The sequence below is a fragment of the Acidovorax radicis N35 genome (assembly GCF_000204195.1).
Classification (GTDB): Bacteria; Pseudomonadota; Gammaproteobacteria; order Burkholderiales; family Burkholderiaceae_C; genus Acidovorax; species Acidovorax radicis.
The window spans coordinates 518,030-574,340 of sequence record NZ_AFBG01000019.1; the positions used below are offsets into that span (position 1 = coordinate 518,030).

A 56,311-nucleotide genomic window follows, 5' to 3' on the forward strand; every position below is an offset into this window, starting at 1 on the left:
AGACCACACCACCGATGGTGGCGATGAACGTGAGCAACAGGCTGAAATACAGCCCCTTGAGCACGAAGTTGGAAATCAGGTCCCAGTTGTAGAAGGAAAAGTCGAGATTCATATCAATGCCCCCCTCCTGCCGCGCCAGAAACGACCATTCCGGGGATGCGTGCGCGCTTCTCGATGAAGGCCATGATGCGGTTGATGGCAAATGCCGAGATGATGTAGAGGCTCGTCACCGCCAGGTACACCTCGATACCGCGCGAGGTTTCTTCCTGTGCCTGCATGGCGAACATCGTGAGTTCTGCCACCGACACGGCAAACGCCACGGACGAGTTCTTGAAGATATTCATCGTCTCGCTGGTCAGCGGCGGAATGATGATGCGAAATGCCATGGGCAGCAGCACATAGCGGTAGGTCTGGAACGTGGTGAAACCCACCGCCAAACCGGCATACCGCTGGCCACGCGGCAACGCCTGAATGCCAGAGCGCACCTGCTCGGCAATCCGCGCCGACGTGAAGAAGCCCAAAGCCAGCACCACCAGCGCAAAGCCGGGAACGCCTCTCAAAACCGGAAAGAAGCTGGGCAGGACGTGGTACCACAGAAAAATCTGCACCAGCAACGGAATATTGCGGAACAGCTCCACCCAGGCATTGCCCAGGCGCACGATCATCGGTCGGTCCTGCAAGGTCCGCAGTGTCCCGATCAGGGAACCCAGCACAAGAGCCAGCACCAGGGCCAGCAGCGAAACAGACACCGTCCAGCCCCAGGCCGACAGCATCCAGTCCAGGTAAGTGATATCGCCGCCCTTGCCAAAGCAGCTTTGCACGACTTCCCTGTCCATGGTGTCCTGGCAGAACACCTGCCAATCCCAACTCATAGGAGCACCCCTTAAATTCTTGGTGTTGCGTTGGGCGCAACCCTTTGCGAGCCCAACAAAAAAGCCCCTTCAAACCGTTTGGCCGAAGGGGCACAAGCGTTCAGAAAATTACTTCTTTGCGTAGTCTTCCATAGGCTTGTCGTTAGGCGATGCCCACGCGGCCTTGGTAGCGTCAGACAATGGCAGGCCGATCTTGGTGTTGGTCGGTGGCACGGGTTGCATAAACCACTTGTCGTACAGCTTGGCCAGCGAACCGTCAGCGATCTGGCGCTTGATGGAATCGTCCACAGCCTTCTTGAAGCCCGCGTCGTCCTTGCGCAGCATGCAGGCGATGGGTTCCACGTTCAGCACTTCGCCCACGATCTTGTAATCGGCGGGGTTCTTGGACTTGGAGATGTTGGCCGCCAGGATGGAGCCATCCATCACGAAGGCGTCAGCACGGCCCGTTTCCAGCATCAGGAAGCTGTCAGCGTGGTCCTTGCCAAAGACTTCCTTGAAGTCGATGCCACCAGCGCGCTCGTGCTTGCGCAGGGTCTGCACCGAAGTGGTGCCCGTGGTGGTAGCAATGGTCTTGCCGTTCAAGTCCTTGATCGACGTGATGCCCGAACTGGCCTTCACGGCCGTGCGCACTTCTTCCACGTAAGTGGTCACGGCAAAGGCCACATCCTTCTGGCGGGCTGCGTTGTTGGTGGTGGAGCCACACTCCAGGTCCACAGTACCGTTGGTCACCAGGGGAATGCGGTTTTGCGAGGTGACGGGCTGGTACTTGACTTCCAGCTTAGGCAGGCCCAGTTGCTTCTGGATATCGGCCAGGACGATTTCGCCCATTTCGGTATGGAAGCCCACAAACTTGCCGTTACCCAGGGTGTAGGAAAGACCGGAAGATTCGCGAACGCCCAGCGTCACGGCACCCGAGGCCTTGATCTTGGCCAGGGTATCGGTGGCTTGAGCGAAAGCGCTACCTGCAGCCAGGGCGGTCACGGCAACCGCGAGCAAATGCTTCTTCATTGGTATCTCCTTGTGTGTGAAGCTAAAAAGGGGGGGATTCTAGAGATTCGCCCGTGCTGGCAACGCCAGCAGGCCATGTTCTCCAAAAACAGAAACCTCGACCGGGATATTAGTCAGAACGGGACTTGGTCGGTAGGGTATTTCCAGAAGTCGCGCAACAAGTAGCTGACCGGGAGGTTCAGTACCGTGTTGTTCGGCGGGATGGGTTTTTGGAACCATTTGTCATAGATCGGATAGATGTCCCGGCTGGTGATCAGGCGGCGCATCTCTTCGTCAATCAGCTTCTTGAACTCAGGGTCGTTCTTGGGCAGCATGATGGCCAGCGGCTCGGTGGTCATGAAGCGGCCCACCACCTTGAGCGCCTTGGGGTCCGGCCGCCCGGCCGCCAGGCCATACAGCAGCACATCGTCCATCACAAAGGCATCGGCCTCGCCCTTCTCGACCATATCGACCGCCTTGGCGTGGTCGGCCGCCTCCACGATGGAGATCCCCATCAGGCGCTCCCGGTTGGCCTGGTCCGCCGCTTTCAGTGGGGTGGTGCCTTTGGTGGACACCAGCTTTTTGCCATTGAGATCTTCCACGCGGTCGATGGGACTCGAAGACTTGACCAGCAGCCGCGCGCCAGTGATGAAATGGGGAATGGTGAAGGCCACCTTCTGCCGCCGCTCGGCGTTGTTGGTGGTGGAGCCGCACTCCATGTCGGCCTTGCCCTGCTCGATCACGGCGATGCGGTTGGCGGGTGTGACCGCCAGGAACTCGACCTCCATGTCTTTCTTGCCGGTCTTCTTGCGCACTACTTCGGCCAGGCGCAAACACAGATCCATCGCATAGCCTACCGGCTTGCCGGACTGCGTATCAATGTACGAGAAAGGTACCGACGATTCGCGGTGTGCAATCACCAGCTTGCCACCGGCACTGATGCGCTCCAGCACCGAGGCGTGTGCGGACGCCGCAAAAGCGCAGCTTGCAGCCGCAAGGCCCCAGGCTATTCCCCAATGCTGAACTTTCATACGGCGTCTCGGTGAGTGGATGGATCGGATTCGCAATGTTCGTGCCACCGTGGGGACTAAGAACCTGCTCTTAGACGGCACACGCTGCGGTAACCGACCCAGCGATGGCGCCGACTGTACGTGTCGTTACCGTGAAATTCCAATGCCGTTTGCGCGCGCAACTATGCAAAGTGTTTATATCCGTATTTACCCTTAGCATGACCCTGCCTGTGCTTGAAGGTACATCCACAGGGCCTGGGCCGTGCCCTTGGGGGCCTCCTTGCCCGCTGGCTTCTCGCGGTAGGCGCGCACATCCATGGTCATCTGCAGGCCTTCGGTGTCGGCCGGGGCCGCACTGACCAGGCGGCGGGACCGCAGTTCTTTCTTCACGGCACTGTGCGGCAGAAAGGCCACGCCATGGCCTTCCAGCGCCATGGCCTTCAGGCCTTCGGCCATGTCGGTCTCGTACACCCGTTCCAGGTGGATGGGCGTGCCGGATTCCTTCAGGATCAGTTCCGTCACGCGGCCCAGGTACGCGCCGGGGGCGTAGCCCAGATAGGGCAGTGGCTGCCCGGCCCGGCCAGGCAGGCGGTGCAAGGGCTGGCCGTCTGCGTCGGCCTTGCTGTAGGGAGAAATGACTTCCTGCCCCAGGCTGACCATTTCATACCGGTCGGCATCCAGCTGAAAAGGCTGTGAGGGGTGGTGGTAGGCAATCAGCAGGTCGCACCCGCCTTCCACCAGCCGCATCACGGCATCGTGCACATTGAGCGCGATCAACCGGCTTTTGAACGGGCCGAACTTGTCGTGCAGGCTCGACACCCAGGCGGGGAAAAACGTGAACGCCAGGGTGTGCGGCACCGCGAACTCGATCATGTCCTTGCCGGCGCTGGTGTGCGCCCGCAGCATGGCGCGCGTGTTCTGCAGCGCCTGCAGCACCTCCAGCGCCTGGTCGTACAGGGTCTTGCCGGCCGGGGTGAGTCGTGTGGGGTAGGAGCTGCGGTCCACCAGATCGGTGCCCGCCCAGGCTTCCAGGGCCTGGATGCGCCGCGAAAAGGCCGGCTGTGTCACGTGGCGCAACTGGGCGGACCGGCTGAAGCTGCGTGTTTCCGCAAGACTGACAAAATCTTCTAGCCACTTGGTTTCCATGCAGGCATTATCCGCGCGCGCCTGCGGTCGTGCTTCGTAAAGATATGAGGGTTTTCATAGTGCACCCTGAGCGCACCAATGGTGTGCATGCATAGCAACCAACGCATAATGGAACACAGCGCTTACCGCGCTTTTTTTGCGCTCGGGGCGTGACACGCCCCACGCCCACGGTGCACAACACCGCCGGGCGGGGCGGCTGGTGTTCGCATCACGACTTACAGCGCGATCAGGCAACCTACCTGTCTTTGCCTGCCGCTGCGGATTCATCCTTGTTGGCACAAGTCCCGCGCACGTTTTTTCTCTTCCACCCTGCCCCCATGTCCTCCTCTCCCCCCCCAGGGCCTTCGGCCGACGCATCGCCCGACACCACAAGCCCCGAGGCCGAGCCCCGTTCGCTGCGCCTTGAAGACTGGCTCACAGTCATCGTGATGGCCGCCCTGGCCCTGATCACCTTTGCCAACGTGCTGGTGCGCTATTTCACCAACTCGTCTTTTGCCTGGACCGAGGAAATCTCGGTCTTCCTGATGATTGTTCTGGCCCTGGTGGCGGGCTCTGCAGCCGTGGCGCGCGACCAGCACATCCGCATCGAATACTTTGCCGAAGGCGGCTCGGCCCTGCGCCGCAAGCGGCTGGCCCAACTCGGCGCCGTCACCGTGGCCGTGCTGTTCGGGCTGATCGCCGTGCTCAGCGTGCGCGTGGTGTGGGACGACTACCGCTTTGGCGAGACCTCGCCCGGCATCGGCGTGCCGCAATGGTGGTACTCGATCTGGCTGCCAGTGTTGTCTACGCTGATCGCCGCCCGCGCCGTCGGCGTGCTGCTTCGCCGCACACGCACTGAGCCCGAAGCAGCGGCCGCAGAAGCCACCCGGGACGGCCAGCCATGATCGCCACCCTGTTGTTCGTGGCCTTCCTGGGCCTGATGTTCGTGGGCGTGCCCATCGGCGCTGCCCTGGGGCTGGCCGGTGCCGCCGCCATCGCGTTGGCCAATGCCGACAGCCAGTGGTTCGGTCTGCTGGCCGTGCCGCAGAACTTCTACGCGGGCCTGGGCAAATACCCGCTGCTGGCCATCCCGATGTTCGTGCTGGTCGGCTCCATCTTCGACCGCTCGGGCGTCGCGCTGCGCCTCGTGAACTTTGCCGTGGCCATCGTCGGGCGCGGCCCGGGCATGCTGCCGCTGGTGGCCATTGTGGTGGCCATGTTTCTCGGGGGCATCTCGGGCTCTGGCCCGGCCAACGCCGCCGCCGTGGGGGGCGTGATGATCGCGGCCATGTCGCGCGCGGGCTACCCGCCTTCGTTCTCGGCCAGCGTGGTGGGGGCAGCCGCCGCCACCGACATCCTGATCCCGCCCTCCGTCGCCTTCATCATCTACTCGGTGCTGGTGCCGGGCGCCTCGGTACCCGCGCTGTTTGCGGCGGGCATGATCCCGGGCATCCTGGCAGGGATTGCGCTGGTCATCCCGGCGGTGTGGATGGCGCGCAAGCACAAGATGGGCGCGCTGGAAGCCACCATGCCTCGCCCGCCGTTCTGGAAGAGCCTGCGCGAGGCCACCTGGGGCCTGGCCGCACCCGTGCTGATCCTGGGCGGCATGCGCGCCGGCTGGTTCACGCCAACCGAGGCGGCCGTGGTGGCGGTGTTCTACGGCCTGTTCGTGGGCATGGTGATCCACCGCACGATCAAGGTGCGCGACCTGTTCCCCATCCTGCGCGAGTCGGGTGAACTGTCGGCCGTGATTTTGCTGGTGGTGTCGCTTGCGGGCATCTTTGCGTATTCGCTGTCCACGCTGGGCGTGATCGACCCGGTGGCCAACGCCATCGTGAACTCGGGCCTGGGTGAGTACGGCGTGCTGGCGCTGCTCATCGTGCTGCTCATCACCGTGGGCATGTTCCTCGACGGCATCTCGATCTTCCTGATCTTTGTGCCACTGCTGCTGCCCATCATGCAGTTCTACAAGTGGGACCCGGTCTGGTTCGGCGTGATCCTGACCCTCAAGGTGGCGCTGGGCCAGTTCACCCCGCCGCTGGCCGTGAACCTCATGGTCTCGTGCCGCATTGCCGGCGTGCGCATGGAATCGACCGTGCGCTGGGTGGGCTGGATGCTGTTTGCCATGTTCCTGGTGATGGTGCTCGTGATCGCCTTCCCGCAACTGGCCCTGTGGCTGCCTGCCAAACTCGGATATTGATTGATTGACTGACTGACGGACTAATTTCTACAAGGAGACTGACACCATGAAACTGCGCACCTTCCTCACTTCCGCCGTGGCTGCTGCCGCAGCGCTGGCCTTCACCGCACCCGCCGCCATGGCGCAAACCGCGTACAAGAGCGAATACCGCATGTCGCTGGTGCTGGGCCCTGCGTTCCCCTGGGGCAAGGGCGGCGAGCTGTGGGCCAACAAGGTCCGCGAGCGCACCAGCGGCCGCATCAACATCAAGCTGTACCCCGGCGTCTCGCTGATCCAGGGCGACCAGACGCGCGAATTTTCAGCGCTGCGCCAGGGCGTGATCGACATGGCCGTGGGCTCCACCATCAACTGGTCGCCCCAGGTCAAGCAGCTCAACCTGTTCTCCCTGCCCTTCCTGTTCCCCGACTACGCCGCTGTGGACGCGGTGACGCAGGGCGACGTGGGCAAGAGCATCTTTGCCACGCTCGACAAGGCGGGTGTGGTGCCATTGGCCTGGGGTGAAAACGGCTACCGCGAAATCTCCAACTCCAAGAAGGCGATCAAGACCCCCGAAGACCTGAAGGGCCTGAAGATCCGCGTGGTGGGCTCGCCCCTGTTCCTGGACACCTTCACCGCGCTGGGCGCCAACCCCACGCAGATGAGCTGGGCCGATGCACAGCCCGCATTTGCCAGCGGCGCCGTGGACGGACAGGAAAACCCGTTGTCGATCTTCACCGCCGCCAAGCTGCACAGCGTGGCGCAAAAACACATCACGCTGTGGGGCTACGTGAATGACCCGCTGATCTTTGTCGTCAACAAGGACATCTGGGCATCCTGGACCCCCGCTGACCGCGAGATCGTCAAGCAGGCTGCCATCGACGCCGGCAAGGAAGAAATCGCCCTCGCGCGCAAAGGCGTGATCGAGGCCGACAAGCCGCTGCTCAAGGACATCGGCGCTTTGGGCGTGACGGTGACCCAGCTGAGCCCTGCCGAGCGCGCCGCTTTTGTGAAGGCCACACGCCCCGTGTACGACAAGTGGAAGGGCCAGATCGGCGCTGACCTCGTGACCTCGGCCGAGAAGGCGATTGCGGCGCGCAAGCAGTAAACCCAACGCTGGTTCGACAAAGCCCCAAAAAGCCCCGCTGCGGCGGGGCTTTTTCATGTGCGTTGGACGATAGCCTGGCTCAAGCCAATTGCTTCACTATTGATAGCATTTAGCGCTTATCAGAAAAGCGCCAGAGGCACTTTACCCTCAAATTTCACGACTGTCCAAGGCTGGATCCACAACGCGCGGCGCCGGGTGCTTGACGGCATTCTTGCGCAGCTTGTTCTCCACCGCCTGCGCCAGGTCCACGCCCGCGTGGTCGGCGATCTGCAGCAGGTACAGCAGCACATCGGCCACCTCGTCGGCAATGGGTTCTGTGAACGCCGGGTCATTGCGCGCCGCCAGCGACTGCTCTGGTGTCATCCACTGGAAGATTTCGGCCAGCTCTGCCGCCTCCACCATGAGCGCCATCGACAGGTTCTTGGGCGTGTGGAACGGCTCCCAATGCCGCTCTGCCGCAAAAGCACGCAGCCGCGCCTGCAAGGCATCTACATCCAGCGACATCGCGATTACTCCTGATTTAATAGCTACCTGCGCTTATCCATCAAGCGCTAACGGCCATTTAGACTCAGATTCTAGAGAGGTGAGACCGGCGCCTCGCCCGCAAAGTGCCGGCGCGCGTTCTCCACAAACCTGTCCACCGACGCCTGCACGGCTTCGGGCGACCAGCCGGCCACGTGCGGGGTGAGCACCACGGTGTCCAGCGCCACCAGTTCGGCCGGAGGCGCGGGCTCGCTCTCATACACATCCAGGCCCGCACCGGCGATGCGTCCGTCCTTCAGCGCCAACGCCAGCGCCTGGGTGTCGATCACGCTGCCGCGCGCGATATTGACCACATAGCCACGCGGGCCGAGGGCGTTGAGCACCTGGGCGTTGACCAGGTGCCGCGTGTCCCCTCCACCCGGCGTGGCCACCACCAGAAAATCCGCCCAGGCCGCCAGCGCCGTCACATCGGCAAAGTAGGTGTACGGCACATCAGTGCGCGGGCTGCGGTTGTGGTAACCCACCTCCACCTCAAAGCCCAGCGCGCGCTGCGCGATCTTCTTGCCAATGGTGCCCAGGCCGATGACGCCAAGGCGTTTGTGCGACACGTTGGGCGGCAGCGGGAGCGCCGTGCGCCACACACCCTCGCGCGTGAGTTGGTCGAGCTTGGGGATGCCACGCACCGCAGCAATCAGCAGCCCCCAGGCGTGGTCGGCCACGCAGTCGTCGTTGGTGCCCGCACCGTTGGCCACCACGATGCCGCGCGCCTTGGCATGCTGCACGGCAATGTTCTCGTAACCCGCGCCCAGCGCGCAGATCAGTGACAACCGGGGCAGCGCGTCGATCTGCGCCACGCTCAAGCCCGTGGAGCCAATGGTCAGCACCGCCGTGATGCGTTCGCCGTGTGTGGCAATGGCCGCTGCGGCCTGAGGGGCATCGGGTGTGTAGATCAGATCGAACGACTGGGACAGCTGGGCGCAGTGTTCTTCGGAGAGGAACATGAGGGCGAGCAGGACAGGTTTCATGGGAGGGATGAGAAGGTCAAATTGAAAGAGCGAATGCAGTGAGGAACGAAATCTCAGTCCCCCCAAAGTGTCCCTGAGTGACGCCGTAAAACTGGCGCGGCGCTATGGCGAGGACGGCCAGCAAGGGCCGCCCCGCAGCAAAGGCCGTCGTCCCCCTCAGGGGGAAGGCGTCGAAGGCGACTCAGGGGGAGCCACATCCAGGGGAGCTTCTTGTTGCAATGCCCACATGCTGGCATAGCGCCCGCGCTGGGCCAGCAACTGGGCGTGCGTACCGCGCTCGATGATGCGGCCAGCATCCATGACCAAGATTTCATGCGCGTCCACCACGGTGGACAGGCGGTGCGCGATCACCAGCGTGGTCTTGTTCTGCGCCACGCTCTGCAGCTCGGCCTGGATGGCGCGTTCGTTGGCCGAGTCGAGCGCCGAGGTCGCCTCGTCAAAGATCAGGATGGGCGGGTTCTTGAGCAAGGTGCGCGCGATGGCCACGCGCTGCTTTTCGCCCCCCGACAGCTTGAGCCCGCGCTCGCCCACCATGGTGCCGTAGCCCTTGGGTGTGCTGGCAATGAAGTCGTGGATGCGGGCTGACTTCGCGGCGGCCTCCACCTCGGCCTGGCTGGCACCAGGGCGGCCATAGGCGATGTTGTAGGCCACGGTGTCATTGAACAGCACCGTGTCTTGCGGCACGATGCCGATGGCCTGGCGCACGCTCGACTGTGTCACGCCACGGATCTCCTGCCCCGCAATGGTGATGCGGCCCTGCTGGATGTCGTAGAAGCGGAACAGCAGCCGCGCCAGCGTGGACTTGCCCGAGCCCGAGGGCCCGACCACGGCCACCGTCTTGCCCGCCGGGATCTCGAAGCTGATGCCTTGCAGGATGGGGCGGCCGCTGCGGAGGTCGCCGCCCTTGCGCACATCGTAGGCAAAGTGCACGTCCTCGAAGCGCACGGTGGGCTGGTCGAGCCCGGCCAGGGGCAAGGCCCCAGGCGCATCGGCCACCTCGCGCTCCTTGTCCATGAGCGTGAACATCTTGTCCAGGTCGGTCAGACTCTGCTTGATCTCGCGGTAGATCACGCCCAGGAAGTTGAGCGGGATATACAGCTGGATCATGAAGGCGTTGACCATGACGAGGTCGCCCAGCGTCATGCGGCCATCGACCACGCCCTGCGTGGCACGCCAGAGCATGGCCACCAGCCCGGCAGCAATGATGAGCTGCTGCCCCGTGTTGAGCAGGGACAGCGTGGTCTGGCTCTTAAGCCGCGCGCGGCGCAGGCGCTCCAGGCTTTCGTCGTAGCGGCGGGCCTCAAAGCCTTCGTTGTTGAAATACTTGACCGTTTCGTAGTTGAGCAGCGAATCCACGGCCTTGGAGTGCGCGGCCGAGTCGAATTCGTTGGCCTCGCGGCGGAACTGCGTGCGCCACTCGGTCACCAGCACCGTGAAGGTGATGTACAGCGCCAGCGCCGCCAGCGTGATCCACGCAAACCAGGCGTCGAACTTGATGGCCAGCACCGACAGCACCAGCACCACCTCGACCAGCGTGGCCACCACATTGAACAGCGTGAACGAGATCAGCGACTCGATGCCCCGCACGCCGCGCTCGATGTCGCGGGTCATGCCGCCGGTCTGCCGCTCCAGGTGAAACCGCAGGCTCAGGGCATGCAGGTGCTCAAAGGTCTGCAGCGCAATCGAGCGCGCCGCGCCCTGCGTGGCCTTGGCGAACACCAGTTCGCGCAGCTCGGTAAAAAACGAGGTGGACAGCCGCAGGCCGCCATAGGCCACCAGCAACCCCACCGGCACCACCAGCAGCGCAGCGGGATCGCCGGGCTTGAAGCTCATGGCATCCACCAGCGTCTTGAGCAGGATGGGCACACCCACATTGGCGAACTTGGCGCCGATCATGAACACGATGGCAGCAATCACGCGCCACTTGTATTGCCACAGGTAGGGCAAAAGCCGGTGCAGGGTGGCCCAGTCGGACGGGACCGGCGCAGGGCTGGCGGCCGTGCCACTGGCGGTGGCACTGGGAGCGGTGGGGGCAGTTTCGCCGTGGTGGCGCATGGGGGACAATTCCGGTTGTTGTTTTTACCGACCCGGCTGATGCCCAGGTGGTTTTTGCAGGGCGCAAGCCCCTTGCGAAACCACCGGTTTCCCCAAGGATTGGCTCAGCCCCAACCGAGATTGTGCCCATGTCCGCCGTTTTCAGCCCGCCACCCGCCGCATTACCCACCGACAAGGAGCTGGTGCTCAAGGTCATCCCCATGCCCGCCGACACCAATGGCAATGGCGACATCTTTGGCGGCTGGGTGATGGCGCAGGTGGACTTGGCGGGCTCGGTACTGCCCGCGCGCTACATCCAGGGCCGCATGGCCACGGTGGCGGTCAACGAATTCATCTTCAAGCAGCCCGTGCGCGTGGGCGACATCCTGTCGTTCTTCTCATCCATCACACGGGTGGGCAATACCTCGGTCACCGTGGAGGTGGAGGTATATGCCGAACGGTTTACCGACCAGGGCCGGTATGTGAAGGTGACCGAGGCCCGATTGACGTATGTGGCCATCGACGACCATGGGCGCCCCCGCCCAGTCCCCAAACACACGCCAAACCCATCCTCTTGAAAGCCGGGCGGCGCTCGTTCGCCCATTGAACGGCTCTCAGGGGCCAAGGCCCACGAGCCGCATCAGCGTGTCGCGCGCCACCTGCTGGCGCGCGGCCGGCGACAGCTGGACCAGAAACCCCTGCACGCTGGCGTACTTCATGTCGTCGCTCGACGCAGAGCGGTGGCTGGCATCGGTGCCCACCAGAAAGCGCCCGGGTTTCTGCTCGATGAGCTCAAGCCACTCGGGCCAGACCCGTACCCCGTCGCGCAGGATGGTGTAGTCCGGCGAGCGGGGATGGTGCGGCCAGGTGCGCGCACTCAGCTCATAGTAAAGATTGGGGTGCTGCTCCAGCATGCGCCGCGCCAGGAACAGCGGCGTGTACCCGCCGTGCGCCCAGATCACCGAGACATCGGGGAAACGCTGCAGCAGTTGCGAAAGCTCTGCCATGCGCGTGTTTTCCACATGCACCATCACCGGCACCTTGTGCTTGCGGGCCAGTTCCAGGATGCCGGTCATCATCGGGCCGGTCACGCCGAAGTCCGTCTCGGCGAAACCGGCGGATGGGAAATGCGCCACCGAGATCTCGCCAATGCCTTTGTAAAGTCCGGTCGCGAGCATGGCGTCCAGCTGTTTCAGCAGCTCGTCGCTGTGCTGCTCCCAGTGTGGGCGGTACGCCGTGCGTTCGGGCGATATCGACGCAAACGGGATCAACACGCCGGGGTGCTGGCGCGCGGCCTCGGCCACCGATTCATTGCTGCTGCGCCCGCCCCAGAACACCACCGCATGGCTGGCCCCCCAGCGTGCCATCAACTCCAGTTGCATCGGCAGGCTGTTGAGGTGCACATGGGCATCCACAAACGGGGTGAGGGGGCTTGCTGCGGGGGGTGCGGGCACGGGGGTCTGTGCCGCGTCGCGCTGCACAGGCTGCCGGGTGCGCCGCACCGGCTCAGAGGACTCAGCCTGCGGCCAGGCGCCCTGCGAAGCCAGGAGGAGGCACGCGGCAAGGAGGACTCGCGTCATGGTGGCAATGGCGCGCGGGGGCGCGTGTGGAAGTGGAGAAGGGCTGCGGAAATTCTACAAAGATGTTTCCGTGCCGGACCAGGTCCAGTCCTCATGCCGGCGCCGTCCACCCTCGCACCACATAGCCCATCCCTTTTTCCACCGACGCAGACGGCAACAGGCACCCGGGCCACCCGCCAAACCGGGCCGCCGCAGGTGCCTGCGAATTTGTCGATTTGTGGAGGCAGCGCCGATCAGGCGGCCATGGCTGCAGGCTCTGCCCGCAGCGGCGCCGAGGACGTGCGCTGCGCGCCAGACAAGGACACACCATTGGCAAAGCCGGCTTCGATCTCACCCGCCAGCTGGCCGCCCTCTTCCACCACCAGCTTGCCGTAGCGGATCTTGCCGTTGACCTTGCCGGTACTGTAGATCACCAGCTTCTGGCGCACGGTGAGCGTGCCGTTGAACTCGCCGTGGATCTCTGCAATGTCGATCTCGGCCGAGCCCTTGAAGGCACCATGCTCCGAGATCTGGATCACGCGCGAATCCATGGTGGCTTCGACCGTGCCTTCGACCACGAGGGTGTCGCAATCGGTAATTTCCACGCCTTTGAGCTTGATGTTCGGGCCCACCGTGAGCTTGCTGCCCGAGCTGTCGCTGCTGCTGGCGGCCTTGGGGACTGCCGGGCTGGCCACCGGCTGTGCAGCCGCAGAACTGCTCGCTGCCGAGCCCCCCAATACGGAGCCTGAAGTGGTGCTGCTACGGGGTTGGAACGACTCGGGTTCACGCTTGCCAAAGAAGGGGTTTTGCACGGCCATCAGATCTCCTTGAAAAGAGAGTCATCGTAGGTACCGCGCCCCGTGAAAGATGCCTTCGTTACGCAAGAACGGTAACCAAACGGTTCGCTCGTAGCATGCGCTTGCAAGGCTTGCGGGATCACACATCCAGCGTGTGCCACAGCCCGGCGCCGAACTTGCCCGGCATGGTGGGGCGAAATCGGGCACGACGCAGGCAACTGGCGCTCCCCAAGGCCAGGGCCACCGTGGAACTGGATTGGCCAAGCCACCGCTGCTGGCGTCACCCTTGCTGGAAGGCGCCGCAGGCGGCCCGGGGGACAGTTGGGCTAGGACACTATATAAGCCGCAGCCCCCGCCGACATGATCTGCCCATCCGGCCCCAGAAACTCCATGCGCGTGGTTGCCACGCGCGAGCCCAGGCGCAGCACCTGCGCGCGCAGCTCGAAATGGCTGCCGATACCGGGGCGCAGGTAGTCGATGCGCAGGTCGATGGTGCCCAGCTTGGCAAAACGGTGCAGGCGCTGCTCGGGGGCTTCGTCCAGGTGTTTGGCGCCAATGGCGGCCATCACCGCCAGACCGCCCATGGCGTCGAGCCCGGCGCTGATCACGCCTCCGTGAATACGGTTGTAGGCGTAGTGGCCCACTAGGTCCGGCTTCATGTCGATGCGGCCCACCACGCCATCGGCTGCCAGCGAGGTGATCTTGAGGCCCAGCACCTGGTTGAACACAATCTTTTCTTCAAAAATGGACTTGAGCCCGGCGATGAACTCAGGCTCAAAGGCTTGTGGGGGTGGGGTGGCGATGGACTTGCTCATGGGTCTCCTGGGGGTCAATACCGGATGGTGCGTGCAATCGAAACCATCCAGTTACTCCTGATTTTGTAGCTGTGTACGCTTATTAGATAAGCGCCAGCGGCCATTTTTATCTAAAACTTGCCATGGCGCCCTTGCCCCGAGGCAAAACGCGAGGCACCGCGCAGTGCTTCGGCCAGGCATTCGCGGCCACCGGCCCATTCCTGCAGCAAGGCTTGCTGTAACGGCAGGCCTCCAGCGGCGAGCGCGCTGGCGCGGTCCGCGCGCAACGTGGCCTGCGGGAAGGCCGCGATTTCGCGGGCCAGCGCCAGGGCTGCATCCAGCGCCTGTCCTGCAGGCACCACCCGGTTGCACAGCCCCATGCGCAGGGCTTCTGCCGACTCCACCTTGCGCCCCGTCAGGATCAGGTCCAGCGCGTGCGACAGCCCAATGAGGCGTGGCAAGCGCACCGTGCCGCCGTCGATCAGCGGCACACCAAACCTGCGGCAGAACACGCCCATGTAGGCATCCTCCGCCATCACGCGCAGGTCGCACCACAGCGCCAACTCCATGCCGCCGGCCACGGCAGCGCCCTCTATTGCGGCGATCACCGGCTTGGACAGATGCAGGCGGCTCGGTCCCATAGGCCCCGGCGGAAGGACCGCGTCGGGAGGGAAGTCGAGCGTCTCTGCCAGCGCCTCGGGCGCGACGCCGTCGGCCAGCAAGCGCGCGCCAGACTGCAGATCCCAGCCCGCACAAAAATGCCCGCCAGCGCCCTGGAACACCGCCACATCGGCACTTTCATCGTGCTCAAAAGCCACGAAGGCCGCATGCAGCGCGCGGGCGGTGTCGGCATCCACCGCGTTGCGCACATCAGGCCGGCGCAATGTCACCAGCGTGACACCGCCTTGCGTTTCAACCTCTACGGACATGCGGCTCTCCTGTGGCCCTGTGCTTAGAACCTGTTCCCCCACCCGACGTTACTCCTATTGCGCAGGGTGCAGCGCTGCGTCAATATCCGCCGCTACCCGCTCGCCCACCCCATCAGGGTTAGCCCCGAGTGCGGTATGCACAGCACGCGTGCACCATTATTTATGCAAAGCAATCGCTTTGTAAAAATATTCTGCAGGACCTGCGCAAGCAACGATGCACCTGGCACATGCCCACAAGGCATACGCCCCGCTCTTACCCGCTTTGCGTATCACTTATTCTGGAGAGCCAGTGTGCAATTTGTGCAACTGTTGATCAGCGGTGTCTCACAGGGATGCATCTACGGGCTGATCGCGCTCGGGTTCGTGCTTATCTACAAAGCCACGGAGACCGTGAGCTTTGCCCAGGGCGAACTCATGATGCTGGGCGCGTTCTGCGGCCTCGCGCTCATGACGGTGCTGGGCTTTCCCTTCTGGGTGGCGGTGCTCGCCAGCATCCTGGCCATGGGTCTTTTCGGTACGGTGCTCGAGCGCGCGGTGATCCGTCCCATCCTGGGCCAGCCCGCGTTCTCCATCGTCATGCTCACCATAGGCATCGGCTACGTGCTGCGTGGGCTGGTCACGATGATCCCCAACATCGGCACCGACACCCATACGCTGCCCGTGCCCTACAAGGACCTGTCGTTTCGCCTCGGCGCGCTGGTGCTCAACGCCGAGCAGCTGGTGGTGATCGGTGCCACCGGCGTGTTGTGTGTGCTGCTGTTTGCCATGTTCCGCTACAGCAAGCTCGGCATTGCCATGCAGGCGTCATCGCAGAACCAGCTGGCGGCCTACTACATGGGCATCCCCGTTCAGCGTCTGAACGGCCTGGCCTGGGGGCTTGCCGCGGCGGTGGCGGCGGTAGCCGGGCTGCTGTTGGCACCCATCACCTTTGTGCACGCGAACATGGGACTCATCGGGCTCAAGGCCTTTCCGGCGGCCGTGGTGGGCGGCTTCGGCAGCCTGCCGGGCGCCATCGTGGGCGGGCTGGTCATCGGCATCGTCGAATCGCTCTCGGGCTTCTATCTGCCCGACGGCTTCAAGGACACGGCCGCGTACATCGTGGTGCTAATCATGTTGATGGTCAAACCCAACGGTCTGTTCGGCGAAAAATTGAGAAAGAAAGTCTGACCCCATGCGCTTTCTTTTCAAGACATCTTACGAACAAGACCTGCGCCTGGCCAAGCATGGCGGGCATGTCTTCTGGTACAGCCTGCTGGCCGCAGGGCTGGTCGCAGCCCCCTGGGTGGCGCCGGAGTATTGGCTGGCGCAACTCACCTTTGTGCTGATCTACGCCATCGTGGGCCTGGGGCTCATGCTGCTGGCCGGCTTCACGGGGCTGTTCTCGCTGGGTCATGCGGCCTTCCTCGGCGTAGGGGCGTACACGCAGGCGGTGCTCACGGGCATGGGCTGGCCGTTCGCGCTGTCGCTGGCCTGCGCGGCGGGGCTGTCGGCCGCCGTGGGCGTAGTGGTGGGCCTGCCCGCGCTGCGCGTCAAGGGCATCTACCTGGGCATGGCCACGCTGTCGTTCGGCTTCATCGTCGAGGAGGTGTTTGCGCGGTGGGAATCGGTCACAGGCGGCAACTCTGGCAAGCACCTGGTGCCGCCCGAAATCTGGGGGTTCAAGTTTGAATCCACCGAGTCGTTCTACTTTTTGTGCCTCGTGATTGCCGTGGTCAGCACGCTGGCCATCCTGAACCTGCTGCGCTCGCCCACGGGCCGGGCCTTCGTCGCCATCCGCGACTCGGAGATCTCGGCGCAGAGCATGGGCATCCACCTGGCGCGCTACAAGACCCTGTCGTTCTCGATCTCGGCGGCGCTGGCCGGCGTGGGCGGCGCGCTGTATGCGCACAAGCTGCAATTCATCTCGCCCGACCAGTTCAACATCCTGCAGTCCATCGACCTGCTGCTGATGATCGTGATCGGCGGGCTGGGCTCGGTGCATGGCGCGTTCCTGGGGGCCATCTTCCTCATCACCATGCCGCAGATGATTTCGCTCAGCAAGGACTGGCTGCCCGCCGCCATCGGCCAGGCGCCGGGCCTGCAGGCCGTGGTCTATGGGGTGGTGCTGATCGCCTTTGTATTGTTCGAGCCCATGGGGCTGTACGGCCGCTGGCTCAAGGTGCGCACCTGGCTGCAGATGTTCCCGTTCTACCGCAGGGGCCTGTTCAAGCGGCAGAAGTCGTTCCAGAAATCGGACAGGTTGAAATGAAACACCCCCTGAGTCGCTTCGCGCCTTCCCCCTCTCTCGACTCGCTGCGCGAGTCGGGAGGGGGACGCCCCCAGCGCGGCGGGGCGGCCCTTGCGCGGGGGCACTGGCTCGGGGCACGCCGGTTTCAACGGCCGTGCACTCATCCCATGGAACAGTGAATGACCAACGCTGCTTTGCCCATGAACACCGCTGATTTACTTCTCAGCGCCCAGAACCTCAGCGTGCGCTTTGGCGGCGTACTGGCGGTCAACAACGTGAGCTTCGATGTGCGCCGTGGCGAGGTGTTCACCCTCATAGGCCCCAACGGTGCCGGCAAGACGACGGTGTTCAATCTCATCAGCCGCATCTACACGCCCACCACCGGCACCATCGCCTATGCGGGCCCGGGCGGGGCCCTGCTGCCGCTGACCGACCAGCCGCCGCACAAGGTAGCGGGCCTGGGCATTGCACGCACCTTCCAGAACATCGAACTCTTCGAGCACGCAAGCGTGCTGCACAACCTTCTGATCGGCCGCCACACCCGCCGCGAGACGGGCCTGTGGGCCGACATGCTCTTTACCCGCAAGGTGCGCGATGCGGAGATCCGCGCCCGAGAAAAGGCCGAGCAGGTCATCGACTTCCTCGACCTGCAGCACTACCGCGACACCATGGTGGCCGGCCTGCCGTACGGAGTGCGCAAGGTGGTGGAGCTGGCACGCGCCTTGTGCACCGAGCCACAACTGTTGCTGCTCGATGAGCCATCGTCGGGCCTGAACGTGGAGGAGACCGACGACATGGCCTTCTGGATCCAGGACATCCAGCACGAGCTGGGCATCACCGTGCTGATGGTGGAACACGATATGTCACTGGTCTCCAAGGTGTCCGACCGCGTGCTGGCCATGAACCAGGGCGAGGTCGTGGCCATGGGTACGCCGCGCGAGGTGCAGTCGCACCCCGGGGTGATCGAGGCCTACCTGGGCACCATCGACGATGTGAGCAACCTGCGCCGCCCGGCGGGTTCCAACCTGGGGGTTCGGGCATGAGCGCCGTACTTGCAGCCGCCCACACACCAACCACAGCAGCAGCTGACCAGCCCCTGCTGCGTCTGCAGAACGTGGAAAGCGCCTACGGCCCCATCAAGGCCATCCGGGGCGTGAGCCTGCAGGTGCGGCGCGGCGAGATCGCGGCCGTGCTGGGCAGCAACGGCGCGGGCAAGACCACCATCTTGAAAACCATCAGCGGCATCATCGACCCCCGCAAGGGCTCCATCGAATTCGCGGGCGCCGACATCACCGCCAACGACCCGGCGGCCATCGTGCGCCGGGGCCTCATGCATGTGCCCGAGGGGCGCGAGGTGTTTGCACTGCTCTCGGTGCGCGACAACTTGCTCATGGGCGCCTACACCCGCAGCGACGCCGATGCCGTGGCTCGGGATATTGAAACGGTGTATGGCTACTTCCCCATCCTGAAGGAGCGCGCCGCGCAGGATGCTGGTTTGCTCTCGGGTGGGCAGCAGCAGATGCTGGCGATCTCGCGCGCGTTGATGGCCAACCCCGAACTCATCTTGCTGGACGAGCCCAGCCTGGGCCTGTCTCCCAAGCTCACCAAGGAGATCTTCGAGATCGTTGTGCGCATCAACCGCGAGCGCGGCACCACCATCCTGCTGGTGGAGCAGAACGCCAACATGGCCCTCAACGCATCGGACTACGGCTATGTGCTGGAGAACGGCCGCATCGTGATGGAAGACAGCTGCGAGCGCCTGCGCGAAAAGGACGACATCAAGGAGTTCTACCTGGGCATGAAGGATGTCGGCGTGCGCGGCGAGCGGCGCTGGAAAAAGAAGAAAACATGGCGATGAGGACGGTATGAGCAATCTCTGGGACCTTTCTCACATCCAGCCCGCAGGCACTGACGTGCTCGCAGGCGACACCATCGCCGCCATGTTCTGGAACGCCGTGGCCGAGCGCGGCCCGCGCGTGTGGATGCGCCAGAAGGAACTGGGCATCTGGAAGAGCTGGACCTGGGACCAGACGGCCGAGGCCGTGCGGGAGATTGCGGGTGGCCTGATGTCGCTGGGGTTTGCGCCCGGAGAATGCGCGTCCATCCTGTCCAACACCAACATCGAATGGGTGCTGGCCGACCTGGCCGTGCTGAGCTGTGGCGGCGTGGCCAACGGCATCTACCCCACCGATGCGGCGGCGCAGGTGCACTACCTGAGCGAAGACTCGCGCACCACGGTGCTGTTTGTGGAGGACGACGAGCAGCTCGACAAGGCGCTGGAAGTGCGCGGCGGCCTGCCCCTGCTGCGCAAGATTGTGGTGTTCGACATGGAAGGCCTGCGCAGCCTGAACGACCCCGATGTGCTGAGCCTTGCGGGCCTGCGCGAGCTTGGCAGGGCCTGGAATACACAACACCCCGACGCGCTGATGCAGCGCGTCAAGGCCTGCCGACCCGAAGACCTGGCCATCCTGGTGTACACCTCGGGCACCACCGGCAAGCCCAAGGGTGCCATGCACACGCACGCCGCGCTTACCTACACCGTGCGCGGCTACAACACGCTGATCTCGCGCAGCGAGGCCGACGAGACCATGTGTTTTCTGCCGCTGTGTCACATCGCCGAACGGATGGGCGGCGAATACTTCTCGCTCTACACCGGCGCGCGCCTGAACTTTGTCGAGAACCCCGACACCGTGCCCGAGAACGTGCGAGAGATCGCGCCCACGGTGTTCACCGCCGTACCCCGGGTGTGGGAGAAGTTCTATTCGGGCGTGATGATCGCGCTCAAGGAATCCACGCGCATGCAGCAGGCGGCCTATGCCTGGTCGATTGGCGTGGGCACCCGCATCGCAGATCGGGTGCTGGCCGGACAGCCGGTGGGCGGTTTGCTGAAGGCGCAGTTCATGCTGGCGCGCTTTCTGGCGCTCAACAATGTGCGCAAGCTCATCGGCATCCACCGTGCGCGCTTTCTGGTCACAGGCGCAGCGCCCATTTCGCCCGATCTGGTGAAGTGGTACCTGGCGCTGGGCGTGCCCATGCTGGAGGTGTGGGGCATGACCGAGACCTGCGGCGCCTCCACTGGCGTACCCGCCAGCCGCATCAAACCGGGCTCCATCGGCCCGGCGGCCAGCTACAACGAGGTGCGCATCGACCCCGCCACGGGCGAAATTCTGGTGCGTGGCCCCAATGTGTTCAAGGGCTATCTCAACCAGCCCGAGAAAACCGCTGAAACCATCGACCCCGAAGGCTGGCTGCACACGGGCGATGTGGGCCTGATCGACGCCGACGGCTACCTGCGCATCACCGACCGCATGAAGGACATCATCATCACGGCGGGCGGCAAGAACATCACGCCGAGCGAGCTGGAGAACGAACTCAAGTTCAGCCCTTACATCACCGATGCGGTGGTGATTGGCGACAAACTGCCCTACCTCACGGTGATCATCATGATCGACCAGGAGAACGTGGAAAAGTACGCACAGGACAACGACGTGCCGTTCTCCAACTACGCCAGCCTGACCCGCACGCGCGAGGTGCAGGAGCTGATCCAGGGCGAAATCGACCGCGTGAACGCCAAGTTCGCCCGCGTGGAGCAGATCAAGAAGTTCTTCCTGCTCGACACACAGCTCACGGCCGAGGACGAAGAGCTGACACCCACCATGAAGCTCAAGCGCAAGCTGGTGCAGCAAAAGTACGCACCGCAGATTGAGGCGATGTACCGGTAGGTGCGCATGTCACGCAACCACAGGCCACGCCCATCAGGATAGGGAAAGTGCTGGTGCCCCACCCCGGGCATCGTTCTATAACGAGCAACCGAGTTCGATCCAACCAAAGGAGACGTGCCATGAAGTTTCATCACATTGCCGCGCTGGCCATCGTGGCCATGGCCGGCGGTGCTGCGCAGGCGCAGCCCAGCCAGGGCGTGAGCAAGGACACCATCACGCTGGGGTCCATCCAGGATCTGTCGGGCCCGCTGGCGGGTTTTGGCAAGCAGGTGCGGCTGGGCATGATGTTGCGCGTGGACGAGGCCAACGAGCAAGGCGGCGTCAACGGCCGCAAGCTCGACCTGAAGGTGGAAGACTCGGGCTACGACCCCAAGAAAGCCGTGTTGGCCGCGCAGAAGCTGGTGAACCAGGACAAGATCTTCATGATGGTGGGCCACATCGGCACGGCCCAGAACCTGGCGGCCATGCCCGTGCAGTTCAGCAAGAACGTGATCAACTTCTTCCCCATCACGGCCGCGCGGGAAATGTACGAACCCTTCCACAAGCTCAAGTATTCGTTTGCCGCCACCTACTACGACCAGATCCGTCTGGCAGCGCCCAAGCTCATCAAGGAAAAAGGCGCCAAGAAGATCTGCACCATCTACCAGGATGACGAGTTTGGCCTGGAGGTGATGCGCGGGGGCGAGGCGGCACTCAAGTCCATGGGCATGGACTTCACCGAGAAGACCTCGTACAAGCGCGGCGCCACCGACTTCTCTTCACAGGTCGCCAAGATGAAGTCGTCCGAATGCGACTTCGTGATCCTGGGCACCATCATCCGCGAGACCATCGGCACGATTGGCGAGGCGCGCAAAACGGGCTTCAACCCCACGTTCCTCGGCTCCAGCGCAGCGTACACCGACCTTATCCACAAGCTGGGCGGCAAGCCCATGGACGGGCTGTACGCCACCATGACGGTGCAGCACCCTTATCTGGACGAGGCCAGCCAGCCGATCCGCTTCTGGGCCAACAAGTACAAGACCAAGTTCAATGAAGACCCCACCGTCTTCTCGGTCTACGGCTACAACGCGGTCGATGCATTCATCAAGGCCGCGCAGAAGGCGGGCCCCAACCTGAGCACCGACAGCTTCATCAAGGCCATGGACACCATGGTGATTCCGCCCGACATGTTCGGCAGCGCCGAAGCCAGTTTTGGCCCACAAAAACGCCTGGGCAGCGATCTTTCGCGCCTGTCGCAGATCACCGACGGCAAGTGGAAGGTGGTGTCCGACTACGTCAAGCCATGAGAACTTAAACGCTCTCACAAGCCGCCTTCGGGCGGCTTTTGTATTTCAGGGGGTGCATCCGAGCCTAGTCGGTGGCAAAATTTAACCAAGCAGTAACTTTGCATAAATAGACCAAGTCCACCGCCATGATCGAACGCACCCTCTTCCAGCCCGACCACCAGGCCTTTTCCGACAGCTTCCGCCGCTTCATCGAAAAGGAAGTGACGCCCCACCACGCCGCCTGGGAAGACCAGGGCTATGTGGCGCGCGAGGTGTGGAGCCAGGCGGGCGCCAACGGCTTTCTGTGCATGAGCCTGCCCGAGGAGTATGGCGGCGCTGGGGCCGACAAGCTGTACTCGGTGGCGCAGATGGAAGAGCTGGCGCGTGCAGGCACCACTGGTATCGGCTTTGGTCTGCACAGCGAGATCGTGGCGCCGTACATCCTGCACTACGGCACTGAAGCCCAGAAACAGAAGTACCTGCCGCAGATGGCAAGCGGCGCCGTGGTGGGCGCAATCGCCATGAGCGAGCCGGCCGCAGGCAGCGACCTGCAAGGCATCAAGACCACGGCCATCAAAAGTGCGGACGGATCACACTACGTGCTGAACGGCAGCAAGACCTTCATCACCAACGGCTGGCATGCCGACCTCGTGATCGTGGTCGCCAAGACCGACCCGGCGGCCGGGGCCAAGGGCACCAGCCTGTTGCTGGTGGAGCGCGGCATGCCCGGTTTTGAAAAAGGCCAGCGCCTCAAGAAGATGGGCATGAAGGCGCAGGACACGTCCGAGCTGTTCTTCAACGACGTGCAGGTGCCGGTGGACAACCTGCTGGGCGGCCCCGCCATGGAAGGGCGCGGCTTCATCTGCCTGATGGAACAGTTGCCCTGGGAGCGCCTGCAAATCGCCATCACCGCCGTGGCCGCCGCCCAGGCCGCCATTGACTGGACGCTGGACTACGTCAAGCAGCGCAAGGTCTTTGGCCAGAGCGTGGCGTCATTTCAAAACACCCGCCACACCCTGGCCGAGCTGCAAACGCAGGTGCAGGTGGCCCGCGTGTTCGTCGACAAATGCTGTGAGCTGATCGTGCGCGATCAGCTCGACACCGAAACCGCCAGCATGGCCAAGTACTGGACGACCGACCTGCAATGCAAGGTGATGGACGAATGCGTGCAGCTGTTTGGCGGCTATGGCTACATGTGGGAATACCCCATCACCCGCGCCTATGCCGACGCACGCGTGCAGCGCATTTATGGCGGCACCAACGAGATCATGAAAGAAGTGATTGCGCGGGCCATGGGCCTGGGCAAATAACGGAATGCACCGCGCCGTGAATAACGCAGTGCATGACACACTGCACCACGCCGCAGTGGGCGCCGAATGCCGCTACAGGTACCAGGCGGCGCGGGCTTCTTCGGGGCTGAGCGGCGCACCGGGGCGGCGGTCGGTGACATTCAGCCAGGAGCGCACCCCCTGGCTGCCACTCAGCGCGCGCATCAGCAGCAAGCCTGCACCAATGCCGCGAATGGCCGCCGAGCTGCGACTGGGCGCCATGAAGGCCGCCACCGCCAGCGCGCTGGATGCAGCCAGCACGACATGGTGCTCCAGCGCAAACCCTTCGCGCGTGTCGTCGTATTCGATAGCGCTGCGCGCGATACGCGGCAATGCAGGGGATGTATTTCGTTCCATAGCCAGAAATGTAGATTGCAACCGCCGAAAGATAGTGCAAAAACCACTGCACCCGCGTCAGAAAGCACCTTGTAGTGGCGTGAGCCACGCCCAGCTGCTTTACCGCCGCACTGCTTGAAGTTTAGAGAAACCACCGGAGACCATTCATGACCGAAGCCTATGTATTCGATGCGCTGCGCACCCCGCGCGGCAAGGGCAAGAAGGACGGCACCCTGCACGAGGTCAAGCCCATCGACCTGCTGGCAGGCCTGCTGACCGAGCTACAAACGCGCCACCGCTTTGATACGGCGGCGGTGGACGACGTGGTCATGGGCATCGTCTCGCCCGTGGGCGAACAGGGCTCGGTGTTACCGAAGGTGGCTGCGCTCAAGGCCGGGTGGGACTTTCGCTGTGCGGGCGTACAGGTCAACCGCTTCTGCGCATCGGGCCTGGAGGCGGTGAACCTGGCCGCGCAAAAGGTGCGCAGCGGCTGGGAAGACCTGGTGGTGGCAGGCGGCGTGGAGAGCATGAGCCGCGTGCCCATCGGCTCCGACGGCGGCGCCTGGGCGCAAGACCCCGCCACCAACTCCGCCACGTTGTTCGTGCCCCAGGGCATCGGCGCCGACCTGATCGCCACGCTGGACGGCTACACCCGCGCCGATGTGGACGCCTTCGCGCTCGAATCGCAGCGCCGCGCCACCGCTGCGCGTGCAGCGGGCTACTTCAAAAATTCGGTCGTGCCCGTGCGCGACTTCATCGGCCAGACCATCCTGGCAGAAGACGAGTTCATCAAGCCCAAGACCACGCTCGAAGGCCTGGGCGCGCTCAAGCCCTCGTTCGAGCAACTGGGCGGCATGGGCTTTGATGCCGTGGCGCTGCAACGCTACCCGCAGGTGGAGCGCATACACCACGTGCACCACGCGGGCAACTCGTCGGGCATTGTGGACGGCGCCGCTGCCGTGCTCATCGGCAACGAGGCCGCTGCCAAGGCCCACGGCCTCACGCCCCGCGCGCGCATTGTGGCCACGGCGCTCAGCGGGGCCGACCCCACCATCATGCTCACCGGCCCCGTGCCCGCTGCCAAGAAGGCGCTGGCCCGCGCGGGCATGACCATCGACCAGATCGACCTGTTCGAAGTGAACGAGGCCTTCGCCGCCGTGCCCATGCGCTTCATGCGCGAGCTTGGCGTACCGCACGACAAGGTCAACGTGAACGGCGGCGCCATCGCCATGGGCCACCCGCTGGGCGCAACGGGCGCCATGATCCTCGGCACCCTGATTGACGAACTGCACCGCCGGGGCCAGCGCTACGGCCTGGCCACGCTGTGCGTGGGCGGCGGTATGGGCATCGCAACGATTGTTGAACGCATTTGATGGACTGGGTAGGAGACAAGAACATGCAAACCATCCGCTACGAACTCATCCCCGCCCAAGGCACCGAAGGCCAGGTCGCCGTCATCACGTTTGACGAAACCAACTCCCCCCGTCAACACCATGTGCCGCCAGTGGCAGCAAGAGCTGGGCGAGGTCACGGCCCAAGTGCTTGGCGACCGCGAACGCCTGGGCGCTGCGCTCAAGGGTGTCGTGCTCGCGTCGGCCAAGACCAGCTTCTTTGCCGGGGCCGACCTCAAGGCCACCATGCGCCTGACACCTGCGGATGCGCCCAGCGCGTTCGGCGAAATCGAGCGCATGAAGAAGCACTTTCGCACGCTCGAAACGCTGGGCATCCCCGTGGTGGCCTGCCTCAACGGCGCCGCACTGGGCGGCGGCTGGGAAGTGGCCCTGGTCGCCCACTATCGCATCGCCGTGGCCGACCCCAAGATCCAGTTCGGCCTGCCCGAGGTCACGCTGGGGCTGATGCCTGGCGCCACCGGCGTGACCAAGATGACGCGCCTGCTGGGCCTGATGGGTGCGCAGCCCTACCTCCTGGAAGGCAAGCTCTTCAACCCCGCCGAAGCATTGGAGCTGCAACTGGTGCACGAGCTGGTTGCCACGCGCGAGCAACTGCTGCCCGCCGCCCTGGCCCACATCGCCACCCACCCGCACGCCGTGCAGCCGTGGGATGACAAGAACTACAAGATGCCCGGCGGCACGCCCGCCAACCCCAAGATTGCAGGCGCCCTCACCGTCGCGCCCGCCATGCTCAAGAAGACCACGCGCGGCCGCTACCCCGCGCCCGAGGCGGCGCTTGCCGCCATGGTCGAAGGCGCGATGGTGGACTATGACACCGCCCTGCGCATTGAAAGCCGCTACCTCGCCCGCCTGATGACCGGCCCCGTGGCGCGCAACATGATCAACACGTTCTTCTTCGACATGAACGCGATCAAGAGCGGCAAGTCGCGCCCGGGCTCTGCCCCACGCTACAAGCCGCAAAAGGTCGGCATCCTGGGCGCGGGCATGATGGGCGCGGGCATCGCCTGGGCCCAGGCGAGCAAAGGCATCGCCACCGTGCTCAAGGACGTGAGCGCGGAGAAGGCCGAGGCGGGCAAGGCCTACTCTGCCCGCCTCACCCAGGCTCGCGTGGACAAGGGCCGCATGACGGCCGAGGCACAGCAGGCGCTGCTCTCGCGCATCACCCCCACCGCCAACGCGGCCGACCTGGCGGGCTGCGACCTCATCATCGAAGCCGTGTTCGAAAGCCGCGACCTCAAGGCCAAGGTCACACAAGAGGCCGAGCCGCAACTGGCGCCCGGCGGCTTCTTTGCCAGCAACACCTCCACCCTGCCCATCAGCGGCCTGGCCACGGCCAGCAGCAAGCCCGAGAAGTTTGTCGGCATCCACTTCTTCAGCCCCGTGGACAAGATGAAGCTGGTGGAGATCATCCGCGGCAAACAGACCGACGATGAAACCGTGGCCCGCGCCTTCGACTACGTGCAGGCCCTGGGCAAGGTACCCATCGTGGTCAACGACTCACGCGGCTTCTACACCAGCCGAACCTTTGGCACCTTTGTGATGGAAGGCGCCGCCATGCTGGGCGAAGGCATCCCCGCCGCCGCCATTGAAAACGCCGCCATGCAGGCCGGCCTGCCCGTGGGCCCGCTGGCCGTGCTGGACGAAACCGCGCTGACCCTGAGCGTGCATGTGCTGGACCAGACCCGTGCCGACTACGCGGCAGAAGGCAAGACCTACACCGCCACACCCGGCGAGCTGCTGGTGGAGCGCATGGTCAAGGAACTGAAGCGCCCGGGCCGTGCCGGTGGCGGCGGCTTCTACGACTACCCCGCAGGCGCCAAGAAGCACCTGTGGCCGGAGCTGAAACCCCTGTTCGAAAAGCCCGGCGTGGAATGGAGCGTGCAGGAGATCCAGGACCGGCTGCTCTACCGCCAGGCCATCGAGACCGCGCGCTGCCTGGCCGAGGGCGTGTTGACCAGCGTGCATGACGCGAACATCGGGTCGATTTTTGGGATTGGGTTTCCGGCGTGGACGGGAGGGGCGATGCAGTTCGTTTATGGAACGGGTGTTGAGGCGTTCCTGAAGCGCGCGGATGAGCTGGCGACGAAATACGGCTCGGGGTTCACGTTAGAAACAAAAGTCCGAGATGCCATCCGCGAATTTCAGCCACGCTATTGACTGAACCTGGGCCCTTCAAGTCGGATACCTGAAGGAGCTCGCTTCAGGCTCCCGCAATGCATCCCCGATCAACTGCCACATATGTTGGTCTGAGGTTGTTGCGAACACGAACCACAACTCTGCAATGTGCAGGGCGGGAAACACAACCTCCTCCAGAGAGAAACGGCCCTCTCTGTTGAGAAAGATAGCAACTATCAGGTCATCGCCGGAATATTTGCTCAAACCATCGACCAATGCCTGGACAGTTGCACCTTCGTTCAAATGCGCGGGCACTAACTCCTTGAGTTGCACTCGCGCAAAGTGCTGAGCATCAGCAGTCCGCCATGTGGCAACGAAGTCATAGTCACTTGATTCCACGGGGGAAAACAAAACCTGGTGCCCCAGACGCAGGGACATGCCATGGCAAAAAAGCGCAGCATGGCGAAACTCGCGTATGTGCTTCAAGCCGTTGGTTCGTAGATTGCGGACTTGCGGGGACAAGTTTGCGCCTACCATTTGAGCCTCGATCTGGCGGAGTTCACGCAGAACTACCGCTGGGTCACGATACGACAGCGCGGCAAATCCCTTGAGGACCGAGGAGGACTGCGTCACGGACTTTCCCCTTCACCAGCTGTAGAAGACGTTCATGTGATTTGTCCAGTTCGAACGGACTCGTTACGGTCCTGCGTACTCAGCCACCTTAAATGCTCAGTAGAGATGACACCACAAATAGTGAAGAAGCTCGTTTGCGTACTCATTGGCCAAGCAGTTCTCTCTTTCTGTGTAGCGGGCGTGTTCATGGTGTTTCACTCTCCCATGATCAAGACGGACACCATTGGGATGGTCGAAAACATCGACAGAAATTATGTGCACCGCGACCAGCTGACTCCTGCGCAGATCAGTGAGTTGAACGAATACAAACGCGCCATCCAAACAAACGAAGACGCTCATTGGGCAAGGCATCGCTTTTCTCGGATGGTGGTGATTTACGGATTCTCGCTATCGGCAGCTTTGAGCCTTGTAGTCGGCTGGTTTCTTGCGCGGCGGGTGTATCAAGACCCTTCGCCGAGTTAACGCAGCGCTATCCGAGGCCACTCCAACGCTGGGCAAAGTATCAACTGGCGCTACTAGCTAACCCGAGCTGCGGCGCTGGGCACCATTCCCTCTCACTAAATGCCCGCAGCCTTCAACCCCAACATCCCCCGCGCCTCCTGCGGCGAAGCCACCTCCCGCCCCGCATTGCGCGCGTACTCCGCCAGCTTCTCAATCAAGGGCCCGTTCGAATCCGCCTTCATCCCGTCCGGCAGATAGAACGTGTCCTCCAGCCCCGTGCGCAAATGCCCGCCCAGTTCCGCCACGCGCTGGTGCACGGGCCAGATCTCGCTGCGGCCGATGACGGTGGCCTGCCAGGGGGCGTCCTTGATCTTGAGTTTGAGCAGGATGGGCAACAGGTCCGGGTCGGCGGGCATGCCGGATTCAACGCCCATCACAAAGTTGTATTCGGGCAGGCGCTCGGTGTACATGCCGGTCTGCACATACATCTCCACGCAGCGCACGATGCCCACGTCGAAGCATTCAAACTCTGGCAGCGTGCCGGTTTCCAGCATCACATCGATGAAGTCCTTGACCTTGGCGGGCTGGTTGTCAAACAGCATGGGCGGCCAGGCCCAGGTGCCGTTGCTGCGCACCTTCAGGTAGTTCAGCGAGCCGGCGTTGCACGCCGCCATCTCAGGGCGGGTGGCGCGCAGGCAATCGAGCGGGCCCTGGTAATGGGGGCCGACCACGCCGGTGGTCTGGTTGATGATCAAACCCGGGCAGGCCTCGCGCATGGCTAACACGCAGTCGCGCGCCACCTGCGGGTCCCAGCTGGGCAGGTGGCCCTTGCCGGGCTCCTGGTTGCGAAAGTGCACGTGCACCACGGCGGCGCCTGCGTCGTAGGCGCGGCGGGCTTCTTGGGCCAATTGCTCGGGCGTGACGGGCACGTGGTGCTGGCCGGGGTCGGTCAGCACGCCGGTGATGGCGCAGGTGATGATGGCTTTGTTGCTGTTGTCGGTGCTGTGCATGGTGCCTGTCTCCTTCATTCAAATGCCGAGCTGCTTGGCAGCCAGGTCTTTCATGATTTCTTCTGCACCGCCGCCGATCATCATGACCTTGACCTCGCGGTAGATGCGCTCGCTGACGGTGCCGCGCATGAAGCCCATGCCGCCCAGGATCTGCACGGCCTGGTCGGCGCAAAACTGCATGGTTTGGGTGGCGTGGTTCTTGAGCAGGCACACCTGCGCCACCCACTCGGGGCCGGTGCGGCCTGCGTCGGCCTGCGCGGCCACGGACTCGCACCACGCGGCGGTGGACTGGATGCGCATCTGCATGTCCACCAGCTTGTGGCGGATGACCTGATGCTCTACCAGCGCAGCGCCAAAGGTCTTGCGCTGGCGCGCCCAGGCCAGGGCTTCGTCGTAGCAGGCCTCGGCAAAGCCCAGGGCCGATGCGGCCAGACCAAAACGCTCGCCGTTGAAGTTGGCCATGATGATGCGAAAGCCCGCGCCCTCTTCACCCAGCAGGTAACGGGCGGGCACGCGCACGTTGTCAAAGCGCAGGTGGGCGGTGTCGGAGCACAGCCAGCCCATCTTGTCGAGCTTGCTGCGCGACAGGCCTGCGCTGTGGCCGGGGATGAGCAGCATAGAGATGCCTGCACTGCCTTTGCTTCCGGCCTCCCCGGTCCTCACAGCCACGGTGATCCAGTCCGCGCGCATGCCGGAGGTGATGAACACCTTTTCGCCGTTGACGATGTAGTCATCGCCCTGACGCCGCGCGGTGGTCTTGAGCTGGGCCACGTCGGACCCGCCACCGGGCTCAGTAATCGCCAGTGCCGCGATCTGCTCGCCTGCCAGCACGGGCGGAATAACCTCGGCACGCACGGCGTCGCTGCCATGGGCCAACACGGGCGGCAGGCCGATGTTGTGCGACAGCAGGCTGGCCAGCACGCCGCCGCTGGCGCCGTGGCGGCTGAGCGCGCGCCACAGTGGCAAGCGCAAGGCGTAGCTGGCAGGCGTGCCCCCGTACTGCTCGGGGTAGCCCAGACCCAGCAGGCCCAGGTCGGCCGCGCGGCGGTACAGGCTGCGGGGGAATTCACCGGCGGTATCCCACGCGTCCACATGCGGTGCGATCTCGGTGTGGGCAAAGCGGGTGACGGTGTCGGTGAGGGCAGTGCGGTCTTCGTTGCTCACAGGGGTCGCGTCGGACGTGGCGGTCATGCGGGCGCTCCTTGCGTGGCGGGTGCAAAGCGGGCCAGCACCTGGCCGGGCGACACCTGCTGGCCCGGGGCCACCAGCAGCTCGGCCACGGTGGCGGCGGCAGGGCTGGCCAGGCTGTGTTCGAGCTTCATGGATTCGATGACCACCACGGTGTCGCCCGCCGCCAGCGCCTGGCCTGCGGCCACAGGCAGCGCAACCACCTTGCCGTTGAAGGGGGCGCGCAACTCCGTCGCACCGCCCGCCACACCCGCGCGCGCGGCGGGTTCCCACGATGCGTCTTCCACCCAGCCGTCCACGCCGCCGGTTTGCCAGTGCCAGCGCCGGGGGCCCACCGCCACGCAGTGCACACCGCGCTGGGGCAGTTGCAAAGTCACAGGTTCTGCCCCGGCCTGCTCTACCCGCAGCCGCCCACCGCCCAGCTCGCGCACGGCGATGGAGTGCACCTCGCCCTGGTGGCGCAGCCGCAGGGGCCGGGCCATGGCACAAGGCAGGTCCGACGTCGGATTTGAACCAAAAATGGCCGATAGCGCCGAAGGAATATGCACTGATAGCTCATTATTTGATAGCAACCGCTGCAGCTCCTGGGCATGCTCCGCCAGGAACGGCACCAGCGCCTGGCCGCTGGCAAACACGGGGTGCTGCAGGCAGGCCGCCAGAAACGCGCGGTTGGTGGGCAAGCCCAGCACGCGGGTGCCCTGCAGCGCACGCACCAGCGCGGCAATGGCCTCGGGCCGCGTGGGCGCGTGCACGATGAGCTTGCCCAGCATGGCGTCGTAGTGGGGTGTGACCTGTGCCCCCTCCTCCAGCGCATGGTCAAAGCGCAGCGCGCCCGGCGCGGCCCGTTCAAACGCGGTGGCGGGCGGCGCGCTGAACTGCAGCACGCGGCCGGTGTGGGGGCGGAAGTGCGCGTCTTCGGCACACAGGCGCACTTCGATGGCGTGGCCTTGCAGATGCACCTGGTCTTGTGTGAGCGGCAGCGGCTCGCCCCGAGCCACTCGGATCTGCCACTCCACCAGGTCCAGCCCCGTGAGCGCTTCGGTCACCGGATGCTCCACCTGCAGGCGGGTGTTCATCTCCATCAAGAAGAATTCAGCCCCGTCCAGAAGGAATTCCACCGTGCCCGCACCCACATAGCCAGCGGCCTGTGCCAGCGCCACGGCGCAGGCGCCCATGCGCTCGCGCAGCGCTGCGTCCACGGCGGGGCTGGGGGACTCTTCAATGATCTTCTGGTGGCGGCGCTGTACCGAGCAATCGCGCTCGCCCAGGTGGATGCACGCGCCGTGAGCGTCGGCAAAGATCTGCACCTCCACATGGCGCGGCTGCAGCAGTGCGCGTTCGATGAGCAGGTCGCCACAGCCAAAACCCGCCAGCGCCTCCGACCGTGCGCTGGCCAGTGCGGCGGGCAACTGCGCCAGGTCGGTGACCAGGCGCATGCCGCGCCCTCCCCCACCCGCCACGGCCTTGACCATGAGGGGCGTGCCAATGCGTGCAGCCTCGGCGGCAAAGCGTTCGTCGCTCTGGTCGTCGCCGGAGTACCCGGGCAAGCAGGGCACGCCGTGCGCATGGGCCAGGGCCTTGGCCCCCGACTTGCTGCCCAATGCGCGGATGGCGGCTGGCGAGGGGCCAATCCAGGTCAGGCCCGCATCGACCACGGCCTGGGCGAAGTCAGCGTTCTCGCTGAGGAAGCCATAGCCGGGGTGCACGGCATCTGCGCCGGTGGCACGGGCGGCGGCCAGCAGCTTGTCGGTGCGCAGGTAGGTGTCGGCGCTGGCCTCTCCGCCCAACGCCACCGCCTGGGTGGCCTCGCGCACATGCAGGGCGTTGGCATCGGCGTCGGAATAGACCGCCACCGTTTCGATGCCCATGCGGTGGGCGGTGTGGATGATGCGGCGTGCGATCTCTGATCGATTGGCTATGAGGATTTTCTTCATGAGTTCGCACTCCACGGCGGCGCCTTGCGCGCAGCAAACGCTGCCAGCCCTTGCGGCGCCTCGGGGCCACGCAGCGCTTGCGCAAAGGCGAGGGCGGCGTCATCGAGCAGCGCGGGCAATGGTTTATCTGGCTGGGTCAGCAGCAAACGTTTGGTAGCAGCCACGGCCTGGGGCGCAGCGGCGGCATGGCGTGCGATGGCGGCTTGCACAGCAGCCTCCATGTCGCCACTCACCACCTCATCGACCAGCCCCGCGATTTGAGCTTTCGCGGCATCCCAGCGCTCGCCGGTCAACAAACACCGCCGCGCAGCAGACGGGCCAAGGCGCCGCACCACAAAGGGCGCGATCTGCGCAGGCACGATGCCCAGCGTGACCTCGGGCGTGGCGAACTGCGCGCTGGTGTGGGCCAGCACATGGTCGGCGCAGCACACCAGACCAAAGCCGCCACCCATGGCCGCCCCTTCCACCGCCACGATGAGCCACTGCGGCAGCGCGCACAGGGCCTGCAGCAGCGCGCCAAAGCGGCGGTTCAGTGGAACCAGCGGGTCGGCTTCGCCGGCAGCCAGGGGCTGGCCAATGGTCTTGGCAAAGCCGCCCAGGCTGCCACCCGCGCAGAAGTGCCCACCGGCACCGCGCAACACCACGCCGCGCAGACCAGCATCGGTCGCAGCCCGCTCGCACGCGGCCAGCAGGGCGTCCACCATGGCTTCTGACAGCGCATTGCGGCTGGCGGGGTCGTTGAGCGTCCAGGTCTGCACACAGCCGCTGGCCAGCGGCGCGCGGTCGATCAACAGCGAATCGGCCATGTCAGTGCGCGGGCCGCTTGGCGATGCCCATAAGCTTGGCGAGGATGCCCAGCATCACCTCGTCCGCACCGCCGCCGATGGACGCCAGCCGCCCGTCGCGGTACATGCGCGAGACCTTGTTCTCGAGCGTGAAGCCCGTGCCGCCCCAGAACTGCAGGCAGGTGTCGGGCACCTCGCGGTTCAGGCGGCCGGCCTTGAGCTTGGCCATGCTGGCCAGCTCCAGCACGTCCTGCCCGTTCACGTACAGGTCGCAGGCTCGGTAGGTGAGTGCGCGCAGCGCTTCGACCTCGGTCTTGAGTTCGGCCAGCTTGAACTGCACCCACTGCTGGTCGGCCAGCGTGGCGCCAAACAGCTTGCGCTCCTGCGCGTAGTCGATGGTCCACTGGATGCAGTGGTTCAGCGATTCGAGCGTGCTGGCGGCGCACCACAAGCGCTCTTCCTGGAACTGCTGCATCTGGTAGATAAAGCCCTGCCCTTCGGCACCGATGCGGTAGCGCTGCGGCACGCGCACTTCGTCAAAATAGATCAGGCCCGTGTCGCTGCTGTGCATGCCGATCTTGCGGATCTTCTGTGCCACCTCGATGCCCTTGGTGAGCTTGCCGCCGGGCCCGTCGCGCATGGGCACCATCACCAGGCTCTTGTTCTTGTGCACAGGGCCTTCGCCCGTGTTCACCAGCATGCACATCCAGTCGGCCTGCAGGCTGTTGGTGATCCACATCTTCTGGCCGGTGATCACGTAGTCGTCGCCGTCCTTGCGCGCCACGCTCTTGATGCCCGACACATCGCTGCCCGCCGCAGGCTCGCTCACGCCGATGCAGCCCACCATGTCGCCCGCAATCGCAGGGGCCAGAAAGTTGCGCTTGAGTTCTTCGCTGCCATAGCGCGCCAGCGCCGGGGTGCACATGTCGGTCTGCACGCCGATGGCCATGGGCACGCCGCCGCAGTGGATGTGGCCCAGCGCCTCAGCCATGGCCAGGCTGTAGGAGTAGTCCAGCCCTGCGCCGCCATATTCCTCGGGCTTGCACAAGCCCAGCAGGCCCAGGCTGCCCATCTTCTTGAAGACCTCGTGCGCGGGGAAGATCTCTGCGGCCTCCCACTCGTCCACATGGGGGTTGATCTCCTCGTCGATGAAACGCTTGAGGGTCTTCTGGATCTCGCGGTGCTCGTGTGTGAACTGCATGGTGCTTGTCTCCTGCTGTTGCGTTTGTATGTTTGTCTGCCTGCAAACCTCGATCACGAAAGCTGAAATTGCCCCAGCGGCTGTGGCCGCCCGTTGAGCACCAGCTCCACCTGGTGCGCGCCGGGGTAGTGGGTGCGTGTGGTCATCTGCTGCAGCGACAGCGTCTTGCCCACCGCCACGGTGGCGCCGGGCGGTATGTCCAGCGTCTGCAGCTTGAACACCTTGGGCGCCGCACCGCCGTGGGCCTTGACGTAGTGCACCTTCAGGTCCGCAAGCACGCGCTGGGGCTGGGGTGTGGGGTTGTGCAGTTCGGCCTCGATGCGCACCTTGTCGCCGATGCGCGCGCAGGCGGGCACCACGCGTGCGGCCCGCACGTCCAGCGCCACGGCATGGCCCACGCCCAGGGCATCGAGCGCGCCAGCGTCGCCGCGTTTGATGAGAAAACGCAGGCCGTGGCGCACCAGGGCTGCACGCGGCGCGGGCGCGCCCTGCAGCCATGTGCGCGCGGTGCCTACGGCCAGATCGGGGTGGTCCTTGGCGATATCGCCCAGGTGGTTGGCGACCGAGCGGCGCACATAAGACGATGGGTCGTCCTTGAGCGCATCGAGCAACGGCAGGGCCAGCTGCGGGTTGTTCTGGAATGCAGGCAAACGCGGCGCCCAGGGCAAGCGGGGCCGCGTGCCTTCGCTCACCAGACGGCGCACATGGGCGTTGTCGTCCTGCGCCCAGTCCCGCAGCCGCGCTAGCGTGGCGCCCTGGTGGTGCAGCAGGTAGGGGCGGATGCAGAACTCGGCCGTAAAGCGCTGGGTGAGCGCGTGCTGCGCGGCCATGGCCGCCTCGAAATGCGGCAGGCCGTATGTGCCGATGTAGATGCTGTGCGGCAGGTACAAAAAGGCGCTATAGGGGCGGTCACCCGCATCGGGCTCACCGGCGGCATCGATGCCCATCGGCGGGTCCATCGAATCGACCAGCACGCCCAGCGCACGCGGCACGTCTTGCGGCAGGTGGGCCTGCAGGGCGTGCGCAATGCGCTGGCCGCGCGCCATCAGCTCCAGCGATTCGTAGCCGGGCTGTACTTGCTGCAGAAACGCGGTGGTGTCGAACTTGCGCCACGCACGGCGCACCATGGCCGCGATGCGCGGGGGCACGGTGTCATTCAGCAGGTATTTGAGAGGCTCGGCCATCGTAGGGATTGCGTGCGAAGCGCTTACATCCGCGCCACGCCAAAGCTCAGGGGCCGCAGCGTGCGGGCCTGGGCCTCGGCGCAGGTGTCCAGGCAAAACGCCAGCACGGCGCGCGTGTCGCGTGGGTCGATCACGCCGTCGTCCAGCAGCAGGCCGCTGGTGTAGAACGCATCGGCCTGGGCCTCGAACATGGCGACGATCTTGTCGAACTGGGCCTGCGATTCGGCCGGGTCGGGCGTGATGCCTTTGCGCGCCAGCGCCGCCTCGGTCACGATCTGCATGGTGCGCGCAGCCTGCTCGCCGCCCATCACTGCCGTCTTGGCACCGGGCCAGCTGAACAGGAAGCGCGGCGCATAACCGCGCCCGCACATGCCGTAGTTGCCCGCACCAAAGCTGGCGCCGCACTGGATGGTGATCTGCGGCACGGAGGCGTTGGTCACAGCCTGGATCATCTTGCTGCCGTGCTTGATCATGCCGCCCTGCTCGCTGTCCTTGCCCACCATGTAGCCCGTGGTGTTCTGCAGGTAGATGATGGGGTGGCCCAGCTGGCACATCCAGTGGATGAAGTGTGTGGCCTTGTTGGCGCCCGCCACGTCGATAGGCCCGTTGTTGCTGATGAAGCCCACCGCATGACCCTGGATGTGGCCCTGCGCGCACAAAGTGGCCATGCCGTAGCGGGCCTTGAATTCGAGCAGCTCCGAGCCATCCACCAACCGCGCCATCACCTCGCGCATGTCCACGGGTTGGCGCAGGTCGGCAGACATCAGGGACAGCAGGTCGTCTGCCGGCAACAGAGGTACAGGCGCGCTCGGTCGCCGGGGCATATTCCAGCCCAGCTGCGCGACCACATCGCGCGCCAGGCCGATCGCCTCGCGGTCGTCCTGGGCCAGGTATTCGCCCAGGCCCGAGACGGACGTGTGCATCTCGGCGCCGCCCAGTTCTTCTTCGGTCGCAATCTCACCCGTCGCGGCCATGAGCAGCGGGGGCCCAGCCAGAAAGGCGCGCGAGCGGCCCTGCACCATGATCACCACATCCGACAAGCCCGGCATGTAGGCGCCGCCTGCGGTGCCCGAGCCGTGCTGCACGGTGATGACCGGAATGCCCGCCGCCGACAGCCGCGCGAGGTTGCGGAACAGCGTGCCGCCGTGCACAAAACCTTCTACCCGGTAGCGCATGAGGTTGGCGCCTGCGCTCTCCACCAGGTGGATGAACGGCAAGCGGTTTTGCAGCGCGATTTCCTGCACGCGCAAGATCTTTTCCAGGCCCATGGGCTGGATGGCGCCGGCCTCGATGCCCGAATCGCTGGCCACCACCATGCAGCGCACGCCACCGACAAAGCCGATGCCCGCGACCATGCCGCCACCGGGCACGGACTTCTCGGGGTCTTTCACGTCCTGCAGGTAGCCCGCCAGCGTGCACAGCGGCAGCCAGGGCGCACCCGCATCCAGCAGCAGTGCCACGCGCTGGCGCGGCAGCAGCTGGCCGCGTTTTTCAAACTGGGGCAGCGACCGGGACGAGGCGGCGGCGGCGCGGTCTTCCAGCGCGCGCAGGGCATGAAGGCGGGCCTGCAGCGCCGCGCGGCGTTGGGTGGCCTCGGCGCTGCCTGGGTTGAATCGGGAAGTGAAGACGGCGGTCATGCGGCCTCGGTCTTGGGGGTGTGGGAAGGTGCAAACACCTGCGGCACCTGCGCGCGGTGAAAGCCGTCAAACGGCCGCACGGCCGGGTGTGCTGCGGCAGTGGCACCAGGCGGGCGCTGCGGCCAGCCCATGCGCACCTGGGGCCGCGCGCCGTCAACCCGCAACGTGGTGCCGCTGATGAAGCTGGCTGCCGGGCTGAGCAAAAAGGTGATGGCCGCCGACACCTCGGCCTCATTGCCAAAGCGCCCAAGCGGCACCGTGCGCGGCATGGCACGCAGCATGTCTGCCGCCTCGGGCGGGTAGTTGTCCATGCCGCTGGAGGCGATGTAACCCGGCGCCACGGCGTTCACGCGCACACCGCTGTGCGCCCATTCCAGCGCTGCCGTTTCCGTCAAGCTGACCATGCCCGCGCGCGCAGCCCCGCTGTGCCCCATGCCCGGCATGGAGCCCCACATGTCGGCCACGATGTTGACGATGGAGCCGCCGTGCTGCGCCATCCACTGCCGATAACACTCACGCGCCATCAAAAAGCCGCCCGTGAGGTTGGTGTGCAGCACGGCCTCCCAGCCCTTGGCGCTGATGGATTCGAGCGGCGACATGAACTGCCCGCCCGCGTTGTTGACCAGCGCATCGATGCGGCCCTGCGCAGCAAGGACTTGCTGCACCAGCGCGACCACGGCTTCTTCAGAGCGGATGTCGCACACCTCGCAGGACACACGGCCGCCATCAGCGGTGATCTCTTCGGCCACGGCCAGCAGCTTTTCTGGCTTGCGCCCCACCAGCACCACATGCGCGCCCAGGTGCGCCAGTTCGTGTGCCGTGCACCGGCCAATGCCCGAGCCACCGCCGGTGACCACCACCACCTGGCCCTGGAACAGGCCCGGAGCAAACACAGACTGGTAGGCGTTGCGCGCAGTGGGGGCCATGGTGACTCTGCCTTGATGGGGTTGTTATGAACGGATAAACAAGGCGAGTGCCTCGTCGGTGAGCGCGTCGAGCGACTTGCCCTTCTTGGGCGAGAACCATTGCACCGCCCAGTTGAGCGCCCCAAAGATGAACAGCCGCGCCACACCGGGCTCGGCCTGCAGCGCACCCTGCTTTGCCAGCGCTTCCAGCACAGGCATCCAGGTGGCCTCGTAGCTGTCCTTGATACGGGCAATGCCCTTGCGCTGCGCGGGCGTGAGCGAGCGCCATTCGTACAGCATCACCGGGATGAAGCTGCTGCGGGGCCCGAGCAGGATCTCGAAGTGGTGGCGAATGAGCGTGTGCAATTGCTCGCGCGGTGTGGCCGTGGCGGGCAGTGCATTGAGTGCCTGCTGCTGGCTTTGTGTGGCCATGGTCATGCCCTCGCTCATCACGGCATAGAGCAGCGCGCTTTTGCTTTCGAAGTGGTAGAAGGGCGAGCCACTGTGCATGCCCGCCGCCGCCGCAATGTCGCGCGTGCTGGTGGCGGCGAAGCCCTGGGTGCGGAACAGCTTGGCCGCGCCGTCCATGAGCTTGCGACGGCGGTTGCCGTCGTCCAGTTCTTCGGCTGTCTTGCGGGGGCGGCCGCGGGGGCGGCGGGTGGTTTCTTCGGTGGGGGATTGTGTTGTGGTTGCCGAGTTGGCGCTGAGGGGCGCTACGGCCTTGCTGCGGGGGCGGGCCGGGGGCTTCTTGAGAGTGGGGGCGATGGCGCGGGTGCGCGGCACGGGTGAGTCCATGCAGGCACGATAGCAAAACTGTTTATTTTTAGCAAGCAAGTGCTTTGTAAAAATAAACTCTCGAATTAGGTAACGATTTTGGCGGCTGAATTCTTGGATGCATTTTGGCGTCTTCCGTCCATCCATAAAGCGTTGGAAGCTATTGTTTCTATGGTTGCCTGAGTGTCTTTGCAGAGGGCGGAGGCCGGGGTGTGCGCCCGGCGGCGCAGTAACTTTCTCTTGGGTCGCCAAGAGAAAGTCACCAAAGAGAAGGCGACCCTGCTGTCTGCGACCCCTTCGCTGCGCTGCGGGGCAACCTGGGGTGCTCGGTCACGGAGTGCACCGCAGAACTCGCTGCGCGCCATTGGCGCTCCGCTCGGACAACTGCGGTAAGTTAGTTCACGAAGCACGCGTGTCCTTCGGCACACATGCCACCCCGCGCCCTGCGCGCCCCAGGCGCATCCAGAAGGGAACCCGCAGCAGCCGGACATCCATTCGGGCCGTCGCTGCGCTCGGCTCCATCTCGCGGGCGCAAGCGCCGCGCGCTGCGCAAGCACGGCCGAGCGAAGCAAAGGCCCGTGTGGCTGTTTGGATGTTCGGCTGTTGGATGTTGGGCTGCCCCCCCTGCTGGCTGCGCCTGCGGCGGGGCGGTTGTGGGGTGGCATGGGCGTCGAAGCGCCCGTGCTTCGTGCTCTGACTCGCCGCAGTTGTCCGAGCGGAGCGCCGCAGGCGCGCAGTGAGTTCTGCGGCGCACCCCGCAACCGCCCCGACGCAGGTTTGCCCCATAGCGAAGCGAAGGGGTCGCAGACTGGGGGTCGCCTTTTCTTTGGTGACTTTCTTTTGGCGAAGCAAAAGAAAGTTACTCGCATGCCGGGCGACTCCCGGCTCCCGCACTCAACACGGGCATGCAGTAGCCACCGCACAAAAGCTTCGACAGGCTCAACCCGAACGAATGGGGCGAGAGTGAACTATAAAAACAATAGCTGCCAGCGCTTTATGTATAAGCGCCGGCAGCCAAAAAAAGCCTTAGAACCAACGATTCAAACCGCGCTGAAATCCGGCTTACGCTTTTACCGAAAGATCCAGCGTTCTGCTCCGCAGCCCTGCGCCGCTACGCGGTGATCTAACTTCAGACTGCGCTGAAGTCAGGTTTTCTCTTTTCCATAAACGCCGAGAACGCTTCCCGCGCTGCCGGCTCGCGCAACATGCGCCCAAAGCTCTCGCCCTCTTCCGCCATCACCTCCAGCACCTTCGCCGTCTGCCCACCCTTCATCAACCGCTTGGTTTCGATGAGCGACGACAACGGCTTGGCCGCCAGCTTCTTGGCCTGCGCCTGCGCCACTCCATTGCATTCGGTCGGCGGCACCACGCGGTTGACCAGCCCCACTTCCAACGCGGCCTCGGCCATGAACGGCTCGCCCAACAGCAAGGCTTCCGCAGCGCGGTGGTACCCCAGCATCTGCGGCACCAGCAGGCTCGATGCGGCCTCGGGGCACAGGCCCAGATTGACGAAGGGCATGGAGAACGCCGCGTTGTCGCCCGCATAGACCAGGTCGCAATGGAACAGCATCGTCGTGCCAATGCCCACGGCCGGGCCACACACCGAGGCGATCACGGGCTTGGGGAAGGTGGCGATGCCGCGCAGAAAACGGAACACGGGCGAGTCCTGCGTGGCGGGCGGCTGCTGCAAGAAATCGCCAATGTCATTGCCCGCACTGAAGATCGCCACATCGCCCTGGAACACCACCACGCGCACGCTGGCATCGGCCTTGGCGGCATCAAGCGCATCGGCCATGGCGGCGTACATGTCGCGCGTGATGGAGTTCTTCTTGTCCACGCGGTTGAAGGTGATGGTGGTCACGCCCGCTTCGGTGTGGGCAAGGATGTCTTGGGTGGCTTCGGTCATGGTGGTAAGGGTTCCGGGGGCTGATGGATGGAGGAAAGAGTGCACGTGCAGAGCAACGGGCCGGCTTCCTATTCCTTGTAGTAAACGATCTGGTGGCTGGTGGCGAGCATGGTGCCGGCCTCGTTCCACAGCTGCACGGTCTGGTCAAAGAATCCGTTGCGGAACTCCTGCCCGCGCGCCTGGCCGAGCAGGAAGCCCGTGCCCGTGGCCTGCAGCTGCTCTGCCGTGGCGTGGAAGTACACGGTGATCGACACCGTGCCCGCAGGCACCTGGCGCGCACGGCGCAGCCACACGCGGGGGAAGAACACATCAGCCAATGCGGACAGCGCCACAAAGTCGATCGGCCGGGGCGGCGCATCGCGCATCCACAACTGCGTAAGGCTGTGGTCGCCGCTGCCGTCCCAGGTGCGCGGGATGAAGCCGGCAATGGGGCGCATCTCATACCGGTTGAGCCACTCGACTGCGCCCGGGGGCGCCACGATGGCCTTGTGCTCTGCGGGCGGGGGCACCTCGGGCATGGGCACATCGCCCACACTCCAGGTCTCACGGCGCACCGCCGTGACGGCCGTGGCGGTGGTGGTGACCACCTGCGCGCCGTCAGCACCGGCCTGCAGGATCGACAGCGTCCAGTGCTGGGTAGAGCGGTTGGTGCGCACGGGCGTTGCCTGCACGGTGAACGCACCGGCTGTCAGTGCGCCCGCGTAGTTGACGGTGAGCGACAACGGGTCGCCGAGCCGGTCAGGGTGCTGCAGGATGGCCTGTAGCAGCGTGGCGGCGGTGATGCCACCAAACGGGCCCACCATGTTCCAGTAGCCGGGGTGGGTCTGTCCTTCGTACTGGCCTGCGGTAGCCGATGGCGAAGACGCCAGTTGCAGCGCTTCGTCCAGGGGGTGATGGCGTGAGGATGAAGTCGTCATGATGCTGCGAGTGTGCCGTCAAATGAGCGATCAGGCCGTCGTCCCGGTGACTTCAGGGGACACACCGCCCAGGCCCACCAGCACAGCCGCCGCACGCGGCCACAGGCTCTGGCGGAACTGGTCGCGAAAGAACCCGAAGTGCCCGATGCGCCGCACCTGCAGGTCGGCCGGCGTGATGCTCTCCACGCGGCGCTCGGTGTTGGCGTACAGATTCACCAGGTTGTGTGTGCCGCGCAAGGTCATCAGCTCATCGTCGGCCATCGACAGCGCCACCACAGGGAAACGCACCGCGCCATAACTCTGCGCCACCGCAGGCCCCTCGGCGCCCACCATGTAGGCTGGATGCAGGCACCAGCGGCGCCACTGCAGGATCACCCCCGCAGGCAGGTCGCCCACCTTCTTGAGCGTACGCCCCGGAAAGTACCCGCACAGCCGCGTGGCCAGCGGCACCAGCACCCACCAGAAATACGGAACGATGCGCTTGAGCTGGGGCGCGTTATCGCGCCAGTAGCCGCTGCCTGCGGCCACGCTGAGCAGACCATCGACCTGCTCGGGCTTCTTCAAGAGACCGGGCAACTGCGCGCCCAGACTGTGGCCCAGCAAGTACAGCGGCTGCGCAGGCAACGCGGCCTTGGCGCCAGAGATCACCGCCTCATAGTCCTGCGCCCAATCAAACAGATCCGCCTTCACATCGCGCATAGCGCCCTGCAGAGAGTCGCCATGGCCCCGGTAGTCGAAAGTGGTGACCCGAAACCCCTGCTGCGCCATCCACAGCGCAAAGGCCTCGTAATACGACTGCCGCACCCCCATCGCGCCGCCAATGACAACGCTGGCGCGCGGTGCGCCCTCGGGTTCGTAGACACGCAGTGCCAATGACACTGCCCCGTTCACCTGCAAGGTTTGCTTGTTCATGTCTGTCTCCTTGTGTCGAAACCGATCTGCGCCGGCTTGAAAAGAAAACGAATTGCCGGGCAGTGCCTTGGCTTTGACAGGCTCAGCCCAAACGGGTGGGTGTGATACCCCTGCCCTTGTGTATTCAAACCCCGCCCTCAAGGGCGTAGCGAGCGGCTTTCAGGCTAGGCGGACGGAGCGCCGCAACCGGAACGTACTTGCGGTACGTGAGGATTGCGAGCACCGCCCAACGACGCATGAAAGCCGCGCAGTAGCCAGTTACAACGCTTCGATGATGCCGGCGGCGCCTTGGCCGGTTCCTACGCACATCGTGACCATGCCGTACTTCAGCTTGTGCCGACGCAGCGCATGCACCACCGTCGCCGCACGGATGGCCCCGGTAGCGCCCAGCGGGTGCCCCAATGCAATCGCGCCACCCATGGGGTTCACGTTCGCAGGGTTCAGGCCCAGCGTATTGATCACGGCGAGCGACTGCGCCGCAAACGCTTCGTTCAACTCGTACCAGCCAATGTCATCGCTCTTGAGACCCGCATAACGCAGGGCCGCAGGAATCGCTTCGATCGGTCCAATGCCCATGATCTCTGGCGGCACGCCACGCGCGGCGTAGCTCACAAAACGCGCCAGGGGCGTCAGTCCAAACTGCTTCACGGCCTTCTCGCTGGCCACGATGAGCGCACCCGCGCCATCGCTGGTCTGCGAGCTGTTGCCCGCCGTGACGCTGCCGCGTGCGGCAAACACGGGCTTGAGCTTGGCCAGGCCTTCGAGGGAAGTGTCGGGGCGTGGACCTTCGTCCAGGCTCACGGTGCGGCGCTTTTCCACCACTTCGCCGGTGGCGAGGTTGGGCGAACGCTCCACGATTTCGTAGGGCGTGATTTCGTCGGTGAACTCACCGGCCTTTTGCGCCTTGATGGCACGCAGGTGGGATTCGAGTGCAAAGGCATCCTGTGCCTCGCGGCTGATCTTCCACTGCTGGGCCACCTTTTCAGCCGTGAGGCCCATGCCGTAGGCGATGCCCACGTTTTCGTCGCGCGCAAAAATTTCTGCGTTGAACGAGGTCTTGTTGCCGCCCATGGGCACGAGGCTCATGGACTCGGCGCCACCGGCGATCAGCACGTCCGCCTCGCCCACGCGGATGCGGTCGGCCGCCATCTGCAGCGCGGTGATGCCGGATGCGCAGAAGCGGTTGACCGTCACGCCGCCTACGGGGTGGTCGAACGCCAGGCCCACAGCAATGCGCGCCATGTTCATGCCCTGCTCACCCTCGGGGAACGAGCAGCCGATGATGGCGTCTTCAATGGCCTTGGGGTCCAGCGTGGGCACCTGCAGCATGGCGCTCTTGATGGCGGCGACCAGCAGGTCGTCGGGACGGGTGTTCTTGAAATAGCCGCGGCCCGAGCGCCCGATGGGCGTGCGCGTGGCGGCGACGATGTAGGCGTCCTGGACTTGTTTTTGAGCCATGGTGTTGAAACTCCTTCAATTCTTGGGGGGGCGGCTGGAAGGAATCCAGGCCCACGTAAATACACATTCGACCGGCTCTGCACCGGCTTCGTCGGTCACAGTGACCTTCACCTGCACCTCGCCCTTGTCGCTGGCCAACATGGCGGCGCGCTGTTCGGCGGTGAGCGTGGCCACGGCTTTAAGGCCGCCGGTGGCGCGCTTCTTGAACGCCATGGACAACTCCTTGGCCAGCGGGATGCAGTCGTCGCGCACGTTCATGCCCACCACCATGCCCGTGGCCGTTTCGGCCAACAGGTTCATGGCCGAGGCGTGCACGCCGCCGATGTGGTTCTGCACGCGGTGCTCATTGGCCAGGTGCACCTCGACGCGCTCGGGCGTGAGCGAGACGAACTTCACCCCGGCTGTGCCGGTAAAGGGCACAGCCCGGCGCAGGATGATGTTCTGCACGAAGCCACGCATGAAGGCGGGCGCCTCGTCCAGGCGCATCAGCGAGCGCTGGAGTTTGTTGGGGGCGTGGTCCGTCATGGTGATGGCGGTCAGTTGCGAACAGGCTTACCTGTCGAGAGCATGCCCAGGATGCGCTCGTGCGTCTTGGGCTGGGCGATCAGGTGGCAGAACGCCTTGCGCTCCAGCGTGAGCAGGTATTCCTCGCTCACCAGCGCGCCAGCGTCCACATCACCCCCACACACCACCTCGGCGATCATGGTGCTGACCTTGAAATCGTAGGCGCTGATGAAGCCGCCGTCGCGCATGTTCACGAGCTGTGCCTTGATGGTGGCCAGGCCGCTGCGGCCCGCCGCGGGGAACAGGCGCTTGTGCGGCGCGCGCCAGCCGCTGGCGGCCATGGACTTGGCTTCGTTGATGGCCACAAACAGCAACTCGTCCTTGTGCGGAACGATGATGTCGGACTCCAGCAGGAAGCCCAGCTTGCGCGACTCGATGGCGCTGGTGCCCACCTTGGCCATCGCGGCGGCGGTGAAGCCCTCGGTGAGGAAGGGCAGGATGTCCTTGCCGGTAGACGCCGCCATGTTCTCGGCAGCGCGGCGTGCGATGTAGGTCAGGCCGCCGGCGCCAGGCACCAGGCCCACGCCCACTTCCACCAGGCCGATGTAGCTTTCCATATGGGCCACACGCTTGGCCGAATACACAGCCAGCTCGCAGCCGCCGCCCAGCGCCATGCCATGGATGGCAGCGACGACGGGCACCTGGGCGTAGCGGATGCGCATCATCAGGTTCTGCAGTTCCTTCTCGATGCTTTCGACGGCGTCTGCACCGCCCACCACAAAGGCCGGCATCGTGGCTTCCAGGTCGGCACCCACGCTGAAAGGTGCGTCGCCGGACCAGATCACCATGCCCTGGTATTCGGCCTCGGCCAGCTCCAAGGCTTCCATCAGCGCTTCCATCACCTCGGGGCTGATGGCGTGCATCTTGTTCTTGATGCTGGCGATGAGCACTTGGCCGTCGAGCGTCCAGGTGCGCAGGGTGTTCGACTCTGCAATGGTCGTGCCGGCCGTGCGCCAGTCGGGCAGGTTGGACTCGCCCAGCAGCGATTCGGGGAAGATCTGCCGCTCGTACACGGGCAGCTGGCGGCGCGGCACGAACTTGCCTTGCGATGCGCTCCACGAGCCTTGTGCGGTGTGCACGCCACCGGCTTCGGCCACGGGGCCCTTGAAGACCCACTCGGGCAGCGGCGCCTTGCACAGCGCCTTGCCAGCGTCGATGTCTTCCTGAATCATCTTCGCCACTTCGAGCCAGCCGGCTTCTTGCCACAGCTCGAAGGGGCCCTGCTTCATGCCAAAGCCCCAGCGCATGGCCTGGTCCACGTCGCGGGCGTTGTCCGCGATGGTGCCCAGGTGCACGGCAGCGTAGTGAAAGCTGTTGCGCAGGATGGCCCACAGGAACTGGCCGGGCGCGCCTTCAGCGTTGCGCAGCAGCTTCAGGCGCTCGGCAGCGGGCTTCTTGAGCATGCGCGCATACACCTCGTCGGCCTTCTGGCCGGCGGGCACGTACTCTTCGCTTTCCAGCTCGAAACGCATCACATCGCGGCCGACTTTCTTGAAGAAACCGGCCTTGGTCTTCTGACCCAGGTTGCCCAGCTCCAGCAGCTTTTTCAGCACGGCGGGCGTGCCAAAGCTTTCGTAGAACGGGTCCGTCTCGATGCTCAGGTTGTCCTGCAGCGTCTTGATGACGTGGGCCATGGTATCCAGGCCCACCACGTCGGCGGTGCGGAAGGTACCGCTCGATGCACGGCCGAGCTTCTTGCCCGTGAGGTCGTCCACCACGTCATAGGTCAGGCCGAAGTTCTCGACTTCCTTCATCGTGGCCAGCATGCCCGCGATGCCCACGCGGTTGGCCACGAAGTTGGGCGTGTCGTGCGCACGCACCACGCCCTTGCCCAGGCCGCTGGTCACAAAGGCTTCGAGCTGGTCCAGCACTTCAGGCTGGGTGGTGGGGGTGTTGATCAGCTCCACCAGCGTCATGTAGCGCGGGGGGTTGAAGAAGTGGATGCCGCAGAAACGGGGCTTGATGCTCTCGGGCAGCACTTCACTCAATTTGGTGATCGACAGGCCCGAGGTGTTGGACGCCAGGATGGCGTGCTTGGCCACGTGGGGCGCGATCTTGGTGTACAGGTCGAGCTTCCAGTCCATGCGCTCGGCAATGGCCTCGATCACGAGGTCGCATTCCTTGAGCAGGTGCATGTGCTCTTCGTAGTTGGCCTGCTGGATCAGCGCCGCGTCGTCGGCCACGCCCAGGGGCGAAGGCTTGAGCTTTTTCAGGCCTTCCACGGCCTTGGTGACGATGCCGTTCTTGGGTCCTTCCTTGGCGGGCAGGTCGAACAGCACCACGGGCACCTTCACGTTGACGAGGTGGGCGGCGATCTGCGCGCCCATCACGCCTGCGCCGAGCACGGCGACTTTTTTCACTTGGAATCTTGACATCGGTATTTCTCCAGAAGGGCGGCCGCGGTGGGCGCCCTGCCCTCGTTGTTGTGCACGCCGTGCCTGGGCGCGGCGCGCACGGTGTTGTCGTCTTTATTGCACCCGGATCCAGGTCTGCGTGCGGCCAAAGGGGCCGATGGAACCGCGCACTTCCAGCTTCTTGCCGCCGTCGATGGGCGTCATGCGCAGGGTGTAGTTGCGGCCGTTCTCGGGGTCGAGAATCTTGCCGCCCTCCCACACGTCCTTGCCCTCGGCCTTCTTGGCGCCACGGATGATCTCGAGCCCCAGGATCGGTTTGCCCTTGCGGTCGTCTGAGCACTCGTCGCACACGTCATCGGCCTTGGCGTCCTTGGACAGGCGCTTTTCCAGCGCCCCATTCAGCACGCCGCCGCCAGTGTCGCGGATGCGGATTTCGGCCTTGGCCTCGCCGGTCTTGTCGTCGATGTTGCGCCACAGGCCTTCGGGCGTCATCTGCGCCCAGGCCGGCAAGGCACCCGCTACCAAAACAATAGCTGCTACCGCTTTATACATAAGCGCTCCGTGGCAAAAAAGGCTGAAGATCCACAGGAAACAGGGGTGGAGGCGGGGGAGATCAGGCCAGGGCCAGATCCGTGTCCATCAGCACCTTGCTGCCAGCACGGGCCGTGCGCATCAGCGTGACGGTTTCGGGGAACAGCTTGGCAAAGTAGAAGCGCGCCGTCTGCAGCTTGGCGCCGTAGAACGGGTCGGTGTTGCCCGCGGCGATCTCGCGCAGGGCGACCTGGGCCATGCGGGCGAACAGATAGCCGAACACCAGGTGGCCGGCCACGCGCAGGTAGTCCACCGCAGCAGCGCCCACTTCGTCGGGGTTTTGCATGCCCTTGAAGCCGATCTCGGTGGTGAACTTGGTCATCTGGTCACCCAGCATGGCCACCGGGTTGATGAACTCGGCCATCTTCTCGTTCACGCCTTCTTCTTCCACCAGCTTGCCGATCAGCTTGCCCAGCTTCTTGAGCGTGGCGCCGTTGTTGCCCAGAATCTTGCGGCCCAGCAGGTCCAGCGACTGGATGGTGTTGGTGCCTTCATAGATCATGTTGATGCGGTTGTCGCGCACGTACTGCTCCATGCCCCATTCCTTGATGAAGCCGTGGCCGCCGAAGACCTGCATGCAGGCGTTGGTGGAGATGTGGCCGTTGTCGGTGATGAAGGCCTTGACGATGGGCGTGAGCAGGGCCACGAGTTCTTCGGAGTCCTTGCGCACCTTTTCATCGGGGTGGCTGTGCACCTTGTCGAGCAGCAGCGTGCAGAAGATCTGCAGCGCACGGCCACCTTCGGCATAGGCCTTGGCGGTCAGCAGCATCTTGCGCACGTCGGGGTGCACGATGATGGGGTCGGCGTCCTTGTCCTTGGCCTTGACGCCCGAGAGGCTGCGCATCTGGATGCGGTCCTTGGCGTAGGCCAGCGCGTTCTGGTAGGCCACTTCAGTCAGACCCAGCGACTGGTTGCCCACGCCCAGGCGCGCGGCATTCATCATCACGAACATGGCGGCCAGGCCCTTGTTGGGCTGGCCCACCATCGTGCCGATGGCGCCGTCGATGGCGATCTGCGCGGTGGCGTTGCCGTGGATGCCCATCTTGTGCTCCAGGCCCGTGCAGTAGATGGGGTTGCGGTCGCCCAGCGAGCCGTCGGCATTGATGTTGAACTTGGGCACGACGAACAGGCTGATGCCCTTGCTGCCCTTGGGCGCGTCGGGCAGGCGGGCCAGCACCAGGTGCACGATGTTGGCGGTCATGTCGTGTTCGCCGGCGCTGATGAAGATCTTGTTGCCGGTGATCTTGTAGGTGCCGTCGACCTGGGGTTCGGCCTTGGTGCGCAACAGACCCAGGTCGGTACCGCAATGGGGTTCGGTCAGGCACATGGTGCCGGTCCACTCGCCGCTGGTCAGCTTGGGCAGGTACAGGGCCTTTTGCGCTTCGGTGCCGTGGGCGTGCAGGGCTTCGTATGCGCCGTGCGACAGGCCGGGGTACATGGTCCAGGCCTGGTTGGCCGAGTTCATCATTTCGTACAGGCACTGGTTCAGCACGAAGGGCAGGCCCTGGCCGCCGTAGGCGGGGTCGCACGACAGTGCCGCCCAGCCGCCTTCGACGTACTTGGCGTAGGCGTCCTTGAAGCCCGAGGGCGGCTTCACTTCGTGGGTGGCCTTGTCGAGCACGCAGCCTTCGGTGTCGCCGCTGATGTTCAGCGGGAAGGTCACTTCGGCGGCGAACTTGCCGGCTTCTTCGATCACGGCGTTGATCGTGTCCACATCCACCTCGGCATGGGGCGGCATTGCCTTGAATTCATCACTGACCTTGAGCACTTCGTGCATGACGAATTGCATGTCGCGCAGGGGCGGCGTGTAGATAGGCATGGGGTTTACTCCTTGGAGGTGGTGGTTTGGTTGGAAACTTTGCGGCGCTTGGCGGCAGCAGGCGGTGCTGCAGACGCGGCGGCGGCCGGGGTCGTGGCCTGGGCGCTGCTGTAGCGCGCCAGGATGTTGTGAAAGCCCTGCACGGCCCGGCCCATGGAGCCAGGGGTCTGCAGGAAGCGCGCTTCGTAGTGCAGCGCGAGGATGAGGCCGTGGATCTCGAAGAGCATCTGCTCGGCATTGGTGTCCGCGCGCAGCTCGCCCAGGCCCTTGCACTGCTCGATGGCGCGGCGCATGGCGGCGTGCCAGGTAAGCACCGAGCTGGCCAGCGCGTCGCGCACGGGGCCGGTGCGGTCGTCGAACTCAACCGCGCCGCTGATGTAGATGCAGCCCGAATCGATTTCGATGGAGGTGCGCTTCATCCAGTTGTCGAACATGGCGCTGAGCCGGGCCAGGCCACGCGGCGCGGACATGGCGGGGTAGAACACTTCCTGCTCGAAACGCGTGTGGTATTCGCGGACCACGGAAATCTGCAGCTCTTCGCGCGAGCCAAAATGGGCGAACACGCCCGACTTGCTCATGCCCGTGACGTCGGCCAATGCCCCAATGGACAGGCCTTCCAGTCCGATGTGCGTGGCCAGCCCGAGGGCCGCCTCGACAATGGCCGCCTTGGTTTGCTGGCCTTTTTGCAGGGCACGGCCGGTTCCGCTGCGAGCGCGCGGGATGCGAGTGACCTGGCTGGATGAAGAGGTGGCGGACATGCGGGCAAATAAAAACGAACGTTCGTTCTATTTTGCAGCAAATTACCCTTCTGACCAAAACCCCCGAAAAAAATAGGGAGGCCCACCCAAATCGCCCGTTGCAGGAACGCAACCGCGTCTCTGCGTCCCCGGACCTGCACGTTGCAGCCAATGAGTGAAGGCCGCAAAGCAACCTCAGCGTAACGGAGCGCTTTCGAGCCCGACGCAGGGCGCAGCAACAACGCCAGAAGCGTTTTGGAGCGCCCTTAAAGCATCAGCGCCAAGCTGGCATCCAGGTGCTCGGTCGGCAGCCGCTTGAAGCCCGAGCGGGCGTAACGCTGCAGTCGACCCTGGGCAAACGCCGTGAGCACGCTGGCCGCCACCTGGGCATCGACCGTGGGCGTTGCAGAGCCCGCTGCAGCCGGGCGCAGGCACTGGCGCAAGGTGGACTCGATGCGTTCAAAGAACTGGTTCATGCGCTGCTGAAGGCGCTCGTGCTCGAACACCAGCGCATCGCCCACCATCACGCGCACCATGCCCGGGTTGCGCTCGCCAAACTGCAACAGCAAGGCCACGATGCGCGCGGCCTGGCGTGCACCCACCTCGGCAGGCTGATCCGGATCGGGCACATCGCGGCCAGTGATTTGCTGGACCAGGGTGAACACGGTCTGCTCGATGAATTCGATCAGCCCCTCGAACATCTGCGCCTTGCTGGCGAAGTGGCGGTACAGGGCTGCCTCGCTGACCGACAGGCGCGCGGCCAAGGCGGCGGTGGTAATGCGCTCCGCCCCGGGCTGTTCCAGCATGGCGGCCAGTGCCTGCAGGATCTGCACCCGCCGCTCGCCCGGCTTGGGCCGCTTGCGCGCAGCGGGCGTTTCGCCGGCATCGTCGGTACTGGCTGGCTCGGGAAGGGGCGAAAGTTCGGACATGCAGGAACAGGGGCTCGGGTAGGGCCAGACGGCCAATGGCGCCCTGCACCTGGTTCACATGCCGGATGGGCATGCACAGGCCTGCGGCAGGGCGTAAATCATGTGTGGAAATGATTCTCGCACAGGCCCCGCACCCGGCCGTGCAGGCACAGGCCGGGATGGCACCGCAGCCCCGCTTTACAGCGGAAACACCACAGTCACCAGCAGGCCGTGCCCCTGCGGACCGGCGCCCAGCGTGAGGGAGGCGCGGTGCACGCGCGCAATTTCGTCGGCAATAGCCAGCCCCAGCCCGGTACCCTCACCCACCGTGCCTGGCACCCGGTAAAACCGTTGCATGACACGGCCCCGTTCGGCATCGGGCACACCCGGTCCGTCGTCTTCCACCTCGATGAACACGCGTGGAGGCCCCGCGCGCCACTGGCGCATGCCGCAGCGTATGGTGACAATGCCACCCGCCGGGGTGTACTTGATGGCGTTGTCCACCAGGTTGGACAGCAATTCGCGCAGCAGCCAGCCATGTCCGGTGACATGCACAGGCTGGACTTCCAGGCCCAGGTCCAGTCCTTTGCCGGTGGCCGGGTCAAGAAAGGTCTCCAGCAAGGTTTCGCACAGGTCCTTGAGGTCTACGCGCTGGGGCGGCTGCGCGTCCAGGCTGCGCGCATCGGCGCGCGACAGTGCCAGCAGCTGGTGGGCGAGCTGTGAGGTGCGGCGCGTGGCATTGCGCAGCTTCTCAATCTGGTCAACTCCTAAAACAATAGCGCCTTTCGCATGTCCATCATGCGCTAGCGGCACTTTTCCATCAAAACTTGGCAACGACACCCGGGGTGGCGCCGCCGCCTTGGCCATCATGGCCCAGGCTTCGACCTGCGCCTGCAGGCCCGCCAGCGGGGTGCGCAGCTGGTGCGCCGCGTCGGCCACAAAGCGGCGCTGCCCTTCCGCCTGCGCGTTGACCAGCGCAAACAGACGGTTGAGGGAATGCACGAGCGGGCGCACCTCGGCGGGCGAAGAGGCTTCGTCGATGGGGCTCAGGTCACGCGGCGAGCGGTGCTCCACCGCTTCGGCCAAATCCACCAGCGGTTTGAACGCCCGGCCCACGGCCCAGTGGATGGCCAGCGCGGCAGCGGCCACCAGCACCAGGTTGGGCAGCAGCACCCGCAGCAGGAGCTGTTGCGCCCACTGCTGGCGCGGGTCCGATCCATCGGCCAGCGCCACCACCATTTCGCCGGCCCCGGTGCGGCCGCGCTGCACGGCCACCCGGTAGGTCACGCCGCCAAACTCGACGCTGTGGAACTCCGGCGCTTGCGTGGTGGGCACGGCCCCGTGCACCCAGTCATCGCCCAGCAGCAGGCGGCCAGAGATATCGCGCACGCTGTATCCGGCAAAGCCGGTGTTCTGCCGCAGAAACTCTTCCACCGGTGGTGCCAGCAGCAACAGGGGCGGCTCGTTGTCACGGATGGACGGGGCCAGCACCGAATCGGCCAGCGCGGGCAATAGCCGCAGCAGGCGCTGGTCATGCCGCCCGGCGGCCTCGTCGGCGGAGCGGTAGTCCAGCCACACACCCACAAGGGCTAGCGCGCACAAGGGCAGCACCAGCAAAAGCAGCAGCCGGTTGCGCAGATCGGAGGTCATGGCGCGCAGGCGAGGCCGTTGCGAGGGGGTGGTTCGATCCGGCGCCGTCATCATCTTCACCGAAGGGTTTCAGCCTGACCGATTCCACTCAGGCAGTCTGGAGCTCAAGCCGATAGCCGAACCCGCGAATCGACCGGAGCGCCACGCCGTGGGGCTCCAGCTTGCCGCGCAGGCGGGACACATACACCTCCACCGCGTTGGGCGTGATCTCCTTGTCCCAGCCCGTCAGGGCCTGCAGGAGCTTGTCCTTGCTGGCTGGCTTGGGGGCATTGATGAGCAGGTACTCCAGCACGGTCCATTCACGGGGGCCGAGTTCGATGACCTGTTCCCCGTCCCCGGTGCGGATGCTTGCACGGCGGCCGGCCGTGTCCAGCTCCAGCGGGCCAAAGCTCAGGACCGCCGTGGTGGCGGCCTGCGAGCGGCGCAGCAGGGCGCGCAGCCTTGCCAGCAGTTCAGGCAACTCAAAGGGCTTGACCATGTAGTCATCGGCCCCCAGGTCCAGTCCCTGCACGCGGTCGTGCAACGCGTCGCGCGCAGTGAGGATCAGCACCGGCAGGGACGGGGTTGCCATGTCGGTGCGGCGCAGGCGCCGGGTGAGCTCCAGCCCATCCATGGCCGGCAAGCCGATGTCGATGATGGCAGCGTCGAACGACTCGGTACGCAGCACCTCTTCGGCACGCTCACCGCTTCCAACCCAATCCACGGCATACCCCGCATCGGTCAGCCCCAGCTTGATGCCACTGGCCACCATGACGTCGTCTTCGACCAGCAACAGCCGCATGTCAGTGGCCTCCTGCGTTGCGTGAGGCCCACAGCCAACGACACTGGCGCGGCAAAGACCAGTGCCACCGTGGAACTGGCTCTGCCAGGCCACTGGTGGCGTCCCCCTCCCGAGAAACGAGAGAGGGGGAAGACGCGACGCGGCTCAGGGAGTGCATTTCAATGGCTGCGGATCATGGTGCCGTAGGCCTGGTCCGTCAGGATTTCGAGCAGCATGGCGTGCGGCACACGGCCATCGATGATGTGCACCGCCTGCACACCCGCCCGTGCGGCATCCAGCGCACCGGCGATCTTGGGCAACATGCCGCCGGAGATGGTGCCATCGGCAAACAGCGCGTCGATCTCGCGGGCGGTCAGGTCGGTAAGCAGATTGCCCGCCTTGTCCAGCACGCCGGGTGTGTTGGTCAACAGCATCAGTTTTTCAGCCTGCAGCACCGTGGCCAGCTTGCTGGCCACTACGTCGGCGTTGATGTTGTAGCTCTCGTTGTTCTCGCCAAAACCGATGGGGCTGATGACGGGAATGAAGGCGTCGTCCTGCAGCGCCTTGACCACGCTGGGGTCGATGGACACGATATCCCCCACCTGCCCCACATCGTGCTCAATGGATGGGTTCTTGTTGTCCACCATCTTGAGCTTTTGCGCGCGGATCATGCCGCCGTCGCGCCCCGTCAGGCCCACCGCCTTGCCGCCGGCCTGGTTGATCAGGCCCACGATGTCCTGCTGCACCTCGCCGGCCAGCACCCACTCAACCACTTCCATGGTCTCGGCATCTGTGACGCGCATGCCCTGGATGAACTCGCCCTTCTTGCCCAGGCGGTTCAGGGCCGTCTCGATCTGCGGGCCGCCGCCATGCACCACCACGGGGTTCATGCCCACGAGCTTGAGCAGCACCACGTCTTCGGCGAAGTCGGCCTGCAGCGCAGGGTCGGTCATGGCGTTGCCGCCATACTTGATGACCATGGTCTTGCCATGGAATTTGCGGATATAGGGCAGCGCCTGGGCCAGGATTTCAGCCTTGTCGCGTGGGGCAATCGAAAGAAGGTCGGTCATGGAGGCGGGCCATCCAGAGAAAACGGTAAGGCGTAAATTGTGCCGCATTCGCGCGGCGCGCTGGGTTTGCCAGCGTACCCGCTGTCAGTGGCGCAACCAGTTGGGCACCTTGAAACGCACAATGGCCAGATAAGCCATCACATAGCTGATGACGAACAGGCCGCAAAATGCCATCAGCAGCGGGGTATTGCTCCAGAACAGCACCGCCGGGACCACAGTCAGCAGGGTAAAGCCCCAGAGGTAGGGGGAGGTGCGGTTGTTGCGCATCAGTACCCTGCGCGATTCGTCGTCATGGAAGACGCCTCGCACGATACGGCGGTAGATCAACTGATGAAAGTGCAACGCATCGGCCACGCCAGGAGACACCCCCCGCACGGTCTTGCGGTAGATCGAGAAGATCGTTTCCCACACGGGGTAGATCAACAAAAGCATAGGGAACCACGGCGACACATCGGCGTTACGCTGCACCAGGGAAATGCTGGCCAGCGCAATCACGCCACCCCACACGTAGGCACCGCCATCTCCCGCGAACAACATGCCGCGCGGGTAGTTCCAGACCAGAAAACCGCCCGTCGCCGCTGCTGTGGACACCAACAGGGCAGCCAGTGCACGGTCTCCCACTTGCAGGGCCACGTGGGCCAGAGCCAGGCAGACGATGAGGGCCACCATGCCGGCCAGGCCGTTGTAGCCATCAATGATGTTGAACGCATGGGGAAGCCCCGCAACGGCCAGGACAACAACCGCAACGCCGAGCCACGGGGCAGCGGCCAGCAGGGAATCCAGCCAGGGCCACCCCATGCGCGGCAAAGTCAGATCCAGCAGGATCACCGCCAGAGCGCCGGATGCGCCCGTCAGACTCAACCGGTATCGCACAGACAGGCGCTGGGTCATGTCCTCCGCGATACCCCCCAGCGCAGCCGGCAGCAAGGCCACCAGCCAGCCTCCCACCCAAGCTCCGAGCTTGAGCGAGCCGGGATCTCCCCAGTGGGTCGATTGCAGAACACCGAGACCCCAACTGCACCCAATGCCCAGCAGCAACGCGGCCCCGCCCAGACGGGGAACATCCCCCAGATGAAAACGCTGCGGCATGCCGTTGCCATAGACAGAAGCATGGCTGTGCATCCACCGCACGATGAACCCTGCCGCCAACGCTGCAACGATGAATGCCACCACAGATAACCAGATCATGAGCGGCCGATGGTACCCGCACTCGGACAAGGCACCTGTAAGAAAGCGCTAGCCGGCCGCGCCCCCGCAGGGTGCTTAGGCACTTTGGTGTGAAATATTGCCATCTGGTGCGAAGAACCCTGCAGAAAGAAGCCACAAGGATCTGCGACGGAGATCGGTCCAACCCTCGGCAGCTCCCAGCAGGCCATGGCAAGGTTCACGTGGTCAAAAACCTGGCGCGCTACCGAAGCATGCCACGGTAAAAACGCATCACCTTTTCCACATACTGCTGTGTTTCGGGATACGGGGGGATTCGCCGGCCATGCTTGATCACAGCACCTTCACCAGCGTTGTAAGCAGCCAGCGCCAGCTCCTTGTCGCCATCAAACATGCGCAGCAAATCGGCGAGGTAGCGGGTGCCAATCTGCGCATTCACCTTGGGCTCCATCGCAGCATGCTCTCCTTCCGAGGATGGGCGCGCAGCAACCCCATAGCGTTCGGC

51 protein-coding genes and 1 pseudogene (2 of these 52 cut by a window edge) are annotated in these 56,311 nt (G+C 64.6%); 14 read left to right on the forward strand and 38 right to left on the reverse strand.

The genetic code is table 11. The features are described from left to right. The 5 genes from ARADN35_RS0112125 to ARADN35_RS0112145 form a co-directional block, all read right to left on the reverse strand. On the reverse strand, positions 1-112 hold the 5' end (the start) of the coding sequence (locus ARADN35_RS0112125) for an amino acid ABC transporter permease (protein WP_010462450.1). The gene continues 554 nt to the left of window position 1, outside the view; only the first 112 of its 666 coding nucleotides appear in the window; it begins with the start codon at positions 110-112; its stop codon lies off the left edge, out of view. Position 113: 1 nt separating this feature from the next. Further along, positions 114-872: an amino acid ABC transporter permease gene (locus tag ARADN35_RS0112130; protein WP_010462453.1), complete on the reverse strand. Its 759-nt coding sequence runs from the start codon at positions 870-872 to the stop codon at positions 114-116. 108 nt (positions 873-980) lie between these two features. Then, entirely contained in the window at positions 981-1,880 is a 900-nt protein-coding gene (locus tag ARADN35_RS0112135) for an amino acid ABC transporter substrate-binding protein (protein ID WP_010462455.1), read from the reverse strand. A gap of 113 nt (positions 1,881-1,993) precedes the next feature. Beyond that, positions 1,994-2,890, reverse strand: a complete 897-nt coding sequence (locus ARADN35_RS0112140) for an amino acid ABC transporter substrate-binding protein (protein ID WP_029413955.1) — start codon at positions 2,888-2,890, stop codon at positions 1,994-1,996. 192 nt (positions 2,891-3,082) lie between these two features. Further along, on the reverse strand, positions 3,083-4,015 hold the full coding sequence (locus ARADN35_RS0112145; protein WP_010462461.1) for a LysR family transcriptional regulator: 933 nt from the start codon (positions 4,013-4,015) through the stop codon (positions 3,083-3,085). A gap of 317 nt (positions 4,016-4,332) precedes the next feature. Here ARADN35_RS0112145 and ARADN35_RS0112150 point away from each other — a divergent pair, with 317 nt between their 5' ends. Genes ARADN35_RS0112150 through ARADN35_RS0112160 form a run of 3 tightly spaced genes read left to right on the forward strand, consistent with a single transcriptional unit; the run spans position 4,333 to position 7,278 of the window. Beyond that, positions 4,333-4,899 carry a TRAP transporter small permease gene (locus ARADN35_RS0112150; protein ID WP_029413957.1) on the forward strand — a complete coding sequence of 189 codons (567 nt, stop codon included), beginning with the start codon at positions 4,333-4,335 and terminating at the stop codon, positions 4,897-4,899. Next, positions 4,896-6,194: a TRAP transporter large permease gene (locus tag ARADN35_RS0112155; RefSeq protein ID WP_010462464.1), complete on the forward strand. Its 1,299-nt coding sequence runs from the start codon at positions 4,896-4,898 to the stop codon at positions 6,192-6,194. Before ARADN35_RS0112150 ends, ARADN35_RS0112155 begins: the two co-directional genes overlap by 4 nt. A gap of 46 nt (positions 6,195-6,240) precedes the next feature. Next, positions 6,241-7,278, forward strand: coding sequence for a DctP family TRAP transporter solute-binding subunit (locus ARADN35_RS0112160; protein ID WP_010462466.1), 1,038 nt, complete (start codon positions 6,241-6,243; stop codon positions 7,276-7,278). Between the two features lie 147 nt (positions 7,279-7,425). Here the strand turns inward: ARADN35_RS0112160 and ARADN35_RS0112165 are convergent, their stop codons facing one another. The 3 genes from ARADN35_RS0112165 to ARADN35_RS0112175 all read right to left on the reverse strand — a co-directional run bounded on the left by ARADN35_RS0112165 (position 7,426) and on the right by ARADN35_RS0112175 (position 10,841). Beyond that, positions 7,426-7,782 carry a nucleotide pyrophosphohydrolase gene (locus ARADN35_RS0112165; protein WP_010462468.1) on the reverse strand — a complete coding sequence of 119 codons (357 nt, stop codon included), beginning with the start codon at positions 7,780-7,782 and terminating at the stop codon, positions 7,426-7,428. A gap of 71 nt (positions 7,783-7,853) precedes the next feature. Beyond that, positions 7,854-8,786 carry a 2-hydroxyacid dehydrogenase gene (locus ARADN35_RS0112170; RefSeq protein ID WP_029413959.1) on the reverse strand — a complete coding sequence of 311 codons (933 nt, stop codon included), beginning with the start codon at positions 8,784-8,786 and terminating at the stop codon, positions 7,854-7,856. Between the two features lie 156 nt (positions 8,787-8,942). After that, complete coding sequence (locus ARADN35_RS0112175; RefSeq protein ID WP_010462473.1) at positions 8,943-10,841, reverse strand: ABCB family ABC transporter ATP-binding protein/permease; 1,899 nt, start codon at positions 10,839-10,841, stop codon at positions 8,943-8,945. A 128-nt stretch (positions 10,842-10,969) separates the two neighbouring features. Between ARADN35_RS0112175 and ARADN35_RS0112180 the strand changes: the two genes are divergently transcribed. Next, on the forward strand, positions 10,970-11,398 hold the full coding sequence (locus ARADN35_RS0112180) for an acyl-CoA thioesterase (protein WP_010462475.1): 429 nt from the start codon (positions 10,970-10,972) through the stop codon (positions 11,396-11,398). A gap of 36 nt (positions 11,399-11,434) precedes the next feature. Here ARADN35_RS0112180 and ARADN35_RS0112185 read toward each other — a convergent pair whose 3' ends face one another. The 4 genes from ARADN35_RS0112185 to ARADN35_RS0112200 form a co-directional block, all read right to left on the reverse strand. Next, a complete protein-coding gene (locus ARADN35_RS0112185; protein ID WP_029413961.1) occupies positions 11,435-12,400 on the reverse strand; it encodes an amidohydrolase family protein in 966 nt (321 codons plus the stop codon). A 233-nt stretch (positions 12,401-12,633) separates the two neighbouring features. After that, positions 12,634-13,197: a bactofilin family protein gene (locus ARADN35_RS0112190; RefSeq protein WP_010462478.1), complete on the reverse strand. Its 564-nt coding sequence runs from the start codon at positions 13,195-13,197 to the stop codon at positions 12,634-12,636. A 305-nt stretch (positions 13,198-13,502) separates the two neighbouring features. Then, entirely contained in the window at positions 13,503-13,991 is a 489-nt protein-coding gene (locus ARADN35_RS0112195; protein WP_010462479.1) for a thioesterase family protein, read from the reverse strand. Positions 13,992-14,101: 110 nt separating this feature from the next. Further along, complete coding sequence (locus ARADN35_RS0112200) at positions 14,102-14,899, reverse strand: crotonase/enoyl-CoA hydratase family protein (protein ID WP_010462480.1); 798 nt, start codon at positions 14,897-14,899, stop codon at positions 14,102-14,104. A gap of 291 nt (positions 14,900-15,190) precedes the next feature. On the opposite strand from ARADN35_RS0112200, the gene ARADN35_RS0112205 reads away from it, so the two are divergent. From ARADN35_RS0112205 to ARADN35_RS0112235, 7 genes are all read left to right on the forward strand, one after another. Continuing rightward, complete coding sequence (locus ARADN35_RS0112205; RefSeq protein ID WP_010462481.1) at positions 15,191-16,066, forward strand: branched-chain amino acid ABC transporter permease; 876 nt, start codon at positions 15,191-15,193, stop codon at positions 16,064-16,066. Between the two features lie 4 nt (positions 16,067-16,070). Beyond that, positions 16,071-17,147 carry a branched-chain amino acid ABC transporter permease gene (locus ARADN35_RS0112210; RefSeq protein ID WP_010462483.1) on the forward strand — a complete coding sequence of 359 codons (1,077 nt, stop codon included), beginning with the start codon at positions 16,071-16,073 and terminating at the stop codon, positions 17,145-17,147. 158 nt (positions 17,148-17,305) lie between these two features. After that, positions 17,306-18,169 (forward strand): ABC transporter ATP-binding protein, encoded by an 864-nt coding sequence (locus tag ARADN35_RS0112215; protein WP_010462485.1) that lies wholly within the window; start codon positions 17,306-17,308, stop codon positions 18,167-18,169. Further along, positions 18,166-18,984 (forward strand): ABC transporter ATP-binding protein, encoded by an 819-nt coding sequence (locus ARADN35_RS0112220; RefSeq protein ID WP_010462487.1) that lies wholly within the window; start codon positions 18,166-18,168, stop codon positions 18,982-18,984. Before ARADN35_RS0112215 ends, ARADN35_RS0112220 begins: the two co-directional genes overlap by 4 nt. A gap of 7 nt (positions 18,985-18,991) precedes the next feature. After that, positions 18,992-20,848, forward strand: coding sequence for an AMP-dependent synthetase/ligase (locus tag ARADN35_RS0112225; protein ID WP_010462488.1), 1,857 nt, complete (start codon positions 18,992-18,994; stop codon positions 20,846-20,848). A gap of 119 nt (positions 20,849-20,967) precedes the next feature. Further along, positions 20,968-22,134 (forward strand): ABC transporter substrate-binding protein, encoded by a 1,167-nt coding sequence (locus tag ARADN35_RS0112230; RefSeq protein ID WP_010462490.1) that lies wholly within the window; start codon positions 20,968-20,970, stop codon positions 22,132-22,134. Between the two features lie 125 nt (positions 22,135-22,259). Continuing rightward, positions 22,260-23,423: an acyl-CoA dehydrogenase family protein gene (locus ARADN35_RS0112235; RefSeq protein WP_010462492.1), complete on the forward strand. Its 1,164-nt coding sequence runs from the start codon at positions 22,260-22,262 to the stop codon at positions 23,421-23,423. Positions 23,424-23,495: 72 nt separating this feature from the next. Here the strand turns inward: ARADN35_RS0112235 and ARADN35_RS0112240 are convergent, their stop codons facing one another. Beyond that, positions 23,496-23,798, reverse strand: coding sequence for a hypothetical protein (locus ARADN35_RS0112240; RefSeq protein ID WP_244265893.1), 303 nt, complete (start codon positions 23,796-23,798; stop codon positions 23,496-23,498). A gap of 146 nt (positions 23,799-23,944) precedes the next feature. On the opposite strand from ARADN35_RS0112240, the gene ARADN35_RS0112245 reads away from it, so the two are divergent. Both ARADN35_RS0112245 and ARADN35_RS26275 read left to right on the forward strand, forming a co-directional pair. Beyond that, positions 23,945-25,150 carry an acetyl-CoA C-acetyltransferase gene (locus ARADN35_RS0112245; RefSeq protein ID WP_010462498.1) on the forward strand — a complete coding sequence of 402 codons (1,206 nt, stop codon included), beginning with the start codon at positions 23,945-23,947 and terminating at the stop codon, positions 25,148-25,150. Between the two features lie 23 nt (positions 25,151-25,173). After that, positions 25,174-27,346, forward strand: a pseudogene (locus ARADN35_RS26275) (3-hydroxyacyl-CoA dehydrogenase NAD-binding domain-containing protein). Between the two features lie 15 nt (positions 27,347-27,361). Here ARADN35_RS26275 and ARADN35_RS0112255 read toward each other — a convergent pair. Further along, complete coding sequence (locus tag ARADN35_RS0112255) at positions 27,362-27,937, reverse strand: hypothetical protein (protein WP_010462502.1); 576 nt, start codon at positions 27,935-27,937, stop codon at positions 27,362-27,364. Between the two features lie 204 nt (positions 27,938-28,141). On the opposite strand from ARADN35_RS0112255, the gene ARADN35_RS0112260 reads away from it, so the two are divergent. Then, on the forward strand, positions 28,142-28,399 hold the full coding sequence (locus ARADN35_RS0112260; RefSeq protein ID WP_140426345.1) for a hypothetical protein: 258 nt from the start codon (positions 28,142-28,144) through the stop codon (positions 28,397-28,399). 95 nt (positions 28,400-28,494) lie between these two features. Here the strand turns inward: ARADN35_RS0112260 and ARADN35_RS0112265 are convergent, their stop codons facing one another. The 24 genes from ARADN35_RS0112265 to ARADN35_RS0112380 form a co-directional block, all read right to left on the reverse strand. Continuing rightward, positions 28,495-29,388: a beta-keto acid cleavage family enzyme gene (locus ARADN35_RS0112265; protein WP_029413966.1), complete on the reverse strand. Its 894-nt coding sequence runs from the start codon at positions 29,386-29,388 to the stop codon at positions 28,495-28,497. A gap of 18 nt (positions 29,389-29,406) precedes the next feature. Continuing rightward, complete coding sequence (locus ARADN35_RS0112270; protein WP_010462508.1) at positions 29,407-30,579, reverse strand: acyl-CoA dehydrogenase family protein; 1,173 nt, start codon at positions 30,577-30,579, stop codon at positions 29,407-29,409. Beyond that, positions 30,576-32,510 carry an ATP-binding protein gene (locus ARADN35_RS0112275; RefSeq protein ID WP_010462510.1) on the reverse strand — a complete coding sequence of 645 codons (1,935 nt, stop codon included), beginning with the start codon at positions 32,508-32,510 and terminating at the stop codon, positions 30,576-30,578. The genes ARADN35_RS0112270 and ARADN35_RS0112275 overlap by 4 nt, the downstream gene beginning before the upstream one ends. Continuing rightward, the gene (locus tag ARADN35_RS0112280) at positions 32,507-33,316 is read right to left on the reverse strand and encodes an enoyl-CoA hydratase/isomerase family protein (RefSeq protein ID WP_010462512.1); all 810 of its coding nucleotides are present in this window, start codon (positions 33,314-33,316) and stop codon (positions 32,507-32,509) included. Before ARADN35_RS0112280 ends, ARADN35_RS0112275 begins: the two co-directional genes overlap by 4 nt. 1 nt (position 33,317) lies before the next feature. After that, positions 33,318-34,496, reverse strand: a complete 1,179-nt coding sequence (locus ARADN35_RS0112285; protein ID WP_010462514.1) for an acyl-CoA dehydrogenase family protein — start codon at positions 34,494-34,496, stop codon at positions 33,318-33,320. Between the two features lie 53 nt (positions 34,497-34,549). After that, complete coding sequence (locus ARADN35_RS0112290) at positions 34,550-35,680, reverse strand: DNA alkylation repair protein (RefSeq protein WP_010462516.1); 1,131 nt, start codon at positions 35,678-35,680, stop codon at positions 34,550-34,552. Positions 35,681-35,703: 23 nt separating this feature from the next. After that, a complete protein-coding gene (locus ARADN35_RS0112295) occupies positions 35,704-37,317 on the reverse strand; it encodes an acyl-CoA carboxylase subunit beta (RefSeq protein ID WP_010462518.1) in 1,614 nt (537 codons plus the stop codon). After that, a complete protein-coding gene (locus tag ARADN35_RS0112300; protein WP_010462520.1) occupies positions 37,314-38,243 on the reverse strand; it encodes an SDR family oxidoreductase in 930 nt (309 codons plus the stop codon). Before ARADN35_RS0112300 ends, ARADN35_RS0112295 begins: the two co-directional genes overlap by 4 nt. A gap of 24 nt (positions 38,244-38,267) precedes the next feature. Then, on the reverse strand, positions 38,268-39,017 hold the full coding sequence (locus tag ARADN35_RS0112305) for a TetR/AcrR family transcriptional regulator (RefSeq protein WP_010462521.1): 750 nt from the start codon (positions 39,015-39,017) through the stop codon (positions 38,268-38,270). A 1,108-nt stretch (positions 39,018-40,125) separates the two neighbouring features. Then, a complete protein-coding gene (locus tag ARADN35_RS0112310; protein WP_010462523.1) occupies positions 40,126-40,902 on the reverse strand; it encodes an enoyl-CoA hydratase in 777 nt (258 codons plus the stop codon). Positions 40,903-40,970: 68 nt separating this feature from the next. Beyond that, complete coding sequence (locus tag ARADN35_RS0112315; protein ID WP_029413971.1) at positions 40,971-41,819, reverse strand: acyl-CoA thioesterase; 849 nt, start codon at positions 41,817-41,819, stop codon at positions 40,971-40,973. Between the two features lie 30 nt (positions 41,820-41,849). After that, positions 41,850-42,731: an alpha/beta hydrolase family protein gene (locus ARADN35_RS0112320; protein WP_010462526.1), complete on the reverse strand. Its 882-nt coding sequence runs from the start codon at positions 42,729-42,731 to the stop codon at positions 41,850-41,852. A 258-nt stretch (positions 42,732-42,989) separates the two neighbouring features. After that, positions 42,990-44,189: an acetyl-CoA C-acyltransferase gene (locus ARADN35_RS0112325; RefSeq protein ID WP_010462529.1), complete on the reverse strand. Its 1,200-nt coding sequence runs from the start codon at positions 44,187-44,189 to the stop codon at positions 42,990-42,992. 15 nt (positions 44,190-44,204) lie between these two features. Beyond that, positions 44,205-44,714 carry a DUF4442 domain-containing protein gene (locus tag ARADN35_RS0112330; RefSeq protein WP_010462530.1) on the reverse strand — a complete coding sequence of 170 codons (510 nt, stop codon included), beginning with the start codon at positions 44,712-44,714 and terminating at the stop codon, positions 44,205-44,207. An 11-nt stretch (positions 44,715-44,725) separates the two neighbouring features. Further along, positions 44,726-47,128, reverse strand: a complete 2,403-nt coding sequence (locus ARADN35_RS0112335; RefSeq protein ID WP_010462532.1) for a 3-hydroxyacyl-CoA dehydrogenase/enoyl-CoA hydratase family protein — start codon at positions 47,126-47,128, stop codon at positions 44,726-44,728. 93 nt (positions 47,129-47,221) lie between these two features. Then, positions 47,222-47,659, reverse strand: a complete 438-nt coding sequence (locus ARADN35_RS0112340) for a DUF2147 domain-containing protein (RefSeq protein ID WP_029413972.1) — start codon at positions 47,657-47,659, stop codon at positions 47,222-47,224. A gap of 61 nt (positions 47,660-47,720) precedes the next feature. Next, the gene (locus ARADN35_RS0112345; RefSeq protein WP_010462536.1) at positions 47,721-49,517 is read right to left on the reverse strand and encodes an acyl-CoA dehydrogenase C-terminal domain-containing protein; all 1,797 of its coding nucleotides are present in this window, start codon (positions 49,515-49,517) and stop codon (positions 47,721-47,723) included. 5 nt (positions 49,518-49,522) lie between these two features. Further along, positions 49,523-50,275, reverse strand: a complete 753-nt coding sequence (locus ARADN35_RS0112350) for a TetR/AcrR family transcriptional regulator (protein ID WP_010462538.1) — start codon at positions 50,273-50,275, stop codon at positions 49,523-49,525. A 245-nt stretch (positions 50,276-50,520) separates the two neighbouring features. After that, on the reverse strand, positions 50,521-51,183 hold the full coding sequence (slmA, locus tag ARADN35_RS0112355) for a nucleoid occlusion factor SlmA (RefSeq protein WP_010462540.1): 663 nt from the start codon (positions 51,181-51,183) through the stop codon (positions 50,521-50,523). A gap of 177 nt (positions 51,184-51,360) precedes the next feature. After that, on the reverse strand, positions 51,361-52,812 hold the full coding sequence (locus tag ARADN35_RS0112360; protein ID WP_010462542.1) for a sensor histidine kinase: 1,452 nt from the start codon (positions 52,810-52,812) through the stop codon (positions 51,361-51,363). An 88-nt stretch (positions 52,813-52,900) separates the two neighbouring features. Beyond that, positions 52,901-53,593 (reverse strand): response regulator transcription factor, encoded by a 693-nt coding sequence (locus ARADN35_RS0112365; protein WP_010462544.1) that lies wholly within the window; start codon positions 53,591-53,593, stop codon positions 52,901-52,903. Positions 53,594-53,751: 158 nt separating this feature from the next. Then, on the reverse strand, positions 53,752-54,642 hold the full coding sequence (gene argB / locus ARADN35_RS0112370; RefSeq protein WP_010462547.1) for an acetylglutamate kinase: 891 nt from the start codon (positions 54,640-54,642) through the stop codon (positions 53,752-53,754). A gap of 84 nt (positions 54,643-54,726) precedes the next feature. After that, entirely contained in the window at positions 54,727-55,830 is a 1,104-nt protein-coding gene (locus ARADN35_RS0112375; protein WP_029413975.1) for a glycosyltransferase family 4 protein, read from the reverse strand. Between the two features lie 220 nt (positions 55,831-56,050). Continuing rightward, a protein-coding gene (locus ARADN35_RS0112380) for a lytic transglycosylase domain-containing protein (RefSeq protein ID WP_029413976.1) crosses the window boundary here: on the reverse strand, positions 56,051-56,311 show its final stretch. The gene runs 363 nt beyond the window's last position; 261 of the gene's 624 nt are visible here — the last part of the coding sequence; its start codon lies beyond the right edge, outside the window; the stop codon is at positions 56,051-56,053.

What these genes read in the sequence shown, in the direction of transcription:
- ARADN35_RS0112130 (WP_010462453.1), bottom strand. Translation starts at nt 872, where the DNA reads ATGAGTTGGGATTGGCAGGTGTTCTGCCAGGACACCATGGACAGGGAA.
- ARADN35_RS0112135 (WP_010462455.1), bottom strand. Translation starts at nt 1,880, where the DNA reads ATGAAGAAGCATTTGCTCGCGGTTGCCGTGACCGCCCTGGCTGCAGGT.
- ARADN35_RS0112140 (WP_029413955.1), bottom strand. Translation starts at nt 2,890, where the DNA reads ATGAAAGTTCAGCATTGGGGAATAGCCTGGGGCCTTGCGGCTGCAAGC.
- ARADN35_RS0112145 (WP_010462461.1), bottom strand. Translation starts at nt 4,015, where the DNA reads ATGGAAACCAAGTGGCTAGAAGATTTTGTCAGTCTTGCGGAAACACGC.
- ARADN35_RS0112150 (WP_029413957.1), top strand. Translation starts at nt 4,333, where the DNA reads ATGTCCTCCTCTCCCCCCCCAGGGCCTTCGGCCGACGCATCGCCCGAC.
- ARADN35_RS0112155 (WP_010462464.1), top strand. Translation starts at nt 4,896, where the DNA reads ATGATCGCCACCCTGTTGTTCGTGGCCTTCCTGGGCCTGATGTTCGTG.
- ARADN35_RS0112160 (WP_010462466.1), top strand. Translation starts at nt 6,241, where the DNA reads ATGAAACTGCGCACCTTCCTCACTTCCGCCGTGGCTGCTGCCGCAGCG.
- ARADN35_RS0112165 (WP_010462468.1), bottom strand. Translation starts at nt 7,782, where the DNA reads ATGTCGCTGGATGTAGATGCCTTGCAGGCGCGGCTGCGTGCTTTTGCG.
- ARADN35_RS0112170 (WP_029413959.1), bottom strand. Translation starts at nt 8,786, where the DNA reads ATGAAACCTGTCCTGCTCGCCCTCATGTTCCTCTCCGAAGAACACTGC.
- ARADN35_RS0112175 (WP_010462473.1), bottom strand. Translation starts at nt 10,841, where the DNA reads ATGCGCCACCACGGCGAAACTGCCCCCACCGCTCCCAGTGCCACCGCC.
- ARADN35_RS0112180 (WP_010462475.1), top strand. Translation starts at nt 10,970, where the DNA reads ATGTCCGCCGTTTTCAGCCCGCCACCCGCCGCATTACCCACCGACAAG.
- ARADN35_RS0112185 (WP_029413961.1), bottom strand. Translation starts at nt 12,400, where the DNA reads ATGACGCGAGTCCTCCTTGCCGCGTGCCTCCTCCTGGCTTCGCAGGGC.
- ARADN35_RS0112190 (WP_010462478.1), bottom strand. Translation starts at nt 13,197, where the DNA reads ATGGCCGTGCAAAACCCCTTCTTTGGCAAGCGTGAACCCGAGTCGTTC.
- ARADN35_RS0112195 (WP_010462479.1), bottom strand. Translation starts at nt 13,991, where the DNA reads ATGAGCAAGTCCATCGCCACCCCACCCCCACAAGCCTTTGAGCCTGAG.
- ARADN35_RS0112200 (WP_010462480.1), bottom strand. Translation starts at nt 14,899, where the DNA reads ATGTCCGTAGAGGTTGAAACGCAAGGCGGTGTCACGCTGGTGACATTG.
- ARADN35_RS0112210 (WP_010462483.1), top strand. Translation starts at nt 16,071, where the DNA reads ATGCGCTTTCTTTTCAAGACATCTTACGAACAAGACCTGCGCCTGGCC.
- ARADN35_RS0112215 (WP_010462485.1), top strand. Translation starts at nt 17,306, where the DNA reads ATGACCAACGCTGCTTTGCCCATGAACACCGCTGATTTACTTCTCAGC.
- ARADN35_RS0112220 (WP_010462487.1), top strand. Translation starts at nt 18,166, where the DNA reads ATGAGCGCCGTACTTGCAGCCGCCCACACACCAACCACAGCAGCAGCT.
- ARADN35_RS0112225 (WP_010462488.1), top strand. Translation starts at nt 18,992, where the DNA reads ATGAGCAATCTCTGGGACCTTTCTCACATCCAGCCCGCAGGCACTGAC.
- ARADN35_RS0112230 (WP_010462490.1), top strand. Translation starts at nt 20,968, where the DNA reads ATGAAGTTTCATCACATTGCCGCGCTGGCCATCGTGGCCATGGCCGGC.
- ARADN35_RS0112235 (WP_010462492.1), top strand. Translation starts at nt 22,260, where the DNA reads ATGATCGAACGCACCCTCTTCCAGCCCGACCACCAGGCCTTTTCCGAC.
- ARADN35_RS0112240 (WP_244265893.1), bottom strand. Translation starts at nt 23,798, where the DNA reads ATGGAACGAAATACATCCCCTGCATTGCCGCGTATCGCGCGCAGCGCT.
- ARADN35_RS0112245 (WP_010462498.1), top strand. Translation starts at nt 23,945, where the DNA reads ATGACCGAAGCCTATGTATTCGATGCGCTGCGCACCCCGCGCGGCAAG.
- ARADN35_RS0112260 (WP_140426345.1), top strand. Translation starts at nt 28,142, where the DNA reads ATGATCAAGACGGACACCATTGGGATGGTCGAAAACATCGACAGAAAT.
- ARADN35_RS0112265 (WP_029413966.1), bottom strand. Translation starts at nt 29,388, where the DNA reads ATGCACAGCACCGACAACAGCAACAAAGCCATCATCACCTGCGCCATC.
- ARADN35_RS0112270 (WP_010462508.1), bottom strand. Translation starts at nt 30,579, where the DNA reads ATGACCGCCACGTCCGACGCGACCCCTGTGAGCAACGAAGACCGCACT.
- ARADN35_RS0112275 (WP_010462510.1), bottom strand. Translation starts at nt 32,510, where the DNA reads ATGAAGAAAATCCTCATAGCCAATCGATCAGAGATCGCACGCCGCATC.
- ARADN35_RS0112280 (WP_010462512.1), bottom strand. Translation starts at nt 33,316, where the DNA reads ATGGCCGATTCGCTGTTGATCGACCGCGCGCCGCTGGCCAGCGGCTGT.
- ARADN35_RS0112285 (WP_010462514.1), bottom strand. Translation starts at nt 34,496, where the DNA reads ATGCAGTTCACACACGAGCACCGCGAGATCCAGAAGACCCTCAAGCGT.
- ARADN35_RS0112290 (WP_010462516.1), bottom strand. Translation starts at nt 35,680, where the DNA reads ATGGCCGAGCCTCTCAAATACCTGCTGAATGACACCGTGCCCCCGCGC.
- ARADN35_RS0112295 (WP_010462518.1), bottom strand. Translation starts at nt 37,317, where the DNA reads ATGACCGCCGTCTTCACTTCCCGATTCAACCCAGGCAGCGCCGAGGCC.
- ARADN35_RS0112300 (WP_010462520.1), bottom strand. Translation starts at nt 38,243, where the DNA reads ATGGCCCCCACTGCGCGCAACGCCTACCAGTCTGTGTTTGCTCCGGGC.
- ARADN35_RS0112305 (WP_010462521.1), bottom strand. Translation starts at nt 39,017, where the DNA reads ATGGACTCACCCGTGCCGCGCACCCGCGCCATCGCCCCCACTCTCAAG.
- ARADN35_RS0112310 (WP_010462523.1), bottom strand. Translation starts at nt 40,902, where the DNA reads ATGACCGAAGCCACCCAAGACATCCTTGCCCACACCGAAGCGGGCGTG.
- ARADN35_RS0112315 (WP_029413971.1), bottom strand. Translation starts at nt 41,819, where the DNA reads ATGACGACTTCATCCTCACGCCATCACCCCCTGGACGAAGCGCTGCAA.
- ARADN35_RS0112320 (WP_010462526.1), bottom strand. Translation starts at nt 42,731, where the DNA reads ATGAACAAGCAAACCTTGCAGGTGAACGGGGCAGTGTCATTGGCACTG.
- ARADN35_RS0112325 (WP_010462529.1), bottom strand. Translation starts at nt 44,189, where the DNA reads ATGGCTCAAAAACAAGTCCAGGACGCCTACATCGTCGCCGCCACGCGC.
- ARADN35_RS0112330 (WP_010462530.1), bottom strand. Translation starts at nt 44,714, where the DNA reads ATGACGGACCACGCCCCCAACAAACTCCAGCGCTCGCTGATGCGCCTG.
- ARADN35_RS0112335 (WP_010462532.1), bottom strand. Translation starts at nt 47,128, where the DNA reads ATGTCAAGATTCCAAGTGAAAAAAGTCGCCGTGCTCGGCGCAGGCGTG.
- ARADN35_RS0112340 (WP_029413972.1), bottom strand. Translation starts at nt 47,659, where the DNA reads ATGTATAAAGCGGTAGCAGCTATTGTTTTGGTAGCGGGTGCCTTGCCG.
- ARADN35_RS0112345 (WP_010462536.1), bottom strand. Translation starts at nt 49,517, where the DNA reads ATGCCTATCTACACGCCGCCCCTGCGCGACATGCAATTCGTCATGCAC.
- ARADN35_RS0112350 (WP_010462538.1), bottom strand. Translation starts at nt 50,275, where the DNA reads ATGTCCGCCACCTCTTCATCCAGCCAGGTCACTCGCATCCCGCGCGCT.
- slmA (WP_010462540.1), bottom strand. Translation starts at nt 51,183, where the DNA reads ATGTCCGAACTTTCGCCCCTTCCCGAGCCAGCCAGTACCGACGATGCC.
- ARADN35_RS0112360 (WP_010462542.1), bottom strand. Translation starts at nt 52,812, where the DNA reads ATGACCTCCGATCTGCGCAACCGGCTGCTGCTTTTGCTGGTGCTGCCC.
- ARADN35_RS0112365 (WP_010462544.1), bottom strand. Translation starts at nt 53,593, where the DNA reads ATGCGGCTGTTGCTGGTCGAAGACGACGTCATGGTGGCCAGTGGCATC.
- argB (WP_010462547.1), bottom strand. Translation starts at nt 54,642, where the DNA reads ATGACCGACCTTCTTTCGATTGCCCCACGCGACAAGGCTGAAATCCTG.
- ARADN35_RS0112375 (WP_029413975.1), bottom strand. Translation starts at nt 55,830, where the DNA reads ATGATCTGGTTATCTGTGGTGGCATTCATCGTTGCAGCGTTGGCGGCA.